Genomic DNA, 53,729 nt, shown 5'->3' with positions numbered 1-53,729 from the left:
TCGCAGGTTCAAGTCCTGCCCCCGCAACCAAGAAGTTATGACGCCTTCAGGAACATCCTGAAGGCGTTTTTCAATGCTCCTGAAGTGGCATTGTCTTTTCAAGTTGTAAAGTATCAATAAATCCCTTTTTTACGATGCTGATTGGGCTTGTTTCGTCCCGAGGCGCCAAGGTAAAATATGATGCGAACCGAGATCAAGGATAGAACATAAACCGTCAGGCATAGGATTTGAGAGCAAGACAACGTCGGAGTGTGGTTCCATGCGAATTGCGGTGATAGACGGACAAGGCGGGGGCATTGGCAGGCATATTGTCGAACGGATCCGGCAGGAATTGCCCGATGATATCGATATACTGGCGTTGGGCACCAATGCGATGGCGACGGCTGCCATGTTAAAGGCAGGCGCGAATGACGGCGCTACTGGTGAGAACGCGATGGTGCAGAATCTGCCCGAGGTGGACATCATCGCAGGATCTGTGGCCATCGTGATGGCCCATAGCATGCTGGGTGAATTGACCCCTGCGATGGCAGAAGCGGTCGGCAGAGCGAAGGCGAAAAAAATCATGATTCCTTTAAATAGAAGTCGCATAGAAATCGCCGGGGCAAAGTCGGAGCCATTGCCCCATCAGGTGCAGGCCTTGGTTCGCCGGATCAAAGAACTCGTCGAGGAGGAGCGTCATGTGTGAGGCGAATGTGTATATCCGCAGAGACGGACAAGATCAGTTGATCCTTGAGTCGGTCGATAAACTGGTTCCAGAACCCGGTCAGGTATCGATGATCAATATTTTTGGCCAGCAAAAGACGATCAAGGCGCGCATCCTCGAGCTGGCGCTGGTCGATCACAAAATTATTCTTGAAGACCTGTAGGAGGAAGATAGTCATATGTCTGGACATTCGAAATGGGCGAACATTAAACACAAGAAAGCGAAAGTAGACGCGCAGAAAGGCAAAGTCTTTACCAAAGTCGGCCGTGAATTGATCGTGGCGGCGCGCCAGGGCGGCGCTGATCCGAACAGCAACTTCCGATTAAAAATTGCTATCCAAAAAGCCAAAGAAAACAACATGCCCAACGACAACATCCAACGGGCGATCCAGCGGGGCGCCGGCGGTGCTGAAGGGACCAATTACGAAGAACTGACCTATGAAGGATATGGGCCTGGCGGCGTGGCCATCATGATTGAAGCGATGACAGATAATCGCAACCGTACCGCTGGCGAGATCCGTCACCTCTTCTCCAAAAGCGGCGGTAACCTCGGTGAAACCGGCTGCGTGTCCTGGATCTTCGAACCGAAAGGGGTCATCCGTCTGGACGCCTCTCCGGAAGCCAGCGGAAAAGCGGTCGAAGAAGATGAATTGATGCTGGTGGCACTGGACTCGGGCGCCCTTGATATCGCTATGGAAGAAGACGAAGCCGAGGTATACACACTGCCCGAGGAACTGGAAACAGTCCGTCAAGCTCTGGTCGATGCTGGTTATGCCCTTTTGTCGGCAGAGTCGACTCTCGTTCCTCAAAACACCATGGAGGTAACCGACAAAGAGGTAGCCGCCAAACTGATCAAGCTGATGGATGCGCTTGAAGACCATGATGATGTGCAAAACGCCTACGCTAATTTTGATATCGATGACGATATGATGGATCAAATCGGATAGTTCTACAAATCGGATACTTTCACACCGGGTGAAACGATTCAACATGATGAGAATAAGAAAAGGAGTCCCTGACAAGGGGCTCCTTTTTCGTGCATTTATTTGGTTGCTTAGGCCGATTGTTCTTCCGTTGGAAGAGGCAATACGGTTTCCTCTTTGGGGGTGGCTAGCGCAATGGAGGTGCGTGTATGGCTAACACCGGGCAACGAAAGGATCTGCGTCGTCAAGATTTGTTCGAGTTCCAGCGTATCTTTGACGCGAATTTTTAACAGAAAACCATCTTCACCGGTGACGCGATGGCACTCCAGTATGTAAGGGCATTCTACAATCTGTTCAACAAAGCGCTGGTACGAGTTCGGGTGGTCCAGCCGTAGTGAGATGAAAGCGGTCAGACCCAGATCCAGGGCCTTCGGATTCAGGCGAGCCTGAAAACCCTGAATAACCCCTTTTTCCTCCAACTTTTTGATCCGTTCTGCAACGGCGGGAGACGAGAGGCCGACGAGCGATGCCAGTTCGGTCTGCGTTACTCGTCCGTTACGTTGGAGGTGCTGAAGTATTCGGCAATCTACGGCATCATACATAAATTTTTGGCCTCCTTGCCTAAAACCACCAACCATTTGATAAGAATATATAAAAAAATAGAGGGGAAGTCAAGGAAAACCGTTTTTTTGTTCGAAAAACCTTCGAATGAATCTCAGTATTTCCTGTTGGCAAGAATATCTACTGAGTAAAAGAAAAATTTTTACATGAAATCAGTAGAAGTTTCTGACTGATTGGGAAATGAGGTTTTGGCAGTGTCACTCATTTTAAAACGCCGGTCTCAGCCTGCTGCGGATTGGTCGCCCTTTCGCCCCGCCCTTTTACTGCTTTTTATCGTCTCCTTCAGCTTGACGGTCCTGTCGGTTTTCGCCTATGATTTGATGGTCGTCAAAAATGATGGCTCTTGGGCTTCCCGGTACGGAAAGGACATGCTCGATCGACCGATCGCGCCGGGCGTTGTGATCACGATTGAAAAAAATTATCACATCTGTGGCCATAAAACAGTAGAAAATCTGGATCGACCCGATGACTGGACAGGCCGTCTTTTCCGCGAATTGTTGCAGCGGTATCCAGAAGGGGACAACTGGCATTGGGAACTGAGCCCTGGTCAGATCCGGCTGCTGCGAAGTTGTGAAGGCCTTTGTCCTGACGATGCCGCCAAACGGCACCTGGGTGTTGTCAACGGGGTGGTGGCGGTCATCGTCGGTCCTCCCGGTTGTTTTGGCGGGATCGATCGGTTGACCCATCTGCCGGCTGAACGGTTGCCTGCGCCGGTGTATCAGTTGGCGCAACGGGGATGGCTGGATGGAATGACGCTGGACGAGCTCTCCCTGCTTATGGATGGCGTGGACGGATCTAACAGTCATAAAGAAAAGGAATCAAGCGAAGGACGTCGAAAACCTTAAATTGTATCGAATCAGGGAGGTGGCGGGTTGGTAATCCTGGGGATCGACCCGGGAACGGCCATTTGCGGATACGGTTTGATTGAAGCGCAAGGCAACCGGCTCTCTGCCCTTGCTTACGGCGCTGTGCGCACACCGGCCCACACATCCCAGGCTTCCCGGCTGCATACGATTTTCACCGATTTGGAGGCGATCATCGCCACCTATAACCCAAGCCATATCGGCGTGGAGGAGTTATTCTTCAATCGCAATGTCACCACGGCGATCACGGTAGCCCAAGCCCGGGGCGTCGTGCTGCTGGCGGCGGCCCGGGCTGGTCTCTCTGTCCATGAATACAAGCCGTCCCAGGTGAAACAAGCCGTTGTCGGCTATGGACGGGCGGAAAAACAACAGGTCCAGCAGATGGTGCGCGTCTTGTTGGCATTGGACGAGATTCCGAAGCCGGACGATGTGGCCGATGCGCTGGCCGTAGCCATCTGTTGCGCCCATAGCCTGACCTGGGGGGTGGCCTGTCGATGATCGCTTTTTTACGGGGCCGTCTCGCCGGTGTCGGTGATGATTGCCTGCTCGTCGACGTCTCGGGCGTCGGTTACCGTGTCTTTGTGCCGGCGACGATGCTGGCGTCGCTGCCCCGGGTAGGCCGGGAGGTATTGATCCATACCTATTACCATACACGGGAGGATCAGGTCAGCCTCTTTGGCTTTATCAAGGAGGAGGATTTAGAATTCTTCCGCCTCCTCTTGGAGGTCAGCGGCGTCGGTCCCAAAGTTGGCTTGGGGATTCTTTCTGCCTATTCCGCCATGGAGGTGCAGCGGGCGATCATCGCCGAAGATGTGCTCGCCTTGACGCGGATTCCGGGCATTGGGCGCAAAACGGCCCAACGCCTGGTGATCGAATTGCGGGACAAGCTGCTCAAGCAGGGCCTTCGCGTCGTGCCGGTGCTGGGATTGGCCCAGCCTGTCGGATTGAGCAGCGACAACAGCGAAAACGATCTTCCCCAGGAAGATACGTTGGCCCAAACTCGTCTTTCGCCAGACCCTTCCCCAGGAAATGACGCTCAGGGAGAAGCGGCAACCAAGGATGAATCGCAGGACCGTCATTCCCCCGAACCGGCAGAGCAACCGGCGCGCAGACGGAAAAAAGCGACCGCTGTCGATGCAGGTCGTATGTGGAAGACACTCCCCCGCGACGAGGCCTTCTCGGCCTTGCAGGTGCTGGGATACTCGGCCAATGAAGCCAGAGATGCGCTCGTCGATGCGGCGGCCCATGTATCGCCTGATGGCGACGTGGAGGCATGGATCAAGGGTGCGCTCCGGTTTCTCGGGTCGCAGTAAGGGGTGACGTCAGATGGATGAACGGATGATGACCTCGGCCACTCGGCCTGAGGATCGCGAGGCCGAGTGGAGCCTGCGTCCGCGGACGCTGCGCGAATACATCGGTCAGGACAAGTTGAAAGAAAATCTGACGGTCTTCATCCAAGCGGCGCTGGGCCGGCGCGAACCGCTGGATCATGTGTTGCTCTATGGACCGCCGGGTTTGGGGAAGACGACGTTGGCCCAGATCATCGCGACGGAGTTGGGCGTGCAGCTGCGGGTCACCTCCGGACCGGCCATTGAACGCCCGGGCGACTTGGCAGCCATCCTGACGAATCTGCAGCCGATGGATGTCCTCTTTATCGATGAGATCCATCGCCTCAACCGGGCGGTGGAGGAAGTGCTCTACCCGGCTATGGAGGATTACTGTCTCGATATCGTCATCGGCAAGGGACCGGCGGCCCGGTCGATCCGCATCGATCTGCCTCGGTTTACCCTCGTGGGCGCCACAACGCGCGCAGGGATGCTCACATCGCCCCTGCGGGACCGTTTTGGCGTCATTCATCGCCTGGAATACTACCGGCCCGATGAATTGGAGTTCATCATCCTCCGGGCCGCTTCGATCCTCGGCGTCACTGTCGAGACCGACGGCGCCCGGGAGATCGCTCTTCGCTCGCGGGGGACGCCCCGTATTGCCAACCGCCTGTTGAAGCGGGTCCGTGACTATGCCCAGGTGCTTTCCGACGGCGTCGTCACGGCCGAGGTGGCCCAGGAGGCCTTGCGGCGGCTGGAGGTGGATCCGCGCGGCCTCGATACGACCGACCAGCGGCTGCTGGAGGCGTTGATCCGGAAATTCGCCGGCGGTCCTGTCGGTGTGGAGACCTTGGCCGCCTCGGTCAGCGAGTCTGTCGACACCATCGAAGACGTGGTCGAACCCTACCTGATGCAACTCGGTTTTTTGAACCGGACGCCTCGGGGTCGGATGGCTACCGTGGCTGCCTGCGAGCATATGGGATTGCCTGTCCCTGCGGGATTGATGGCGCTTTTGGAAGGGCGCTCGGCGGCGTCGCCGGTCGGAACAGGCGAAGCCCTTTCCGCCAACGCCAGGGCCGCAACGGAACAGGCTGCCCTATCCTTTGATGAGTAGGTGACCGGAATGCATTTGCTCCTGCACACCTGCTGCGCCCCTTGCGGCATCGTCCCTTTTGATCTCCTGCGCGAGGAAGGCCATCAGGTGACTGCCTATTACCATAACCCAAACATCCACCCCTATAAGGAGTTTCTCCGGCGCAAAGAGACGCTGGAGGCCTACGCGGCTTCCATTGACCTGCCATTGATCGTCGATGAAGAGTACGCGCTGGAGGCGTTTTTGGGGCGGGTGGCCGCCGACCCGGCAGGTCGCTGCCCCCACTGCTACGACCTGCGGCTGCGCAAAACGGCTGAGAAGGCCAGGGAACTAGGGATGGAAGGCTTCAGCACGACCTTGCTGATCAGCCCCTACCAGGACCACGAGGCCTTGCGTCGCGCCGGTGAAGCGGCTGGACGCGAGGCGGGGGTGCCCTTTTTCTATGTCGATTTTCGGCCTCGCTTCCGGGAAGGGCAGCAGCGAGCGCGGGAGTTGGAACTGTATCGGCAGCCCTATTGCGGCTGCATCTATAGTGAAAAGGATCGGTACTACAAGGCCAAAGGGAGGTCAAAGCCGTGATCGACGGAGGCTCCTTCGGCAAATGGCTTATGGTGGCCGGCGCCGGGCTGCTGCTGTTGGGTGGCTTGTTCTGGCTGCTCAGCCAGTTCGTTTCACTGGGGAAGCTGCCCGGCGACATCAGCTGGCAGAAGGGGAATTTCAGTTTTTACTTTCCCCTGGCCAGCAGCCTCCTGATCAGCCTGCTGTTGACGATCCTCTTGAACCTGTTTTTTCGCCGATAGGATAATTTACCCCTAGAAAAATTGTCCTGGACCCGAACAAATATAATAAAGAAGGTGACACCTTGGCATCCTTGTTTGGCAACAGCGTATTTGCATCGAGGAATCAGGAGCCTGAGAGCCTTCTTGTTCGAGCTCGGGAGGGGGACGAGTGTTCCCGCAATGCCTTGATCCGGAAGTTCACCCCCTTTGTGCTGAGGGTCACCTCCCAAACGAGCGGGCGCTATGTCCGGATGGGCAGTGATGACGAGGCCAGCATCGCCTTGATTGCGTTTAACGAAGCAATCACAAGCTACCGGGAAGAGAAAGGTGTTTCCTTTTTGTCCTTTGCCGAGACGGTGATCCGTCGCCGCTTGATCGACTATTTCCGTAAGTCGATGAGGAGCCAAAAGGAGATCCCCCTGTCTGCCTTCACCTATGAGTCGGAGGAGGAAGCGGGGGAGGAAGGGAACAACCGGATGGAGATCAAACAGGCGACAGCGGCGTTTTTGGCCGAATCGGAAGCGAACGATCGCCGGACCGAGATTCTCCATTACAACAAACTGCTACAGGAATACGGCATCCGTTTCAGCGAACTGGTGGAACTGGCGCCAAAGCATGAGGACGCCCGCAGGCGAGCCATCCAGGTGGCCCGGTGTGTCGCGGAAAGGCCCGAGTATCGTGATTACCTGAAACTAAAAGGATCACTGCCGCTGAAAGACCTGGAACGGGACGCCGACGTGAGTCGAAAGACCCTGGAGCGACAGCGAAAATACATCATCGCTGTTGCCATTATTTTCATGGAAAATCTGGAACACTTAAAGGATTACATTGACAAGGAGTGATTCCCGGCGAAGGACGAAAAGGTCCGCCCGGTTCACCCTCGCCTGATGGGTCCTGCGGACAGGAGGTCGGCCGCCAAGTGGATCAACGCGGCGTGGTGCTGGAGATTGAGGGGGAGGAGGCCATCGTTCTTACCCCCAGCGGCGAGTTCCGGCGCCAGCGCATTTCCTATCCCAAGCCGGAAATCGGCGATGAAATCTCCCTGACTTGCGGGAAAAAGACGCTGGCCCAGGCAAAGGGACGGTGGGCTAGCACGCCTTGGCACTGGATGACGACGGCTGTGGCCGCGGTGGTGCTCCTCATGGTCAACCTGACGGGATTCGGCGGGTTAGGGGGACAGCCCATCGACAAACCTGCCCCTGACGGTGAGGCGGGAACGGTGCAATTGGCGACCGACGACGCGCCGGCGCCAGATGGCCTCGCCGTTCGGTTCGTTTCGGTGGACATCAACCCTTCGATTGAGCTTGCTTTAAATGAAAAAAACCGGGTCATCGAGGCCCGACCGCTGAATGATGACGGAAAAGAGCTGATTCCGGCGGAAACGCTCAAGGGGTTGGATGCGGAGGAAGCCATTTCTCGGATCACCGATGAAGCGGTCCATCAAGGCTACCTGTCGCCGACTCGCGATAACGCTGTCGTCATCGCCGTTGCCGGTGAGGACCGCCCTTCGACAGATGAGGAGCGTCTGGAAGCGAGATTGCGCGATTCAGCGCTGACGGTGTTGTCGAAAGGAAAATCATCGCCCCAACGGGTGCAGGTCGTCCGGGCAACAGCCGATGCGAGGAAGAAGGCCCAGCAACTTGGACTGTCTGTCGGTAAGTATGCCGTATATCTGGAGGCGCTGGACCGGGGGTTGGCGGTGCGCGTAGCAGACTTGAAAAAGACCTCCATCACCAAGGTGATCAGCGCTGCCGGTGGAAACCCGCTGGATGTGCTCCAGGGAGCGGCTCAGAAAAAGGATCTTGCAGGCAAGGAAGCCAGACATCAGGACCAGATTCGGGAAGACCTTCACGAAGCCGCGGCGCAACCGGCCTCGTCACCGGCAGGAGGATTAGCCCCATTGGCAGGGGCGTCTCAACCGCCTTCCGCTGCCCAAGGAGCGGAAACCGGGGCGGTGAATGAGCCAGTCGAAGTTCCGCCGTCCCACCAGGAAAAGGCCCAGCCCACATCGCAGCAACCTCCCTCCGATCGGGAAACCATTCCGTCCAATCAAGAAACACCGCCGACCGAGCCCGCGCAGACTCCCCCAAAGGTTAGCATGCCTTTACCGACAGAAGAGGGCACGGTTCCCCTTCCTGATGTCCCCGCAGAAACGCCTTCACCTCCTCCACCGTCTCCATCGACTGCAGCGGGCTCACCGGTAGATGACAAGCATGCGGCGAATCCAATCGGAATGCCGAGCGAGTCCCCAGCAGAGCCATTGCGTCAACCCGGGCCATCCCATTCTGGATCTTCTTAACCAAATAACCGGAGTTTCCCATGTCAAAAAGGCTGTCGAGTCATCGGCAGTCTTTCTTTTTTGATGAAAAGAGAGGACAAACAGGAAAGTGCCGCCAATTTGTCGAAAACAGAGGAGGTTGAGCCCTGCCGAAAGGAGCACATTGACGAATGAGAGGCAGCAAGAGAAATCGACTTGCCACGCTGCTGGCCCGATTCACCCTGGTAAATCTGATCCTTTTTCTTTCTCTTTTGATGGCGCTAGGTGCTGCTGGCGCCGCCGAAACAGGCGCGACGCCTGCGTTGCGAGTGTTGATCGATCAGCGATCGTCCGTCGATATCAAGGTGTTGTCCGGTACATATCAGTGGTATGATGAGGACTTAAAAATGCTGGTGGAACCTGTCGCTTCCACCGATGCATGGCACGCCGCCGCCGCCGGATCGTCCATCAAACTGGAGAAAAATGGTCGGCCATTGGCAAAGGCCTTCGGTGGCCCCCTGTTGCTGCAAGCCCTCGGTGATGGTGAGAATAGGATCGAAATCAACGGTAAAAAATACCGTGGCAGTCTGCGTCTCTACCATCTCCGCTCACAAGGCGCCAGCAATCTGGCGCTGATCAATGTGATCGATGTGGAAACATACCTTTACGGTGTCGTCGGACAGGAGATCGGTCTGAATGCGCCTGAGGAGGCGATGAAAACCCAGGCCGTCGTTTCGCGCACCTATGCCTTGCAGAAGCGCGAACGTCGTGCCCAGGCCGGCGACTTCTATGATCTGCGGGATGATCAAGGGAGTCAGGTGTACAAGGGGGCCGATGGCGAATCCCCAAAGGTCCGCAAGGCTGTTGACGATACGCGCGGGCAGGTCATCACCTTTGACGGGGCGCTCATCGAGGCTGTTTTTCATTCCAACAGCGGAGGGTATACGGAAGATGCCCGTTGGGTTTGGAACAGCGATGTGCCCTACCTGCGTGGCGTTCCGGCGCCGGAAGACAAATACGCCGAGGAGTGGGGCGGGACGGCGGCCCTTGCCTACCATTGGCGGAAAAACCTCTCACCGGCCGATGTGGCCCGGAAAACCCTCTCCCTGACCGGTAAGGATCCGGGAGAGGTGCAGCGACTGCGCGTCGCTGAGACGACCGCCTCGGGGCGTGTGATCCGCCTGGACGTTGTCGGCTCACGGGGGACCGTAACGGTTGAGCGGGATCGTGTACGTCAATTGTTGGATGCGCCATCGACGAAGTTCACCGTCACCGATGGCGGCGCCAGCTATATGGTCATGGGATACGGCGCTGAAGGGCTCAGAAAAAGCGCCCTCCCGGCAGGCGGGATCTACGGGATCACCGCCGAGGGTCAGGCGGAGATGAACAGTGATTTTTACGTCATTACGCCCGACGGCGCCGGTCCGGCGCCCAAAACACCGTCAACCGCGTCTGGCGGCTCGATTGTCCTTGATGGCTATGGCTTCGGCCACGGCGTGGGCTTGAGCCAATGGGGCGCCATGGGCTTGGCGCGCGACGGGAAAGGGTACAATGACATTATCGAACATTATTACAATGCCGATCGTCGCGACGGACGGTTGCGGATCATGAACAATTGGGGGAAATAATGGAAGTCGCGCTTTACGATTATGATTTGCCGAAGGAAGCGATCGCACAGACACCGGCAGAACCAAGAGACGCCTCTCGCTTGATGCTCCTTGATCGAGAAAGCGGCGTTGTCGACCACCGGATCTTTCATCAGATCGTCGACATCCTGCAACCGGGCGACCTGCTGGTCGTCAACCGCACCCGCGTGATTCCAGCCCGTTTATATGGAAAAAAACGCGAAAGCGATGTAGCCGTCGAGATGGTCTTGCTCACCCCCCGAGGCGATGATCGCTGGGAAGTGTTGGTCCGGCCCGGCCGGCGACTGAAACCGGGAACCGTTGTCGACTTCGGCGAAGGCCGGTTGGCGGCGGAAATTCAGGAAACGACCGATTTTGGCGGACGGATCGTCCGCTTTGAGTACACCGGAGATTTTGACAAACTCATCGACGAACTCGGCGAAATGCCCCTGCCGCCGTACATTGAAACCCCCTTGCCCCAGGCAGAAGCTGAGCGCTACCAGACGGTATACAACCGTGAACGGGGATCGGCGGCAGCCCCGACAGCAGGACTCCACTTCACGCCCCAACTGCTCGACCGATTGAGGCAGCGAGGGATCGAGACCACCTCTGTTCTGCTTCATGTGGGCCTCGGCACCTTCCGGCCTGTGCAAGTTGACCGCATCGAGGATCACAAGATGCACTCCGAGTTCTTTCAAGTCGACCCCGAGGCCGCTGAAGCCATCGCAAAGGCAAAAGGGGAGGGACGCCGTGTCATCGCCGTTGGCACCACCGTCGCCCGCACCCTCGAAACCGTCGCCAGCCGCAACAACGGCGCGATTGCGGCCAGTTCCGGCTGGACAGACATCTTCATCTATCCCGGATACACCTTCCACTGCATCGACGGCATGATCACCAACTTCCACCTTCCCAAGTCCACCCTGCTCATGCTCGTCTCCGCCTTTGCCGGACGCGAAAACATACTGGCCGCATACCAGGAGGCCCTGAAACAGGGGTATCGTTTCTTCAGTTTCGGAGACGCCATGTTGATCATCTAAGCGTTTAGGTGGAGAACCGCTGGGAGCGGCAGTTTAGCCCTTAGTAGATAGAAACTCATGCCACGGATGAATCTTAAACAAGCAGAATAAGCTCTGAAAACAACGTAACCCTAACAGCAGTCTGGGGGCCGATTGGTGCAGCGAGCATTTGGGCGGAGCAAGCAAGCGAGTAGCCACGGAGCCCTTCGCGAGCGGAGCCAATCGGCCCCCGACGTAACGTTACAGTTTGCAAAAGGTTAGAAGAACATGGCTCTAGCAGCCTCAACGCGCCGGAGCCGCTAGGAGGAAGCGCCTTGACCGCCGCAGTCCATTACGAACTCACCAAAAAATGTGACCGAACCAGCGCCCGGGCGGGGATCCTACATACCCCTCACGGCTCCTTCGAAACGCCCATCTTCATGCCGGTCGGCACCCAGGCCACCGTCAAGACGATGACGCCGGAAGAGGTGCGCGACCTTGGCGCCGGCATCATCCTGTCGAACACCTACCACCTCTACCTGCGGCCCGGCTCCGACCTGGTGCGCGAGGCCGGCGGCCTGCACAAATTCATGAACTGGCCCCAGGGCATCCTCACCGACTCCGGTGGATACCAGGTTTTCAGCCTCGGACCGCTCCGCAAGATCACCGAAGAGGGCGTGCGCTTCAAGAGCCACATTGACGGGTCAGAGCACTTTTTTACACCGGAGAAGTCAATCCAGATCCAGATGGACCTTGGCGCCGACATCATCATGGCCTTTGACGAGTGCCCACCCTATCCCGCCGAACGCGATTACGCCCAAAAATCACTGGAGATGACGACCCGTTGGGCCAAACGCTGCCAGTCCGCCCATACCCGAGAGGATCAGGCGCTCTTTGGCATCACCCAGGGAGGCATGTACGCTGACCTGCGCAAGGAAAGCGCCGCCCGCCTGGTGGAAATGGATTTCCCTGGCTACGGCATCGGCGGGTTGAGCGTTGGCGAGCCGAAACCGTTGATGTACGAGATGCTCGACGCCACCGTCCCGGTACTGCCGGCAGACAAGCCCCGTTACCTGATGGGCGTCGGCAGCCCGGATTGCCTCTGGGAGGGCGTCGAACGGGGCGTCGACATGTTCGACTGTGTGCTGCCCACCCGGGTGGCCCGCAATGGACTCGCCTTTACCTCCCATGGCAAGGTGGTTATCCGCAATGCCGAACACGCCCGTGACTTCGACCGCCTCGATCCCGAGTGCAGTTGCTACACCTGCCGCAACTACAGCCGCGCCTACCTGCGCCACCTCTACAAGGCCGAGGAAATTCTCGTCTACCGCCTCCTGACCATCCATAACCTGCATATGCTCCTGAACATCATGCGGACGATCCGCCGGTCTATCCTGGAGGGGCGCTTCCTGGAAGCGAAAAAGGCCTTTTTTGACAAATATGGGGAGGAAAAGGCTTAGGCGGCATCGAACGAAAACCGTAAAAATCATGAAAGAATGAAAGTGTATCTTAAGAAGGGGGTTAACTGTCATGGATTCGTCCTCCCTTTTGTTGGTCTATCTGGTCGCCATGTTCGGACTTTTCTACCTTCTCTTCATTCGTCCGCAGAAGAAAGCGCAAAAACAGCACAAAGAGATGCTGGACAAAGTGAGGGTCCATGAGAGGGTCCTGACTGCCGGGGGCATTTACGGCGTCGTCACAGAAGTGGGTGAAGATACGATCACCGTCAAAATCGCCGAAGGGGTTCAGGTTGAACTGGCCAAGACGGCTATCGTTGAGATCGCAGAAAAGGAATAACGTGTTCCTCCCTTTGACAAAATATTTCAAAAAGTTTACATTAATAACAGGAATTCGAGAATATGGGTCGAATGTGTAAGTGAGAAGCGAATTCCGTTATTGTGTAGCCATTGAACTGTCGAGGGGAGGAGGAAAAATGGATTCCTTGGTGCTCTTGCGCCGGATTCAGCGTAAACGCAAAGAATTGGATCGATTAGCCCGAAAATTCGATTGCCGCAATCTGACGAGTGGCCTTTTATATCGAAAATCCTGTGAACTGGATCGACTGATTGTCGAGTACATGCGTGTCAACCGTCAGATGGAACTCGATTTTCCGGATTTTCTTCCTGGCCGCTGAGCAAACTACTCAGCGGTCTATTCATGTCCGTCCATGACGGCTATATCCAGGTTAAGACGATGTCCAGCTTACGATAAAGAAACACGGAGAAATATGGAGCAATCCGTAGCAAACGAAGTAAGCCAAGCAAACCAGGTAAGCCAGGTAAGCACGCTAAGCCAGAGAAAAGGAAGAGAGCCATGACTGTCGATATTCGCGCGATTCGTGAAAACCCGGAAGTCCGGGCGTACATCGAAAAAGGCGATGAGCGCCTCAGCGTGCTCGGCTATACGGAACACGGACTCCGTCATTCCGCCCAGGTCAGCGCTCAGGCGGAGGCGATTCTGTCTCACCTCAACTACCCTGAGCGTGTCGCCGAATTGGCCGCCATCGCCGGCTACATGCACGACATTGGCAATGCCGTCAGCCGTGATGGACATGCTCAAATCGGCGCCTTGCTGGCCCGCAGCATCTTGCGCGATATGAAGATGGACTTCCCGGAGATCGCCGAAGTGATGGCCGCCATCGGCAATCATGACGAAACGGTCGGCCAGGTGGTGAACGCCGCTGGCGCCGCCCTCGTCCTGGCGGACAAGAGCGACGTCCACTTCCGCCGCGTTCGCAACAAGGAACGGGTTTCCTTCGACATCCATGACCGTGTCAATTACGCTGTTCGCGAATCCAAACTTGTGCTGGAGGGCCAGGACATCACCTTAACGCTCAAGACAGACCCGGAGATCAGCCCGCTCCTGGATTACTTCGAGATTTTTCTGCCCCGCATGGTCATGTGCCGCCGGGCAGCTGCCTTTCTGAATTGTCGCTTTCACTTAATAATTAATGATGCCAAGATGCTTTAGTTAATTTTTGTAACTACAGCGCTTTTGTTTGACATTCTTTGAGATTTGGGAGTATAATTCGAATTGTTTCGTATTCCCAGGCAATCATCCGTAGAAAAAAAGCAAACCTTTACAAGGAGGCAGCGGGCAAAATATGAATGCACGCAAAACGCTCCAACTGGTGGCCTTAATTTTGGTGGTGGCCGTTGCTGCCGCCTTGAGTTACGGCCCGATTAAGCAAAACGCGAAGCTTGGGCTCGACCTGCAAGGCGGTCTTTATGTGGTCTTGCAGGCAGAAGAGACACCAGACCGCAAAGTAACCAAGGAAGAGATGCAGCAGGTTCAGGCCATTATGGAACAACGGATCAACGGGCTCGGCGTTGCGGAGCCGCGGATCCAGTTGGAAGGAACCAACCGGCTGCTGATCGAACTGGCTGGGATTCAGGATCCCGATAAAGCAGTCGATCTGATCGGCAAAACAGCCGTCCTGACCTTCCGCACGACAGACGGCAAAACGGTTATCGAAGGCAAGGATCTGAAAGAGGCCAAAGAGGCCTTGGAGCCTGGAAGCAAGACGGCCATCGTTCAGATGACCCTGAACAGTGAAGGCGCGAAAAAGTTTGCCGATGTGACCCGGGCCAATGTGGGCAAACCGATCGGCATCTATTTGGACCAAGATCTTTTGCAGAACCCGACTGTCACCGAACCGATCACAGGCGGGCAAGCTCGCATCACCGGTTACGGCTCGCTGGAAGACGCCCGTCGCATCGCCTTGCTCCTGAATTCGGGCGCCTTGCCGGTCAAGATGGATATGGTGGAAAAGCAGACCGTCGGTCCGACCCTCGGCGCCGAGAGTTTGGATAAGAGCGAGACAGCGGCCATCATCGGAATTGGCCTGATCTTCGCTTTTATGTTCCTCTACTATCGCGTTCCCGGCTTTGTGGCGATCATCTCCCTGATCCTCTACTCGGTGATCGTTGTCGGCATCTTGACATGGCTCCACGCGACATGGACGTTGCCTGGCATCGCTGGCTTTCTCCTATCCCTTGGTGTCGCCGTCGACGCCAACGTCATCATCTACGAGCGGTTGAAAGATGAACTTCGCCATGGCAAGACGCTGCGCACAGCCATTGAGGACGGATTCCATCGCGCCTTTACCACCATTTTAGATTCCAACGTAACCACGCTGATCTCTGTTGTCGTTCTCTACTCTCTCGGCACTGGCCCGATTCGTGGCTTTGCCATCACATTGGGCATCGGCATTGTCGTCAGCATGTTTACGGCCATCAGTTTCACCCGGCTGTTGCTGCGGTCTGCCGGCGGCAGCGGCATCCTGAACAACAAGAAACTCTACGGCGCCTGATAGGAGGGAAGCCCGGACATGAACATGATCGGTCGTCGCAAAATCTGGTATGCCCTATCTCTATTGATCCTGATTCCGGGGTTAATCTCCCTGATGCTTCGCGGGCTGAACCTCGGCATCGATTTTACTGGCGGATCCAAGCTGGAGCTGCATTTTGAACATGCGGTCACTGTCGAACAGGTCCGCACTGTCCTGGATAATGCCAACATCGGCAAAACAGAGGTTCAACTGGCTGAAGGAAATAACGTGATCGTTCGGACCCACCCGCTGGATCAGAGCCAGCGGAATCAGTTGCTGGAGTCGATGAAAGGACAGGTGGGTGAACTATCCATCCGCAGCGACCAAACCATTGGTCCAACCATCGGCCAGGAACTGGCTCGCAACGCCTTGCTGGCGCTGTTGCTGGCTGCCATCGGCATGGTCGCCTATATTTCCTACCGGTTTGAATTCAAATTTGCCGTAGCCGCCATCGTAGCGTTGTTCCACGATATCTTGGTGGTGGCGGGGCTCTTCTCCATCTTTTACATTGAGGTGGACAGCACCTTTGTCGCCGCCATCCTCACCGTCTTCGGTTACTCCATCAACGACACCATCGTCATCTTCGACCGCATCCGGGAGAACCTGCGCAAGAAGAAAAAAGACGAGCCCATGGACGCCCTGGTCAACCGCTCCGTAACGGAAACGATGACCCGGTCCATCATCACCGTCCTCATGGTCATCTTCGTCCTCGTCGCCTTGCTCTTCTGGGGCGGCGCCTCGACGCGGGTCTTCAACCTGGCCATGTTGATCGGCGTCATTTCCGGAGCTTACTCGTCTATCTTCAACGCCAGCCCGATCTGGTATGACCTGAAACAGATCGAAAAGGCGCAGCGCCGGGCAAAAATGAAAGCGGCGTAACAGAAACATCGGAAGATGATTTCAGCGAAATCATCGCGCATCTCAAGGCGCCGGTAAAAAAAGCGATGGCGATGGGCCAGACGCGATCAAAGGAAAGCTGGAAAAGCACTCCAGGCAACTGGGGTGCTTTCTGTATGCGGGTATTGTGCTACAATAGAGGACGGAAGTTTACCGGTTGCCGATTCATGCAAGGCAGGAGAAAAAGGGGAACGAGGTTGTGGATGAACGGCTGCGAGTCGCGCAGTTATCGGTTATGTCCAATTCATTTCTGGTCGTCGGCAAGCTGACGATCGGTTGGTTAAGCGGGTCGGTCAGCGTCATCTCCGAGGGCATCCATTCCGGGATCGATTTGGTGGCGGCGTTGATCGCCTTTTTCAGCGTCCGTGAAGCCAGCCGCCCGGCTGACGACAATCATCAGTTCGGACACGGCAAAATTGAAAACGTGGCGGGCACAATCGAGGCGCTCTTGATTTTCGTGGCTGCCGTCTGGATTATCTACGAGGCTGTCGAGAAGCTCAGCCATGGCGGCGCACCGCCAGAGACAGGCTGGGGCGTCGTCATCATGGCCATCTCAGCGGGCGTCAACTACTATGTCTCCTTCCGGTTGATGGCGGTGGCCCGCAAGACCGAGTCAGTGGCTTTGGAAGCCGACGCTTTGCACCTGCGCACCGACGTATATACGTCACTGGGCGTCCTTTTCGGCTTAATCCTTCTGAAGCTGACCGGTTGGACGCTCCTTGACCCAATCGTGGCCATTGGCGTAGCCCTCCTGATCATCAAGGCATCATGGGATCTGTTGCAGGAGGCCTTTATGCCTCTCTTGGATCAGCGGCTGCCCGAAGAGGAGGAGAGCCAGATCCAGGAGCGGATCCAACGCCATGCGGCCAAGTATGTCAATGTCCATGCCATCCGGACACGCCGCGCCGGCGCTGAACGGCACATTGACATGCATATGGTCTTTTGTAAAAAAACCTCCATTGAAGAAAGCTACGACATCTCCCACCGGGTGGCCCGAGAAATCCAGGAGATTTTCCCCCGTAGCACCGTTCTCGTCCACCAGGAGCCCTGTGATGAGCGTTGCGGCGACTGTCAAAAAGCGCACCGGAAGGAAAATGAATAACCCCCCGATTGCCGGGGGTTTTTTGTTTCACCTCCGGGGAATAGGTCATAGAAAAATATGGAACAATGAATGCCAACAGCAGAAGAATAGGGAAGATGAGGATTTCGATTCCTTTGGAGGATTTCCGACTTATGAAGAGAAAATAATATAGTATCTTGCCCTTTTTTAGGTTTTCATATATTTAATAAGACATGCCGAAAGGCCTCGCGGGGAGGTGAGCAGATGCAGGTAACCTTAGGACAATTGTTAAAGCGTGTCCAGAGCTATACGCAAAATCCAAGCGACCTCGAATTTGTCCGCCGGGCCTTTGAATACGCCGATGAAGCCCACACGGGCCAACTGCGCAAGTCCGGGGAACCCTACATCTATCACCCAATGGCCGTTGCCTATATCTTGGCCGACTTGGAACTGGATGTTGCCACCATCGCCGCCTGTCTGCTCCACGATGTTGTGGAGGACACACCGGTGACGCGGGAACAGTTGGAAAAGGAATTCGGCTCCGAAGTCGCCCTCATGGTCGACGGTGTGACCAAGCTGAGCCGCCTGGAGTTTCACTCCAAGCAGGAGCAGCAGGTCGAGAGCCTGCGCAAGATGTTCTTGGCCATGGCCAAGGACATTCGCGTCATCTTGATCAAACTGGCTGACCGCTTGCACAACATGCGCACCCTCAAGCACCAGACGCCGGAAAAACAGCGGGAGATCGCCATCGAGACGATCGAACTCTTCGCCCCGCTGGCCAACCGCCTGGGGATCTCGCGAGTCAAGTGGGAACTGGAAGACCTGTCGCTGCGTTACATGGAACCGGACACCTACTATGACCTGGTGACGCGCATCGCCACCAAACGCGCCGAGCGTGAGGAGCGCATCAACGAGATCATCGCCGTCTTGCAAGAAAAGTTGACCGCCGTCGCCATCAAGGCGGAGATCTCGGGACGGCCGAAGCATTTCTACTCCATCTATCGCAAAATGACCGCCCAAAAGAAGGATCTCTCCGAGATCTACGACCTGATCGCCGTCCGCGTCCTTGTCGACTCTGTGAAGGACTGCTACGGCGCCCTCGGGATCATCCATACCATCTGGAAACCGATACCCATGCGCTTCAAGGACTACATCGCCACACCGAAGACGAACATGTACCAGTCGCTGCACACCACCCTGGTCGGCCCCCTCGGTGAGCCCTTCGAAGTGCAGATCCGCACCTCTGAGATGCACCGGACCGCTGAATACGGGATCGCCGCCCACTGGAAGTACAAGGAGGGCGGCAAAGCGCAGGGACGGAGCTTCGAGGAAAAGTTGGCCTGGCTGCGTCAGATGCTCGAATGGCAGTCAGACCAGAAAGACACGCAGACCTTCATGGAGACCCTGAAGATCGAGTTTTTCTCCGACGCCGTCTTCGTTTTCACCCCGAAAGGCGACGTGATTGAACTGCCGGCCGGGTCCACGCCGATCGACTTTGCCTACCGCATCCACTCCAATGTGGGCCACCGCTGCATGGGCGCCAAGGTGAACGGGCGCATCGTTCCCCTGGACTACCAACTGAACAACGGCGAGATCATTGAAGTATTGACCAAAACGACGGCAGGACCCTCACGGGACTGGTTGAATGTCGTCAAAACGTCGAACGCCCGCAACCGCATCCGCCAGTGGTTCAAGAAGGAGAAGCGCGAGGAGTTCGTCGAGCGGGGCCGGGAAGCCATCGAACTGGAATTGAAACGGCTGAAGTTCGATCCCGCCGATGTCCTGAAAGCCGAACGGGTGCTGGACATCAGCAAGCGCTTCAACTACCAGAACGTTGATGATCTCTACTTTGCCGTCGGCGACGGCGTCTTGACGGTCAACCAGATCATCCTTCGCCTGAAAGAGGAACTGAAAAAGGAAAAGCGCCTGGAAGAGGATGTGGCGGCGCCGCCGGAAGTAAAGCCCTTTTCCGGTTTCGGCAAGCCTTCCCAGGGGGTGCGGGTGCGCGGCGTTGACAACGTGCTGATCCGCTTTTCCCGTTGCTGCAACCCCTTGCCGGGCGATGAGATCATCGGTTACATCACCAAGGGGCGGGGCGTTTCCATCCACCGTGTAGACTGCACCAACGTGGTCAACATGTCGGCGGAGGAACGCGAACGCATCGTCGAGGTGGCCTGGGACACGACCTCCCACGCCACCTACCAGGTCGAGATGGAGGTCATCGCCATGGATCGCGAGCGGCTGACGACTGATGTGATGCTGTCGGTGGCCGACACGAAGACGGCGATCAACTCCATCTACTCGCGAGCGACGAAAAACAAGATGGCCCAGATCAACATGGTCGTCGAAATCCGTGATTTGGGTCACCTGAAATACCTGATGGATAAACTGATGAAAGTGCGGGATGTTCTCGAAGTGCGTCGTTTGACGCCGAACACCCGGCCGGACAAAGAAGGCGAGTCCCTCTTGGGATAGAGACCATTGAGCCCTTCTTTGGACAGGAACTGCTTTCTAGAGGAGGCGGGTTGCTTGCGCGCGTTGATTCAGCGGGTGCTCCGCGGGCGGGTGACCGTCGAAGGCGCTGAGATCGGCGCCATCGGACCGGGCCTTGTCGTTCTCGTCGGCGCCGGTCAAGGCGACGGTGACGCTGATGCCCGCTATGTGGCGGAAAAAATCGCCCATTTGCGTATTTTCGAAGATGAACAGGGCAAGATGAACCGCTCCGTTTGCGATGTCGGCGGCGAGGCCCTCGTCGTCAGCCAGTTCACCCTCTACGGTGACTGCCGCAAAGGCCGCCGGCCCAGCTTTATCCAGGCGGCGCCGCCGGAAGAGGCGCGCCGCCTCGTCGATATGGTCGTCGAGGAACTGCGCAAGTTTGGCCTGACCGTGGCGACAGGACAGTTCCAGGCCCACATGGTCGTCGAGATCATCAACGACGGCCCTGTTACGCTGATGGTGGAAGGAAGAGGAAGCGAATCATGAACATCCGCCGGTGGGAAGCAGGCAGGCTCGGCGCCAACTGCTATCTGGTCCAATGCCCTGAAACGGGTGAAGCGGCCCTGATCGATCCGGGCGGCGACGGAGAAATGCTCCTGCGCCGGGCTGAGGAAGCCCAAGCGAAGATCGTCGCCATCATCAACACCCATGGTCATGGCGATCATATTGAGGCCAACGGCGAGATCAAAGCAGCCACCGGGGCCCCCCTGCTCTGTCATGAGGCAGAGGCGGCGACCATCGTCTCGCCGGCCAAAAACCTCTCCCTTTACATTGGCGCGCCCTATGCCAGCCCGGCCGCCGATCGACTGCTCAAAGACGGCGATGTGATCACCGTTGGAAAAAAGGTCCGCCTGGAAGTGTTGCACACGCCGGGCCATACGGTCGGGGGCATCTGCCTGAAAGGCGAGGGCGTTGTCTTTACGGGGGATACGCTTTTTTACGGTTCTGTCGGACGCACCGACTTCCCGGGCGGATCCTACAGCCAACTCCTGCATGCCATCCGGGAAAAGCTGCTTCCCCTGCCCGATGACACCGTCGTCTATCCCGGTCACGGGCCTGAGAGCACCATCGGTTATGAGCGGGTGAACAATCCCTTTTTGGCCGACTGATCTTTCTACCGTGTTTTCTCGATTGCTATTTCTGGAGGTTATCCCATGGATGTCTGCTTGCGGGGGCTGCCCCCGGGGTATGGGGTCACCCTGCAAGAAGTCCTCTGGATCTATTTCCCCGACGCCCAGTTTGTTGAAGAAGCAGGCCCTCTGCCGGAAGGGGATGGCGCTGCCGCTGAACGGACAGTTGACCAATCAGCGGAGGTTGGTTTCCGTGAGGAAAGACCGGACGGGCAGCGGAGGATCGTCGCCCGGTTTCGCCATGCCGGCAGGGAAGGGGTGGGGCAGGCGCCGCTCTTGCCGCAAGGGGAGAACGATCGCCGTCGCGCCGCCAAGCTGGCCTTGTTGCGGGCCTTGGAGGACTACTGTGACGCCCCGCCGAACACATGGGGGATCCTGACGGGCGTTCGCCCGGCGAAGATCGTGCACCGCCGCCTCGACCAGGGGAAACTTGGAGAGGACATCCGGGCGGAACTGCTTCATGATTACGCCCTCCAACCGGAAAAAGCCGATCTGCTCATGGAGATCGCCCTCCGGCAACGCCCCTTTCTCTACACCGGACCGGAGGACCGCCGCAAGTCCGGCGTCTACATCGGCATTCCTTTTTGCCCCACCCGTTGCCTCTACTGCTCTTTTCCCGGCTATGACGTCAAGAAGTTCAAGCGCTGGCTCACGCCCTTTCTCGATGCTCTCGCCGGGGAGATCGAAACAGTTGGGCGGGCGCTGCGTCAGGCCGGACAACAGGTGCAGCATATCTATATTGGCGGCGGCACGCCTACGGTGTTGACGGCGGAACAACTGGGGGACCTGCTCGGCTGGATCAACCGGCACCTGCGCGGGCCGGAGACGGTGGAGTTCACCCTGGAAGCAGGCCGGCCCGATACACTGGACCGGCGAAAGCTGGAACAGGCCTATGCCGGCGGCGTCAACCGGCTGAGCATCAACCCCCAGTCGATGAACGCCGACACGTTGGACCGGATCGGCCGCTGCCACCGGCCCGGACAGGTGGTGGAGGCCGTCGAACTGGCCCGGACCATCGGCTTTCCCATCATCAACATGGACCTGATCGTCGGGCTGCCCGGCGAGACCGCCCAGTCGGTCCGCTCCACCCTTGATCAACTGGCGAAGCTGCGGCCCGAGAACCTGACGGTCCACACGATGGCCATCAAGCGCGCCTCCCGGCTGACCGCCGAGAGGGAGCGCTGGACACTGCCGCCGGAGGACGAGGTGGAGGCCATGCTGGCCGTCACCCGCGCCGGCGCTCGCACCTTGGGGCTGGTCCCCTATTACCTCTACCGGCAGAAGCGCATCCTGGCCAACCAGGAGAATGTGGGCTACACATTGCCCGGCCGGGAGTGCATCTACAACATCCATGTCATGGAGGAACGCCAGACCATCTGGGGGCTCGGCGCCGGCGCGGCGACAAAGATCGTCCGCCCCGAAGACGGCGAGATTCTCGATAGCTGGCATAATCCGAAAGACCCCATGAACTACGTGGAGCGCCTGGAGACCATCATCGGGCGCAAACTGAAAAAACTGGAGGGAATCCCATGCTAACCGGCGCTCCGCGCGGCACCAAAGACATCCTGCCGGCCCAGTCTCGGCACTGGCAGACCCTGGAGGACACCATCCGGCGCCTCTGCCGCGAATACGGCTACGAAGAGATCCGCACCCCTGTCTTTGAACACAGCGAAGTTTTCCACCGCGGTGTGGGCGAGACGACCGACATCGTCCAGAAGGAGACCTATGATTTTCAGGATCGCGGCGGACGCGATCTGACGCTGCGCCCCGAGGGCACCGCCCCGACGGTCCGCGCTTTGCTCGAACATAAGCTCTACGCCGGCCCGCTGCCGGTGAAGGTTTACTATACCGGTCCCATGTTTCGCTTCGGTCGCCCCCAGGCGGGACGGCTCCGCCAGTTTCACCAGTTCGGCATCGAGGTCTTTGGCGCCGCCGGTCCCCGTGTCGACGCCGAGGTCATCGCCATGGCCATGGACTTTTACCACCGGCTGGGCCTGAAGAACCTGGAACTGCTCCTCAACTCCATCGGCTGCCCCGCCTGCCGTCCCGCTCACCGGGAGGCCTTGCACCAGTTTTTGCAGCCGAAAGCGGACGAACTTTGCGAGGACTGCAAAAAGCGGCTCGACCGCAACCCCCTGCGGGTGCTCGACTGCAAAAACGAGCGCTGTCAGGAACTCTCCCAGGGCGCGCCGACGACGGTGGGACACCTCTGCGACGACTGTGCCAACCACTTCGCCGATGTGAAAGAACTCCTTGACGCCGCCGGCGTGGCCTACACCCTGGATGACCGCCTCGTCCGCGGCCTGGACTACTACACGAAGACGGCCTTTGAGATCGTCTCCACCGACATCGGCGCCCAGTCCTCCATCGGCGGCGGCGGCCGCTACGACCACCTTGTCGAGGCACTGGGCGGACCGGCCGTGCCGGGCATCGGCTTTGGCCTCGGTTTGGAGCGGGTGCTGTTGACCATGGAAAACCAGGGGCTCCTCGCCGCCGATGGGGGAGAGCAACGGGATCTCTTCATCGCCCTCGCCGGAGAAGGGACCGCCCCGATCGCCTTCGGCCTCGCTCAGACGCTGCGGCAGCGTGGGCTGGCCGTGGAACTGGACTATCTGGAACGTTCCCTGAAAGCCCAGATGAAAACAGCCGACCGCTTCCATGCGCCCTATGTCGCCATCATCGGCGAAGGGGAATTAAGAGAGGGAATGATCACCCTGCGCACCATGGCGACAGGGGAGCAGCAGCAGATCCCCCTCGACGGAGCGACCGAGTTCCTATATAACCTCATGGCAAAACGGGAAAACTAGTGATCCGGCACTCGGCCTAAGCCAGGGAGTTGCTGGCGCTACATAGAAGAAAGGACGATTCACCAGATTATGAGCGATATGTTTACGGGCTTACAACGGTCTCACCGCGGCGGAGAACTGCGCATTGATCACGCCGGCCAGACAGTGACCCTCATGGGCTGGGTCCAGCGCCGCCGCGACCACGGCGGACTCATCTTCGTGGACCTGCGGGACCGTTCCGGCCTCGTCCAGGTCGTCTTCAGCCCGGAAGTGGGGAAAGAAGCCTTCGAGAAAGCGGAAGGCGTTCGCAACGAGTATGTCCTCGCCGTCACCGGCGACGTGCGCCCTCGCCCTGACGGCACGATCAACGACAACCTCCCGAGCGGCCAGATCGAGGTGTACGCCCGCCAACTGTGGGTCTTAAACGGCGCCAAGACGCCGCCCTTTTATATCGAAGACGATGTGGAAGTCGATGAGACGGTGCGCCTGAAGTACCGTTACCTGGACCTGCGCCGCCCGGAAATGCAGCGCAACCTGGTCATCCGCCACAAGACGGCCAAAGCCATGCGCGACTTCCTCGATCGCAACGGCTTTTTGGAGATTGAGACACCCATGCTGACCAAGTCGACGCCGGAAGGCGCTCGCGAGTTCATGGTGCCGAGCCGCGTCCATCCCGGCGAGTTCTTTGTCCTGCCCCAGTCGCCCCAACTCTACAAGCAGATTCTCATGGTGGCCGGCATGGAGCGCTACTTCCAGATCGTCCGTTGTTTCCGCGACGAGGACCTGCGGGCCGATCGCCAGCCTGAATTCACCCAACTCGACATTGAGATGTCCTTCACCCAGATGGATGACCTGCTTTCTCTGATGGAAGAGATGGTGGCCCATATCTTCAAGGAAGCCCTCGGCAAAGAAATCCCCATTCCCTTCCGCCGCATCCCCTATGCCGAAGCGATGGGCCGCTACGGTTCGGACAAGCCGGACCTGCGCTTCGGCCTCGAACTGGTCGACTTGACCGAAACGGTCAAAGATGTGGAGTTCAAGGTCTTCGCCAGCGTCGTCAAGGGCGGCGGCGAAGTGAAAGCCATCAATGCCAAAGGCTGCGCCCACTTCTCCCGCAAAGAGATCGACGAACTGACGAAAGGCGTCGCCGTCTACGGCGCCAAAGGTCTCGCTTACATCCAGATGACCGAGGAAGGCCCCAAATCGCCCATCGCTAAGTTCTTCACCGATGAACAATTCAAGGCCGTTCTCGAAGAACTGGGCGCCGAAAAAGGCGACCTGTTGCTCTTTGTGGCCGACAAGCCTTCTGTTGTGGCCGCCGCCCTTGGCTTCCTGCGCCAGGAACTGGCTCGCCGCTTGAACCTGATCGACCCGGAAAAACTGGAGTTCGCCTGGGTCGTCGATTTCCCTCTCGTTGAATATGATCCGGAAGAGAAGCGCTACAACGCCATTCACCACCCCTTCACCTCGCCGAAAGACGAAGACCTGCACCTGCTCGACCAAGACCCCGGCAAGGTGCGGGCCAAGGCCTATGACATGGTCCTCAACGGCGTCGAACTGGGCGGGGGCTCCCTGCGCATCTACCGCCGCGACATCCAGGAAAAGATGTTCGCCACTCTCGGCATGACCCCGGAAGAAGCTTATGAGAAGTTCGGCTTCCTCCTTGACGCTTTCGATTACGGCACACCGCCCCATGGCGGCATCGCCTTCGGTCTCGACCGGATGATCATGCTGATGACCGGCCGCGACACCATCCGCGACGTCATCGCCTTCCCCAAAACCCAGTCCGCCTCTGACATCATGGTCGACGCCCCCAGCGTCGTCACCCCCCGGCAGTTGAAAGACCTCCACATCAAGCTGGACCTGCCTGTCAAAGCGCCGAAAGCGGAGCCGGCGGCCAAGAAGTGAAACAACACGCCTTTGCCCGAACAGAACTGATCATCGGCGACATGGGGATCGAACACCTTGCCGGCGCCGCCGTGGCCGTCTTCGGCGTCGGCGGCGTCGGTTCCTTCACTGTCGAGGCGCTGGCGCGCAGCGGCGTCGGCCACCTGGTGCTGGTGGATCATGATGAGATCTGCCTGACCAACGTGAACCGGCAACTGCACGCCCTCCACTCCACTGTCGGCCGGCCCAAGGTGGAGGTCATGGCCGAACGGGTCAGGGACATCAATCCCCGGGCGAAAGTGACCTGTCACCGGCGTTTTTACGGCGTCGAGGCGGGGGAGGAGATCATCACCGCCGATCTCGACTATGTCGTAGACGCCATCGACACGGTTAAGGGAAAACTGACGATCATCGAAAAGGCGAAAGCGGCCGGCGTGCCTGTGATCAGCGCCCTCGGCGCCGGCAACAAGCTCGATCCGACTCGCTTCCAAGTGGCTGACATCTACGAGACATCGATCGATCCCCTGGCCAAGGTGATGCGCAAAGAACTGCGCAAACGGGGCATCGATGGCCTGAAGGTGGTCTACTCCACGGAACCGCCTCGTCCACTCAAGGGCGAGGCCGGATGCGCCGAAAACTGCATCTGCCCGCATCCGGAGGGACCCTATGGCGCATCATGTAAGCAGAAGCGCCAGATCCCCGGCAGCATCTCTTTTGTGCCTTCTGTATCCGGTCTGATCTTGGCTTCCGTTGTCGTTCGCGATCTGCTGGACACGGCGGGGTTGTTGACACCGGCCGAATAACCTCTTATAATGAAAGTGGATACGGGGTATGGGTATCCATTGGGGGTGGCGGTTCTGGAATGCGCTCAATCGAAAGAGGCGCTCATCCGGCGGTTGAAAAAAATTGAAGGCCAGGTCAAGGGCATTCAAAAAATGATCGCCGACGATAAAGCCTGCCTCGACCTATTGGTCCAAGTCGCAGCCGCCCGGGCGGCTATCAACCGGGTTGGCACACTGATCATCATGAATCACACCCGCCGGTGCCTTTCCAACGTGCCGCTCACGGGAGAACAGGAAAAAGCGTTGGAGGAACTCGTCGACGTCCTGACCAAATTCACCAAGTAAGTGAAAATAGTCTGAAGGAGATGGTAGACCCATGGCTAGCGCAAACGTGGTCGCCCTGACGGACGGCAATTTCCCCACTGAGGTCTTGAAGGCCGAAAAACCGGTTCTTGTCGACTTTTGGGCTGCCTGGTGCGGACCCTGCAAGATGATCGCCCCCATCATCGATGAAGTCGCTGACACCGTCGCCGGTCAGGCCGTCGTCGGCAAGGTGAACGTCGATGAAAACCGCGCTATCGCCGCCGAATACGGGATCATGTCGATTCCGACGCTGCTGGTCTTCAAAGGCGGTCAGGTCGTTGACAAGGCCATCGGCTTCAAGTCAAAGGATGAACTGGTCAAGTTGCTGAACAAGCACATCTAATGAAGCAATACCAGTGATGTAATACCAGCGACGCAATCGCGACAACCGAAGTGTCGCCATAAATGACAAGAAAAAGCAATTCACAGAGATGTACGCCGGGAAGAGGATTCCCGGCTTTTGCTTTTTGTGATGCCATCCGTCCTTTTCAGAGCTTCCTCACCGGCTTGACACTGGTTGCGCAGGGCTCGATAATATGAATAATGAGGGCGCAAATGTCCTGACGGATGTGACGGAAAGGAACACAGGATGAAAGAGTTGGCTTTGAAAAAACCCCTCATCCTGGTCGCCGATGATGATCGCGCCATGCGACTCTTGGTGCGGCGCGCCTTGGAAAAAGACGGCTACGCCGTTATCGAAGCCGAGGATGGCGCGGCGGCCCTGGAAACGTACGAAAAAGCGGAACCGGATATTGTATTGATGGATGTCCTCATGCCGGGGATGGATGGGTTTGCCGTTTGCGCCGCCTTGCAAAAGCTCCCCCGGAACCGGCGCGTTCCCGTGCTGATGATCACCGGCCTGGAGGACGACGCGTCGGTGGAAAAGGCCTTTGCGTCAGGCGCAACCGACTATATCACCAAGCCGCTCCATTGGGCCGTGCTCCGGCAACGGGTGCGCCGCCTCTTGCTGGCCCGCCAGACCGAGAAGAACCTGTCGGCGCGGGAAACCCAACTCAGCGCCGTCGCTTCCGCCCTCGGAGAAGGGCTGATCGTCCTCGACGCTGAGGGACGATTGACCCTTATAAATCCCGAAGCGGAGCGACTCCTTGGCTGGTCTATGGCGGAATTGCTCGGCAGGAACGTCCACCCCATCATCCACAACCGCCGTTATGAGGGCGCACTCCTCCCCGAATCCGATTGCCCCGTATTAAAAACGATCGACGACGGTAAAACGTACCGCAGCGATGAAGAATACTTTACCCGCAAAGACGGCGCCCTCTTTCCCGTTTCACTTGTGTCGACGCCGCTGCGCGTCAATGATCGGATCATCGGCGCTGTGGCCGCCTTCCGTGACATCAGCGAGCGAAAAGAAGTGGAGGAAAAGCTGCTCCTGGCCGCCAAGGTGATTGAGAATACGACAGAAGGCATCATGATCACTGACGCCAAGGGGATCATCCAGTCGGTAAACCCGGCCTTCTGCCGTTCGACAGGATATACCGAATCAGAGAGCATCGGCAATAACCCGCGCCTTTTGAAATCAGGCCGCCATGACGGGCAGTTTTATCGGAAGATGTGGTGTTCGATGCAGGAAAGCGGCCAGTGGCAGGGGGAGATCTGGAACCGGCGCAAGAGCGGTGAACTCTACGCCGCCTGGTTGACCGTCAGCGCCATCAAAGACAGCCACGGCCGGACCACCCAGTATGCCGCTGTCTTCAGCGACATGACAGAAGACCGGCGCAACCAGGAACGGATCAAGCACCAGGCATACCATGACGCCTTGACCGATCTGCCCAACCGGCTGCTCTTTATCGATCGCCTGTCCCAGGCGCTGGCCCAGGCAAACCGGAACCATCACATGCTGGCCGTCCTCTTTCTTGATCTGGACCGGTTTAAACAGATCAACGACACCTACGGCCACGCCTTGGGCGACCTGTTGCTGCAGGGTGTGGCGGGACGTTTGCGGAGCGCCGTCCGTGACAGCGATACGGTGGCGCGCCTCGGCGGCGATGAGTTCACCATCTTGCTCCCGCAGATCAGCACGGTGGAAGACGCCGCCAAGGTGGCCCAGAAGATCCTCTGTTCCTTCCGCCATCCCTGGACGTTCGAAGGCATACCGCCCTTCTGCACGACCACCAGCATCGGCATCGCCGTCTACCCCTCCGATGGGGAAGAGGCGGAGACACTGATGCACAACGCCGACGCGGCCATGTACCGGGCCAAGGAACAGGGGCGCAACCACTATCAACTCTACACGCCGGAATTGAACGCCTGGGCCTTCGAGCGGCTCGCCATGGAGACCCGCCTGCGCCGAGCTTTGGAGAATCGCGAGTTTTTATTGTACTACCAACCGAAGGTGGAAGCGGCGACAAGGAAACGATGCGCCCTGGAAGCGCTGATCCGCTGGCAGCACCCCGATTTGGGTCTCGTCTCGCCGATGGAGTTCTTGCGGCTCGCCGAGGATACGGGGTTGATCGTGCCCATCGGCCTCTGGTCCCTGGAAGAGGCCTGCAGCCGGAACAAGGCTTGGCAGGATGCTGGATTGCCGCCGGTGAAGGTGGCCGTCAACCTGTCAGCCCGCCAGTTGCAACACCCCAACCTGATTCCGACGGTGAAAAGGGCCTTGCAGGCGAGCGGGCTCTCACCGGATTGGTTGGAATTGGAGATCAGCGAAGAAAATATCCTTCATTTTGCCGATGTGGCTCCCCTGGTGCTTGGCAAACTGAAAGCGCTCGGTGTGGCTTTGACGATGGATCAGTTCGGAAAGCACAACAGCCGCATCACCCTCCTGCAAAAGCTGCCCGTTGACACGGTCAAGATCGCCGCGCCCCTGATCGTCGATTTGGCTGTCAGTCACGATGCCCGTGCAAGCGTCAAAGCCATGATCGCCCTCGCCCACAGCCTGTCCTTGCGCGTCGCCGTCGACGGCGTCGGGACGCAAGAACAATACGACTATCTGCGGGCGGCCGGTTGCGATGAGTTGCAGGGACACTACTTCAGCGAACCCCTAGGCGCGGAGGAGATCGAAAAGCTACAGGGCGTAAGCTTTTCTGGAAATGCTGTCGACAGTCCTTGATGATGATATCGTTGTCGTCAATAATACAGAGCCCCCGTGCCTGCACAAGCGAGGCAACAGGGGCTCTTTTATTTACGAAAAATCGTCGATGACTTCCTTCAGCCGTTCGGCAATATAGCGAGTGCCCTGATCGATCTCCTGCTGGCTCAAGGACAGGCGCACCCGGCTTTCATCCATATCTGCCGCTTCTTCTAAGTACCCCGCAAAGGTTCTGGCTTTGCGGTCGATTTCCAGCAGCAAGTCGATTCCGCCCGGATGAGGGAGATAGGCCACCTCCAGTTCGTCGAGGCGGCGCTGGAAATGGCTTGTCGGCTTGTACTCAAAGTTCTGAATGAAGGGGATGCCGGGCCCCGCATAGGATGCTTCGTTTTTGACCTTGTACATACGGAAACCCAACTGTTCGACGGCATCCATGACGGCGGCCATGTTCAGGTGGGGACGCACCTGCAGGTGATCCCTGTCAGAGGGATCGATCGCCATGTCCACTTCCAACTCGGTCTGAACCCAGACCGGGGTTTGACCGATCGAGACAGGGGTGTAGGGGGAGAGGCAGAAAGAAAAAGGGATCTCCCGTTCCTCGCCGGGCTGCAGATCCAGAGAAAGGCGGATCTGCTCTTTTTGCACCTGGGCGTATTCCGTTACCTTGCGGTCCTCCAATTCCTTTTCGTATTCCGTCATCACCATCAGGCTGATTTTGTCAATATGTTGGGCCACACTGCCGCCCCTGATCTGGATGACGCCGCTCACCTCGGAACCTGCCGTCGCCTCTAAGGTATGAAACACAGCATCGACCTTGGCGCTGCCGATCCCGATGCTGGCCAGCGCCTTTTTGAAGAAACTCATTTACCGTCCTCCTCGTTCCTTGTGGATTCAGCCTTCCCATAAGGCCTATTGATGAAGGAGAAGATGGAGAGACAGCGGGAAAACAGCGGAATTCCCAACGATGTCCCCAATCAAGTGTAATCAAAACCGTCGCCAGAAGCAATGCCTGGAATGGCGGGGAAAAAAAGGACCACCTTCCGATGAAATGGGTTGCTTGTGAGACGCCCATCCGATATGTTAAAATGAAATCGATTGGAACACTTGTGCCAATAGAGATCGAAAGAACGGCAACATCATGGGATTACTTTTCATGACAGGCGATGATGACGATGAACTTGAGCGAAAAACTGAAGATCTTATCGACGGCGGCCAAATATGATGTCTCCTGTTCATCCAGCGGCAGCAACCGCGGGCGGAAGGCGGGGACGATCGGCAGCACCGCTTCCTCGGGCATCTGCCATAGCTGGTCGGACGACGGTCGCTGCATCTCCCTGCTCAAGGTGCTCTTTTCCAATGTCTGTTGCTATGACTGTTCTTTTTGCGTCAATCGCGTCTCCAACGACGTCCCCCGGGCTTCCTTTACACCGGATGAACTGGCCGATCTGACGATCAACTTTTACCGCCGCAACTACATTGAGGGGCTCTTTCTCAGTTCCGCCATCGAGAAGGGGCCCGACCATACAATGGAACAACTGGTGCGGACCGTTCGCAAGCTGCGCAACGAATACCGCTTCAATGGCTATATCCATTTGAAAGCCATCCCCGGCGCCGACAGCCGCCTGATCGCCGAGGCCGGTTCACTCGTCGATCGGATGAGCGTCAACATCGAACTGCCCTCAAGCGAGGGATTGCGCCGCCTCGCCCCTCAGAAGAAGAAGGAAAACATCCTCAGACCGATGGGGCAGATCACCGGCGCCATCACCCAAAATCAGGAGGAGCGACGGACCTTTCGGCGGACACCCGCCTTCGTCCCGGCCGGTCAGAGCACCCAACTGATCATCGGGGCGACGCCGGAATCGGATCGGCAGATCTTCACCCTCGCCGAGGGCCTCTATCGCAAGTTCCGACTGAAGCGCGTCTACTACTCGGCTTATGTGCCTGTCAGCGGCGACCCGCGCCTGCCGGCCCTGCCGGCGCCACCGCTCTTGCGGGAACACCGGCTCTACCAAGCCGACTGGTTGCTGCGCTTTTACGACTTTCAGGCCGACGAGATCGTCGACGCCGATAACCCGAACCTGGACTTGGAGTTGGACCCAAAAACCGGCTGGGCGCTGCGTCACCTCGGCTTTTTCCCCGTCGAAGTCAACCGCGCCGACTACCGCACCCTCCTGCGCGTGCCGGGCATCGGCGTCAAGTCGGCCAAACGCATTCTTGCCGCGCGGCGGGTGGGGCCGATCCACTTCGAGCACATGGGGCGCATGGGCGTCGTCATGAAGCGGGCGCGCTACTTCATCACCTGCAAGGGCCGCTATTACGGCGAGATCGGACCTGACGCGGCCAGTCTCCGGCAGCGATTGATCATGCCGGTGCGGGGGGCGGTGAAGGGCATGGCTGGCGGAGAGCAGTTGACACTGTTTGGCGAAGAGACGGGGGCGGCCTTCGTATTGCCAACCGTTCCGCCCGTTGAGGCCCCGGCGACGCTCATGCTTCCCGAACAGCGGCAGGCAACTCAGATTCCGCCCGTTCGCTCCGTTTCTGCCGAGCCGGATAAAGCGGCATTGCCTCCTTTGATAACGGCGCCGGCGGCTTTGCCGGGTACCATGGGCAGGTCGACTCCGGCGAGTCTTGTCCATCCGGCGCTGTTCTTGCCGGCGCCTGTCGATGACCGTTGGTCTGTCGTCACAGGAGATTTATAAAGGCGCTTGGTGGCAAGCGAAAAATTGAGCGGCTATGGAGGAATTGTCCCCTTCGCCGCGAAGATACTAACGAATGAACCGAATATGTCTGGGAACAGGTCACCTGTCTGAGTGACAGGTGTGAAAAGGGAAGCCGGTGTAAAACCGGCGCGGTCCCGCCACTGTGAGAGGGAGGCCCCCGTGTGATGTCACTGGCTTGAGCCGGGAAGACGCGGAGCGGCCCATGATCTTGAGCCAGGAGACCTGCCTGTTCTGATACTGCCAATGTACCTACGCGGATAGGGAGGTGGTCTGCTTTGCCGTTCATGCATTGCTCTCAGGGGATGCGTCACGGCCCGAGTGAACCATAACCTTAGCCGAAAGGCTGAGGTTTTTTCTGTTCTAAGGGCCGATCACGCATGGTATCGGTTTCCCGTTCATAGGAACGGAATGACAATGGAATCGCACGAACAGGTCGCCTGCCATTCGGCAGGCGTGAAAAGGGAAGTCCGGTGTGAAGCCGGCGCGGTCCCGCCACTGTAAGGGTGTGATGCGGCTCATCGATGTCACTGGCAATAGCCGCCGGGAAGACAGAGCCCCAGATGACCCCGAGCCAGGAGACCTGCCTGTTCAAAATCACCGATCGCACCTACGGAGGATAGGGAGGTGAAGCAGGCAAAAAGCGCCGGTAGGGCGCTTGGTGTTCTGCCTCCTTCTACCCCCAGTTGATTGGCTGGGGGTTTTTGCATGGCTGTTTTTTCTATGGACTTTACCCGCTGCATGAGCAGAAAAAGGAGGGCGCAGCATGTTATACCCTGGCGTCACGACCGGGATCGGAAGTCTGCCCCACGGAGATCTGGAAAGCGCCATGGCCGTTATCCGCGAGTACTGCCCCGAGATGCCCCATTGGCCTCAACTGCGTTCGCCCCGGAACGGCGACAGTCTTATGGCGGCCGCATTATCTCCATTGGAGCGGGTCGGACTGATCACCGGAAATATGAAGGGCTATCCGGTGATCGATATGGGCGCAAATAGCTTTCGAGACGCTTTGGCCGCTTTTTACGAAGCCTATGAGAACGAGGCCGCCTGCTGGATTCACCTCCATGAAGATTCCCCTTTTCATATCGATCTGGACAGCTATCTCGCATTCAAGGACGTCCTCACCGATGAACGTAACCGGTGGGCGGACATGGTCGCCCTCAAAGGGGAAGTCCTCGGACCGCTCACCCTCGCACTGAATATCGTCGATGGCAACGGGCGCGCCATCCTTCATGAACGCCTCCTCTGGGATGTGCTCTGCAAGAACTGCGCCATGAACGCCGCCTGGCAGGTGAAGGACCTGCGCCGTACGGGCCATCCCGTGCTGTTGATGATCGACGAACCGGCCATGCTCGGCTTTGACGACTGTGAACAGGAAACGGTCAATGATGATGACCTGCAGAAAGGGTTGCAGCAGATCATCACGGCCATCCAGCGAATGGGCGGGCTTGCCGGTGTTCATGTCTGCGGGCCTGCCGACGGGGCGCTTCTCTTTGCCAGCGGCGCCGACATCATCGGATTTGACGCCTATCGCTCCATGGACACAATCAACCGTTCTATCCCCGAACTGATCGCCTTTCTCGAACGGGGCGGCTGGCTGGCCTGGGGCATCGTGCCTGTCACGGGCGCTTTTTCCCAAGAAACGGCCCTCTCTCTGACAAAGCGGCTTCACGAACAGATGAGTGAATTGACCCGTCTCGGTGTTCCCGAAGCGCTGCTCTACCGGCAAACGGCGCTCACGCCGGCCTGTGGGATGGCCCGTCTTTCCGAGGCGGAAGCCGAGGCTGTGTATGGGCGGCTCCGGGAGGTGTCGACGCTCTGGGGTTGGTATTGACGGCGCCAGCGCCGGGCTGCTGGCAGCCTCTGCTCCCGGGATTGAACGGTCGCCTCGAAGGGGACTGCATTCTCGTGACCGCCGACGCCCCCTGGCGCTGCGCCAGTTCCGGAATCCTCGGCGGGGGAATCGGCGAAAAGCGATTTTTTGTCAACCGCCAGGTTCACAAAGACTATGACGAGCGTCAGCCCCGGCGCGAACTGATCGCTTTTTTACGGGACAACTTTCCCGATTGTCCGATCGAAGAGACGACAGCGTTGATGACCGCCGCCTGGGTATCCCAGGCGGCCTGGGTCCAGCGCCGTTGTGGCGATACGAATATCGCCGTGGTGGTAACGGCGGGTGTGAGCAATGCCTGCGCCACCGGTATCACCCCCTGCTGGGAAGGGTTGCCCATGCCTGGGACGATCAATTTGATGGCCTTTCTCGATCAAAGCCTCACCGACGGGGCATTGATCAACGCCGTGCAGACGCTCACAGAAGCGAAAAGCCGGACACTGCGAGAATTGGGCATCCGTTGTCCCCAGACAGGCGCTTGGGCCACCGGCACGGGCACCGACGCCGTCGTGGTGGCTTCCCGGACCGGCGGCGCGCCGCAAGAGTACGCCGGACCGACGACACGCATCGGGACGCTGCTCGCCGCCGCCATCAGCGCCGCCCTTTCCCAGGCCGTCCGAGCCTATTTGCAGGCAACATCTCGCGCCTGAACGTGACGAGTGAAGCCCAGAAAGGGAACTGTCATCGGTGAGAAGAATCAAAATGAATGAGAGGATTGATCCTGTTGCGCCCCTTGTATCGCATCCATCGGAGCAGCCGCAAATCAGTCGCGCTGATCCTGGCATTGCTGCTTTTATGGAGTTGTTGCTTTCCCTTCGTAGCAGCCCAAGCCGCTGCGGACGATCCGGCTGTCAAGGCCGGTGAACTGGCCGCTAAGGCTGTTGATTTCATCCACGGCAAAGGGCAGAACGGTGAAAGCATCGACGGGTATACGGCAGCCACCCTGATCGCGGCCAAAGAGGATTTAAGCGCCGCCAAGTGGACACCGCCCTACTCTATATCGGTGAAAGGACAACTGCTCGCCGAGGCCGACGCATTAACCATCGGCCATGAAGTCGGAAGTTCGAACAACCTGATTACATACCTGTTGGCCAACCAAAACGCCGACGGCAGCTTCGGCCCCTACGCGAACGAATACGGCACAAAAGTCAACATTGAAGCCCTGGCCCGGATCAAGGACGACCTGCCAGCGGGGGCACTGAAGGAACGGGTCGTACAGGCCCTTGCCAAGGGGGGTGGCTTCCTGCGCGACCGCTATGCCCAGAGCAGGGAGACCTATTCCAACGGCGGGTTCGCCACTTTTGACGCTCGCTTCGTCGCTTCCCTGACCCTTGCTGGCGCAGACCTGGCCCAATCCCCCTGGCTGCGCGACGGAAAGACGCTGCGCGATCAGGCGGTTAGTGACGCCGTCTATGCCGCCGAGAACCCCGCCGGCCGTAGCGCCACCGAGTTGGCCAAACACCTGACAGCCCTATCTCTCCTCCAACCGGGTCATGAAAAAATCGACCTGTTGGGGAACGCCATTCGCGGCCAACAGCAGACCGTCGGCGACAGCGTCTACTTCGGCGCTTCCATTTATGATGATGTGGCTGTGCTCAGCGCCCTCGGCCAAGGCAACCAACTGGGGGATATCGATCCCGTCAAGGCGCTTGCCTATCTCAATATGTATCGCACCGCCCACAGCGATGACTGGGGAACGCCGGCCGGCGTCGCTTACGGCAGTTACAGCCCGGAAGAGCCGGAGTTGACGGCTCAAGTCCTATCGGCCCTCTCCGGCTTCACGCACGGGAGAGATGTCGATGCCGCCGTCGCCGACATTGAAACCTATCTGAAGTCGATACAGCGCAAGGACACCGCTGCCATCCCCGTTTCCGGCGACAGCAGCACCACCACCGCCGAAACGCTGATCGCCTTGAAACGGTTGGGGCTGACTTTCGACCAATACGCCCGAGTCGATACCGGATGGGCGAAAGAGCCGCCGGTCAAACCGTTGGCCCTTTCCCTCCTGGCCATGGAAGCGCTCAAGGAAGGTGATCGCGCCAACAGACTGGCCGATATGCTGCTGGCGCGCCACAGTCCGCAGCAGGGCTTTTCCAACAGCATCTACAGCGATGGCTGGGCCTATCTCGCCTTAGGGGAAGCCGGTAAAAACGGGACGATCAAGGATGATGCCCGCGCCTATCTGCTGGGCAAGCAACAGCAGAACGGCGTCGACAAAGGCGCCTGGGGGGAGAGCTTCGGCAGCGTCTTCTACCCCGATTTCATGGCCACCGCCCAGGCGATCCGGTCGCTGAAAAGTTTGCCTGCCGTCGATAACGACACCGATGTCCAACAGGCCATCGCCGACGGGCTGGCCTATTTGAAGAGCAAACAACAGGTCGATGGCGGCGGTTTCGGCGGCCCCTATGACGATCCGGTCGTCGATACGGCAGAGCTCGTCATCACCATGAAAAAGATGGCCCTCAATCCCGCCGACTTGAAAGACAGCAACCAGCACAGCCCCGTCGACTGGATGTTGACGAAGGCTCTCAATGATGACGGCAGTTTTGGCGGCAGCCGGAATGTCTTTGGCGCGACAGAAGCCTTAGCGGCGTACCTGGCCTTGGGAGCGCAACTGAACGGCGGTGGAACCGGCGGCGGAACAGGCGGTCCGACAGATCCGCAGGGCGACTCAGCCGAAGTGAATGTGGCCGTGATCGGTCCGGCGGGCGAGAAACTCTTCGGACCTGCCACGGTTACTGTTCGCCGTGATGGGCGTTGGGGAATGACCGCCCTCGGGACACTGGAAGGCGCCAGTGTCAGTTACACGGAACGGAGCGGCTTTGTCACAGCCATCGCCGGCCAGTCCAACCAGGGATTGTCCGGCTGGATGTTCAAGGTGAACAACGTCACCCCCATGATGGCCGCCAAAGACAAGGCGATAAAAGGGGGAGACAAGGTCATCTGGTGGTACAGCGTCGACATGAACAACACTGGTCCGACCTGGTCGGATGTGGTCAGCGGCAAGAACCTGGGAGGGGGCCAAACAGGCGGCGCCGTCCCTGCCGGTGTCAACGAACAAAACAGCCGCCTTCCGAAAGCCTTGCAGGTGACGAACAAGGCAATAGAGGCATTGGAAAACCTGAAAAAAGACGCTCCGATGGCGCAAGCAACGCCGTTGGCCGCCGCTGGTCCCCAATTGGCCCTTCTGCAGGTGGTTGGCGAATACCGGCCCCTCTCGGATCAGGCCTATCAACAGCAGCAGCGGGAACTGACCGAGAATCGAGTGGCCTTGCAGCAGGAAGTGAAGGCCGATCAGGGCGCCGTACTCGCCGACGCCAAGGGAGAAATCGCCCTGGCCGTGCCCGCCAACGCGTTGAGCGGGGACACCAAACTGACCATCCAAGAAATTGCAGCCCCTTCGTCAACGGATCCGTCGGCTCAACAAGCGCCTTCAGGATTCGCCTTCCTTTCTCCCACTTATCGGTTTGGTCCTGACGGCACGACCTTCGCCAAACCGGTCACCGTCGCCTGGCGCGTGGCTCTGCCGCCGGCGGTGAAACCGGAGGACCTGGCCCTGGCGGTGTTCGAGGAGAAAACAAAAGCCTGGATGAGGTTGCCCGCCGTCTTCGACGGGACAAAAGGCGTCTTCCTGGCGCAACTTCCCCATTTTTCCGACTATGCCCTGATGGTGAAAAAATCCGTCGAAACCGTTCCGGCGGCAGCCAACAAGGTCCAAGCCGTTTTTGTCGATCTGGCGGGATTCGAATGGGCCGCCGAAAGCATCCGGCGCTTGTCAGACGCCGACATTCTCCGCGGTGTAGCGCCCGATCGATTTGAACCGCAGCGGACGGTGACCCGGGCGGAGTTCGCCGCTCTGCTCGTCCGTTGCCGGCAACTGCCCGCAACGGGTCAGGCGAATTTCCGCGACGTCCAGCCCGATGACTGGTACGCCCCGCCGGTGGCCGCCGCTGTCCAGGCCGGCATCGTCAAGGGTGACCCTGACGGCGCCTTTCGTCCTGTCGATCCCGTCACCCGAGAAGAGATGGCCGTCATGGTCGGCAAGGCCTTGCACTGGCAGACGGAAGAGTCGGCAGCGATCTCCTTCATCGATCAGGAATCCCTCTCTCCCTGGGCGCGCCCTTGGGTGGCGCAAGCGGTGCGGCTGGGGCTGCTGCGCGGCTACGCAGACGGCAGCTTCCAACCGCAAGCGAAAGCCAACCGGGCGGAGGCGGCGGCGCTCGTCGATAAGCTGATGAAGCAGACGCCTGCGGCGAAGAGCAACTGAAAGAGACCATCGATTCCAGAGGAGTGGAGATGAAGGCTATGGCGAAACGAATCGGGTGGCACTGGGGATTTTTGCTGCTGCTCGTGGCGCTGCTCTTCGGAGCGGTCACCCTCTCAGGCAAAAGCGGCGTCCCGGAAAACGCGCAAGCGCCGCCGTCCCCAGTCAACACGGGTTTTGCCGCAAACCCAACCAACGCCGTTGACCGGCAAGAGAACGGGCAATCAGCGCCATCGCCGTCGAAAGGGGAAGGAACGCAGAGCGGCGTTCCTTCCGCCGGGGCAGGGGAGACGGTCAATTTCGCCTCCCCACCGGTCACGAACGCAGGCAAGTCACCGGAGGTTCCGGCTGCGAGGGATGGCGACAAAGAGGCCGGGACAGGGAAAGCGGCCTCGACGACCGGAGAGGTCCCCAAAGGCCTCTCAGTGATGGTTGCTGTCGTCGGCCAAAAGGGGGAACTGCTTTTCGGACCGGCGAGCGTCGTCATCGCCGCCGATAACCGGTGGGGCGGCAACGCGCTGGGCGCTCTCGACGCCACAGGGCTGCGCTACGGCATGAGCCCGGCCTACGGGAGCTTTGTCACCAGCATCAACGGCCAGGCCAACCGGGGCATGCGCGGCTGGATGTACAAAGTGAACGATGAGACGCCCATGGTGGGCGCCAATGAAAAGACGGTGCAAAAGGAGGATCGAGTCCTCTGGTGGTACAGCAACGAGATGGACGCGCCCAGCCCCGATTGGGAGGCGCTGGCGCAACAACGGCAAGGAGGAACGCCATGAACAGACAAGCGTCGGCGGCTGCCGGTTGGCCGCGAAGGGCTCCAGGTATGACTCCGGTGAAAAACCAGGCCTATGTCTGGATGACGGTTCTGACGATGGTCTTATCGACACTGTTATGGGGCATCCAGCCGGCGATCGCTGCTCCCCAGACGACAGCGGAAGCGAGCGGCGCCAAAGCAGCCGGCGCAGTGAGCGGCATTAATGGAGCCGGCGCTTTGAGATCCGTCGATGCAGCCGCTGCGAGCCGGGCCAATGCAGTTGATGCAGTGAGCCGTGCCAATGCAGCCGGCGCTGTAAGCCGCGCCTGCGAAAACCTGATCGCGAAGGAACGCCAGGAAGGCGCCTTGTCCTCCTGGGCCTATGTGGCGCTGAGCGCAGCCGGTCGCGATGTGCGAACAGCCGGCTATAACCGGACGGTCTCCACCCAGTCGACCCAGGCTGCCGAGACCGGCGACGCCAGCGATACAGCTACATTGATATTTCTGCTTCGAGCCGGTGGAAAGAATCCTGCCGATTATGAAGGGCGAAACATTGTCCAGGAACTGCTGGCGATGCAATCGCCTTCCGGCAAGTTCGCCGATAACCGCTTTGACGGCGGTGAGCGACTGGTCAACGCCCACATCTGGGCGATCCTGTCGTTGACCGCCGCCGGAGCAGAATGGCCGGCCGAGTCGAAGGAAAAAGCGCGCCAGTGGCTCCAAGATCAGCAACACGCCGACGGTTCCTTTCATTGGGACAGCCAGAACCGGACCATGGCGGATGTCGATTCGACGGGCATGGCCTTGATGGCCTTAGCGGCCCTCGGCGAGACGGCTGATCGTCCCGCCGTTCAGAGAGCCGTCGCCTATTTGCAATCGACGCAAGAGCCGAGCGGCGGGTTCGCTTCCTGGGGAGCCGAGAACCCCGAAAGCATCGCCATGGTCATCAACGCCCTGTCGGCATTGGGTCACGATCCCGCTTCAGCGGCCTGGCATCAAAGCGGCGGTGGCCCCATCGACGCCTTGTTGCGCTTCCAGCGCCAAGACGGCGCTTTCACCCATGTCTCCGGCGGCAATGCTGATGAGATGGCCACCTTCCAGGCCATCCTGGCCTTGCGGGCGGTGTGCGATGGCAAGCCTTTTTTCGTCACTGTGGCTCCAACACCGGTAAAGACGGTGAATCCAGCGAGCCAACAAGCCGTTTCGCCGGCAACCCTGCTGGGGGCGGCCCCATGAGCGACGATTCGTCAAATGAGCTTTGGAAGGGAAGCGCCTCTTTTCTGGCGAGCCTGCACCCGGCAGCGGCGATGAGCTACATTGCGGCGCTCCTCTTTCTCTTGATGTTCATCGACCACCCGCTTTTTCTCATCGGCGTCTTCGCCGTTCAGGCGGTCGCCATCGCTGCCGCCGGCCGGTGGGACCAGTGGAACGAGACCATGGGCATGGCCTTGCCCATGTGCGCCATGATCCTGATCATCAACCCGCTCATGGTGCGGGCAGGGGAGACCGTCCTGTGGACCGGACCGGCGGTTCCCCTGCTCGGGCCGCTGTTCATCACCGTCGAGGCCGTCGCTTACGGCGCCGCCATGGCCTTGAAACTGCTGAATGTGTTCAGCCTTTTTTTCATTTATAGCGCCATCGTCCAACCGGACGACCTGCTGCGCCTCTTTTCGGGTTTGGCCTTTCGATCGGCCCTGGTCATCTCCCTGGCCACACGGCTGTTTCCGACGATGCGCCGGCGTCTCAAAGGGATCCGCGAGATCCAGGAACTGCGCGGCGTCCGCTTTGACGAGGGGAGCCTCCGAGAACGGATGGTCAAGTATGCCGGGCTGGTGGAGGCGCTGCTCCTGTCGTCCTTGGAAGACGCCATGGAGACGGCGGAAGCCATGGAGGCGCGCGCCTTCGGTGTGGGACCTCGTTCCACCCACCGGCGAAAGCCTTGGCGGCGGCGCGACAGCCTTTGCGTGAGCGGCGCCCTGTTCGCCCTTCTCGCCGCCGTGGCGGGTGTCGCCGAAGGGGAACTGCTCTATGTCTATTATCCGGTCCTCGATCCCCTGCGCGCCGACGGGGTGACCCTTTTGTCTGTAAGCGGTATTCTGGCAGGCCTGTTGATCCCGGTCATCATGAATTGGGGGTGGCGCAAGTGGACCTTTATTCGATCGACCATCTGACCTACCTCTATCCGGAACAGAAAGAGCCCACCCTGCGCATCGATGGCTTGGCCATCGAAGAGGGGGAGTTTATCTTGGTGGCTGGCGAGTCGGGATCGGGAAAATCGACGCTGGTGCGCGCCCTCGCCGGCCTCGTTCCCCGTTTTTACGGCGGCCGGTTCGGCGGCGAACTGCGCTACCGGGGGCGTCAACTGATCGATCTGCCCCGTCAGGAATTGGCCCGCGAGGTGGGCATTGTCTTTCAAGATCCGGAGAAACAACTCGTCATGACAGAGGCGGAAGCCGAAATCGCGTTCGGCCTTGAAAACCTCGGTCTTCCTCCGGAAGAGATGGCGGCGCGGATCGCTGAAGTGATGACCTTTTTTCAACTCGCTTCCGTAAAGGGCCGGGAGATCTGGACCTTGTCGGGCGGACAGCAACAGAAGGTGGCCATCGCCTCTGTGCTGGCCATGCAGCCCCGCGTCCTGATCCTCGATGAACCGACATCCCAACTGGATCCGGCGGCGGCTGAAGAGATCCTCAGTTTCCTAAAACGCCTGAACGAAGATCTGGCGATGACGATCATCCTGGTGGAGCAGCGGCTGGAACGGTGCTTTCACCTGGCTGACCGCGTTCTCTATATGGAAGGGGGCGCTGTCGCCTTTGACGGTTCGCCGGGCGAGATGGCCCAGTGGGGGGCAGAGCGCTCCCTGCCGGTTGCGCCGCCGGTGGCGCGCTTTTTTGCCGGGATGGGCCTATCGCCGGTGCCGATCACTGTCAAAGCAGGGCGGAAAGCGCTGCGCGTGCTGCTTCCCCAGCAAGGGGCGCAGGATCACCTGCCCACAACTTCCGGCAACATCACAGAGGCGGCGCCCATCTCGGCGTCAGCGGTGTCAGCACCGTCTGCAGACACTGCTGACGATAGCCGTTCAGGGAAAGCTAACCAGCTGAAGGCATCGCCTAGGCAGGGCGCAATGGTTTCTTTGGAGCGGATCTGGTTCAACTATGCCAACGGGTGGGAGGCCTTGCAGGATGTCACCCTGAACGCGTCGCCAGGTGATTTTGTGGCGCTCTTGGGACCGAATGGCGCCGGAAAATCGACCCTTTTGCGGCTCATCGCCGGGTTGATCAAACCGGGGCGGGGCCGGCGTTCCCTTTTTACGGAAATGCAGGGGAGCGGTATGAATCAGGCGGACCTGACCGGCTCCATCATGAAGCGGGCGAAGACCGGTCATCCTGTCTCCGGCGGGCGGATCGGATACCTGGCCCAGAACCCCAACGACTACCTGCTTCAGGATACGGTGGAGGCGGAAGTGGCCTTCGGACGGCGCAATTTCGGACTCCCTGACGATGGGACGGTAGAAGGTCTCCTGCAAGAGCTTCATCTCGAGGCCTACCGGAGCGTCCATCCTCGCGATCTGAGCGGTGGGGAGCGTCAGCGGGTCGCTATCGCCGCCGTCCTGGCCACCGAACCGGCGCTCCTCTTGCTCGATGAGCCGACCCGTGGGATGGACGTGCGACTCAAAGAGGAGTTGGGCGCTTTGTTGCGCCGCAGGGCCGATGCGGGCGCCTGTGTGATCCTGGTCACCCATGACGTGGAGTTCGTCGCGCGCTATGCGGCACGGGCGCTGCGGCTGGAGGGCGGTCGGGTGGTGAGAGACGACGCCATATTGCCGGTGCTGCGCGATTCCCTCTTTTACTCCACCCAGATCGGCCGCTTGTTCCGCCATGTGGCGCCCGATCTGTTGACACCGGAAGCGGCATGGGCGGCATACCGCGACCGGCGCGGGCTAAGGTCGCTCGCGGCGAACGCAGCGCCATCCCAACCATCACCGGGGGCAGCGCCGGCACGCAAGGCCGAAGGAAGGGAGTCGAGCGCCCATGTGGCCCGCTTGGCATGAATGGCGAACGAAACTGCAAGTCCCCGTCATCCTCATGGTGGCCGCCGGTTCCCTCTTTGCCAGCCTGATCGGAAAAAATATCATCGGGCGGCAAGGGTGGGGATTGCTGGCCCTGGAGATGATCTTTTTAGCGCTGTTGCTGCTCTTTTGGGCCTTTGAACGCAAAGAGATCTGTTCCCGTGAACTGTCCATGATCGCCGTTTTGGGCGCGCTGGCGGCGGTGGGGCGGGTTCCCTTTTCGGCATTGATGGGCATCCAGCCGATCACCTTTTTGACCATCCTCTCGGGAACGGTCTTCGGTCCGCGGGCCGGTTTCATGGTCGGCGCGACAGCCGCCCTGGTGTCGAACTTTTTTCTCGGTCAGGGACCCTGGACGCCCTGGCAGATGTTCAGTTGGGGCATGGCCGGTGTGTCGGCAGGGCTGCTGGCCCGCTTTTTTCCCAACCTCGGACGGCCGTGGATGATCGCCTTCCTTTTTGCCTGGGGTTATCTCTACGGCTGGATCATGAACCTCTGGCATTGGAGCGCCTTCGTCTACCCCCACACGGTCCAGACCTTCCTGCTCACCTACCTGGCGAGCGTTTCCTTTGACACAGTTCATGCCATCGGCAATTGTCTCTTTTACGCCCTCTTCGGCAAGCGATTCACCACGATCCTGCAGCGCTTTCGAAACAAACTGCGGGTGGTGGTGATTCAAAACAGCATGCCCCAGGAAAAGGGGGTCGTTTAAATGTTGTGATAGAGATAGAACAGGAGACGAAAAAGGGGCCTTTCCGAAAAAACGGAAAGGCCCCTTTTCGCCGAATGCGGCGGAAGCGCTTAGAGAGAGAAGGGAAGCGACACGAGAGCGTCCAACGGCGTAAACTCCTTGCCCATCGCCTCGGCGACAGCCTGGAAGGTGATCTTCCCGTTGAGGACGTTGACGCCGCGGGCCAGGGCGATGTCGCTCTGGACGGCGGATTTCCAGCCCTTGTTGGCCAGCTTGAGGGCGTAGGGGAGGGTGGCGTTGGTGAGGGCGAAGGTGGAGGTGCGGGCGACAGCGCCGGGCATGTTGGCGACGGCGTAGTGGACGACGCCGTATTTTTCGTAGGTGGGATTGGCGTGGGTGGTGACCCGGTCGATCGTTTCCACACAGCCGCCCTGGTCGATGGCCACGTCGACGATGACCGAACCGGGCTTCATCAGTTTGACCATGTCCTCAGTGACCAGCTTGGGCGCCTTCGCGCCGGTGACGAGGACGGCGCCGATGACCAGATCGGCTTCAGCGACCGCTTCTTTGATGTTATAGCTGTTGGACATGAGGGTCTTTAAGCGGGTGCCGAAGACATCGTCCAGGTAGCTCATGCGGGCGACGCTCTTGTCGAGGATGGTCACGTCAGCGCCCATGCCGACAGCGATCTTGGCCGCATTGGCGCCGACGACGCCGCCGCCGATGATGGTGACCTTCGCCGGCAGCACGCCGGGGACGCCACCGAGCAGGATGCCCTTGCCGCCATGGGGCTTTTCGAGGAACTGAGCGCCGATCTGGACGGCCATCCGTCCGGCCACCTCGGACATGGGGGCCAGCAGCGGCAGGGAGCCGTCGACCGATTGGATCGTTTCATAAGCGATGGAGACGACTTTTTTCTCCTGGAGGGCTGCTGTCAACTCCGGCTCTGGCGCCAGGTGCAGGTAGGTGAAGAGAATCAGGCCTTCCTTAAAGAGAGGGTACTCCTGTGGAAGGGGTTCCTTGACCTTCATGACCATGTCTGCCTGTTTCCACACCTCGGCCGCCGTCGCCTCCATCACAGCGCCGGCGGACACGTACTGGTCATCGCTGATGCCGGAGCCCATGCCCGCTGCGTGTTCGATAATGACCTTGTGTCCGGCCTTCACCAGGGTTTCCACACCGGCAGGGGTGATACCGACGCGATTCTCGTTGTTTTTGATCTCCTTCGGAACGCCAACGATCATGGACGACAGCCTCCTCAATAGAATTTCCTATTGCGACCATATTACCACAAAATTCGCCGGGCAAACTTGCGAAAGTATTTTCAAATAACTTATTGTTAGGAAAAAGACGATCAAGAAATCCGTAACCGGAACATTTGCCAGATTGTCGATGAAGATGATAATTTATGATGATAGTCCAGGGTAAGTCTAAGGGTATAAAGCCGGTTCGACAGTACAAAAAATCGGCAGCCCTGTCCCAGGCTCGATGTCATTAATACGCTACATAGGAGGCCTTTCGTTGATTCATAGCGAACGAATCCAAGCGCTTACAGAGGCGCCTCCTCATCCGGGGCGCTATGTCCTCTACTGGATGCAGGCCAGCCAGCGGGCCGAAACCAACCATGCATTAGAGTACGCCATTGGGGAGGCCAATAAACAGGGCCTGCCTGTGCTTGTCTTTTTCGGACTGACGGGAGGCGTGCCCGGCGCCAACGCTCGTCATTACCGGTTTTTATTGGAGGGGCTCTGTGATGTCCGGGAGACCTTGCGCCGCCGGGGCATCGCCCTGATCGTCCGGCGCATCCCGCCTGTCGAAGGGGTTGTCGCCATCGCTCGCCATGCCGCCCTTGTCGTCACCGACCGGGGCTACCTGCGCTACCAGCGCCAGTGGCGGGAGGCCGTCGCCTCTCGCATCGACTGTCCCTTTATCCAGGTGGAAAGCGATGTCATCGTCCCTGTGGAGACGGCGTCGCCGAAAGAGGAGTATGCCGCCGCCACCTTCCGGCCAAAGATCAGACGACTCCTCGACGCCTACCTGGTTCCTTTGCAGGAGCGGGATGTCGCCTATCCGGTCCGGGATGGGGCGGCGTTGCTCCAGGGCGACCTTCCCGGCGACGCCGTTTTTTCTGACGAAACAAAAGAACCATTAGATCGCCAAGCAGGCGAGAAAGGCTGTGCCGGTGAACAGGCGTACGCGATCGAAGGCTGTGACGACCCCCTCGCGTCGATCCTTGTCGCGCTTTCTGTCGATTTGTCTATCCCTCCCGCCGCCGGTTTTCGCGGTGGTTCTAGGGAGGCCCGCCGCCGCCTCGACAACTTCCTGCGCCTCAAGCTCTCCCGTTACCATGAAGACAAAAACGACCCGTCCCTTGACGGCCTGTCCGAATTGAGCCCCTATTTGCATTTTGGGCAGCTCTCGCCGCTGGAGGTGGCCCTAAAAGCCCGCGCCGTTTGCCAGGCCGGCGGCGGAGCGAACAAGGAAGCCCTTTTGCGGGAAACGGAAGCGCCTCCGGCCGCGGCAGCCGAGGTCGCTCCCGGTCTAGCCGCCTTTCTGGAAGAACTGATCGTCCGCCGCGAACTGGCCATGAACTTCGCCTACTACAACCCTGGGTATGACCGTCTGGATTCCCTGCCCGCCTGGGCGCAGGCGACACTGCATACCCACCAGGCCGATGGCAGAGAATTCAACTATACAAAGGCGGAATTGGCCGAGGCGCGCACCCATGACCGCTTCTGGAACGCCGCCCAAAAGGAGTTACTGCTGCGCGGCAAGATGCACGGCTATATGCGCATGTACTGGGGCAAAAAGATCCTGGAGTGGACGGCCGAGCCAGAAACCGCTTTTCAGATCGCCGTCGAACTAAATGACACCTACGCCCTTGACGGGCGCGATCCCAACGGCTACACCGGCATCGCCTGGTGCTTCGGCAAGCATGACCGGCCCTGGGGAGAGCGGGCCATCTTCGGCAAGGTGCGCTACATGAACGCCGCCGGGCTGCGTCGCAAATTCGATGTGGACGCCTATGTGCGACGCGTGGAAAATTTGGTCGCCGAGAGCGAAAAAACCATGAAAACCGGGGTTTGACAAATCCCGAGTGCCGTGGTAAACTATGCTCCAAGAAATCCTATTAAATTACTAGGATATGCAGGGGATTCCTTGCTTTCAGCGACGAAGAATGACAACCAAAGAAACCGCAGGTTTTTCCAGAAAACAAATCAGAGCAAAACAGTGAGATACCAAGAGGTGATGCCATGAAACTCTCGACTAAGGGACAATATGGGGTGCGGGCGATGTTCGAACTGGCCCTGCAGTACGGCCAGGGGCCCGTCTCCTTGAAGCTCGTCGCCGAGCGACAGGACATTTCCGAGCATTACCTCGAACAGATCATCGCCGGCTTGCGCAAGGCGGGTCTCGTCAACAGCATCCGCGGCGCCCAAGGGGGCTATGTCCTCGCCAGGGAACCGGCAGGCATCACTGTCGGCGACATCATCCGCGTGCTCGAAGGACCCGTGGCCCCTGTCGACTGTGTCAACGACGATATGCCCGAGCGCTGCACCCGGGCCAACCAGTGCATCTCCAAACGAGTCTGGGCCAAGGTGCGCGACTCGATCGAACAGGTCATTGATTCGATCACCCTGGCCGATATGTGCAAGGAAGCGGAAAAACTGAAATATAATGAAGGCGCCTTCATGTACCACATCTAGCGCCGCCACTTGAAATTCGGAGGAGAGAGAGCCATGCGACGTGTTTACCTCGATCACGGCGCGACAACGCCCGTACATCCCGCAGTCGTCGAAGCGATGGTCGACTGCATGCAAAACCATTTCGGCAACCCGTCGAGCGTCCATTCCTTCGGCCGGGAAGGCAAAAAGCTCCTGGAAGAGGCGCGGGCGAATGTGGCCAGCCTGATCGGCGCCCGTCCCGAAGAGATCATCTTCACCAGCGGCGGCACCGAGGCCGACAACCTGACCATCTTCGGCGTCGCCCGGGCCCTGCGCAAAAAAGGCAACCATGTCATCACCTCGGCGGTGGAGCACCACGCCGTGCTGGACGCCTGCCAGGCGCTGACGAAAGAAGGCTTCGAGCTCACCGTGCTGCCTGTCGACGAGTATGGCATGGTTCGTGTCGAGGACGTGAAGGCGGCCCTCAAGCCGGAGACGATCCTGGTCACGATCATGCACGCCAACAACGAAGTCGGCACGATCAACCCGATCAAGGAGATCGCCCAACTCGTCAAGGCCCATGGCGCGGTTATGCACACCGACGCCGTTCAGACGGTCGGCAAGATCCCTGTCGATGTGAACGACCTCGGCGTCGATCTCATGTCCCTCTCCTCCCACAAAATCTACGGCCCCAAAGGGGTCGGCGCCCTCTATATCCGCAAAGGAACCAAGCTGTCCCCTGTCACCCACGGCGGCGGCCAGGAGCGCAAGCGCCGCCCCGGCACAGAGAACCTGCCGGGCATCGTCGGCTTCGGCAAAGCCGCTGAGATCATGGCGCGCGAACTGCCCGAAGAGATGGGCCACATGGGCCGGTTGCGCCAGCGCCTGATCGAAGGCCTGCTGACCATCCCTGACGTGAAACTCAACGGTCACCCGACGGAGCGCATCCCCATCAACGTCAACGTGTCGATCCGTTACGTGGAAGGCGAATCGCTGCTCCTCATGCTGGACATGAAAGGCATCGCCGGCTCTTCCGGCTCGGCCTGCACCTCGGGCTCCCTGGACCCCTCCCATGTCCTGCTGGCCATGGGCCTCAGCCACGAAGTGGCCCACGGCTCGCTGCGGCTGACACTGGGTCGCGACAACACCGAGGAAGATATCGAATATGTGCTGGACGTGCTGCCGCAGATCGTCGAACGACTGCGCGCCATGTCTCCGCTCTATGCCAATAAGGAGGGCTGAGGAATGTATACCGATAAAGTGATGGATCACTTCATGAATCCCCGCAACGTGGGGGAGATCGAAAACGCCAGCGGTGTCGGCGAAGTCGGCAACGCCACCTGCGGTGACATCATGCGTATTTATCTCGATGTCGAGGACAACATTATTAAAGACGTCAAGTTCAAAACCTTCGGCTGTGGCGCCGCCATCGCCACCAGTTCCATGGCGACGGAACTGATCAAAGGCAAGACCATCGACGAAGCGCTGGAACTGACGAACAAGGCTGTCGCCGAAGCCCTCGGCGGCCTGCCGCCGCAAAAGATGCACTGTAGCAACCTGGCCGCTGATGCGCTTCACAAAGCCATCGCCGATTACAAGGCGAAGCAAGAGGAAGCGAAGTAGTAACGAGATAACAAGACCCGTAAAAATGCATCCCGGATGGGCCCAGCCTGTCCGGGATGTCGCTGTAAGCAAGACAGAATCAATAGTGAAGGAAAAGGGATTCAAGTGAAAGAGACAGTCGTAGTGGCAATGAGCGGCGGCGTCGATTCTTCTGTGACGGCCGCTCTTTTGTTGGAACAAGGGTATGACGTCATCGGCGTCACCCTGCAGATCTGGCCGAAAGACGCGCCGGAAGGGGCCGAAGGGGGCTGTTGCTCCCTCTCCGCTGTCGAAGACGCCAAGCGGGTCGCCTTCAAACTGGGCATTCCTCATTACGTGATGAATTTTCGCGACTACTTTGAAGCGGAAGTCATCGACTATTTCGGTCGCGAATACCTGGCCGGCAACACGCCCAATCCCTGCATCCGTTGCAACCGCGTCATCAAGTTCGAGGGCCTCCTGCAAAAATCTCTCGCCCTCGGCGCTTCGAAGGTCGCCACAGGCCATTACGCCCGCATCGAGCAAGATGACGTCACGGGCCGCTATCGCCTGGGCCGGGGCGTTGACGCGAACAAGGACCAGTCCTACGCGCTCTTTAACATGACCCAAGAGCAGCTGTCACAGACCCTCTTCCCGCTGGGCCGTTTTACCAAGCCGGCGATCCGTGAAAAGGCGGCACAACTGGGCCTGGCGGTCGCCTCCAAACCGGACAGCCAGGAGATTTGCTTCATTCCCGACAACGACTACCGGCGTTTTTTGGAGGAACGCTACCCCGGCCATCCCTTCCAGCCCGGTCCCTTTGTCGATCAGGAAGGCAAGGTCATCGGGACCCACCGAGGACTCCCTTTTTACACGGTCGGCCAGCGCAAGGGCCTCGGCGTTGCCTTCGGCTACCCGGCCTACGTGATCGCCCTCGATGTGGAACATAACGCCGTCGTCATCGGCCCTGACGAAGCGGTCAAAGGCCGGCGGCTCCTGGCCGACGACCTGAACTGGATCGACATCGCAGGCTTGACCGGACCGATGGAGGTGGATGCCAAGATCCGCTACAGCGCCCCGCCGGCGAAAGCGGTCATCTCCCCTTCAGAAGACGGAACCTCGGTCATCGTCGATTTCGCCGCCCCCCAGCGGGCGATCACGCCGGGACAAGCGGTTGTCTTTTACCGGGGCGATTGGATCGTCGGCGGCGGCACCATCGTCCGTAACCTCGATGTGAAGCTGCCGGAGATCCGCTACCCCGAGCCGAAGCCGGTGAAAGGGGCGAAGGCGATACGGGGGCCGGCGCAACGAAGCGGCGCCGCTGAGTATAAAAGATGACCTGTAGCGTCAACAATAGATCATGGAATCGTTCCCAAACCGGCGCCAATGCAGACGACGAGGGGAGACGCCCCCAGGAGTGTTAAAAGGAAGAGATGTCATCCATCTGCCTGTGGTTCACCCTGCAACGGGCAAGACCCTCGGCCGGGTCACCGACCTGATGGTCGACACCCAAGAAGGCCGCGTGACGGGGCTGCTGCTGGAAGCCGAGGGGGAGAAGGCGAATCGCCGGCTCGACTGGGCGCAGGCCACCTATGACCAGGACGTGATCCGGACCGATGCCGAGCCGGCGCCTCATGATCCGGCCCATCCTGCGCTCGCGTCCTCCGAGTCGCCGAATCCTGCGCCCGGGCTGGAAGAGCCGGCCCATCTGGAACAAGCGCCGCACGATACAGATGTTCACCCAGCCTCCCCCGGCGAAGCATCCCCGGCGGCTGCGGATTTTCTCAGCCTCTCCCGTTGTGAAGGCCATCCGGTGCGGACCCAAGCGGGCCGCCCCTTGGGACAAGTGGGCGACCTCCTCTTCGATCCCGCCCAGGGCCAACTGACAGCGCTCGAGGTGTCTGACGGCCTGATGCAGGACTTGCTGACCGGCCGGCTCCAGCTTCCTTGGCCGGACGTGACGGAATGGCGGACCGACTCGGTCATCGTCGCCGACCACTGGCAGGACGCATGGCAGCGGGAGCGGGAATAGCAAACGGAGGGATTTCCATGAGCTGCCCTGTCTGCGGCGGGAAGCAGGTTGGCAAGGTTGGCGTAAACCAATACTACTGCTGGAATTGCTTTATCGAGTTCAATGAACGACAAGAGATCTTCGAGGTCGCCGAAGACGGCAGCCTGATGGCCCTGGAACCGGATCCGCCGTTGATGGACCTCGATGGGGCGAACGTGGCGCCGACATGAACCGAACCTTTCGTTGATGAGGCATGCCTTGAAGAAGTAAAAAGCCCGCGCACATGGCGGGCTTTTTGATTTCTCGGAGGGAAAAAAGTGGAGGTGGAGGCGGCGTTGTCTAACGGGCGTTGGCGCATCCTGCTTGTGGCCGGTTTCTGGGTGATCCTGCTGCTCCTGGCCTACCTGGTGCGGCAGACCCTTCTACCCTTTGCCATCGCCTTTGTGCTGGCCTACCTGCTCTATCCCGGCGTGATCTGGCTGGAAAAGCGGGGTCTCGGGCGCATCGTGAGCATCCTCGCCGTCTTCGCCGTCGTCCTCGGCGGTTTCGGCAGCCTCGTCGCCTTTGGCTTGCCGCGCATCTTCGGCGAATTGAACCGCTTCAGCGTCCAACTCCCCCAATACAGCCAGGAACTGCAGGCATGGCTCACCCGCATCCAGCAGGATATGATCCAGGCCGGCTTTCCGCCGGGGATCCAACAGGTTTGGAGCGAAACGCTTTCCAGGGGGGAAGGGACGCTGCTGGCGGCGGTGCGCTGGGTCTTGCAGAGCGCCGTCAGCCTGGCCGAAAACGCCCTCGACATCGTCCTGATCCCGGTGATGAGCTTTTATTTTCTCCGTGACTGGGAAGCCATCGGCAAGGGGAGCCTGCACCTGGCGCCCCAGCGGCTGCGCGCCCATGTGCAGATCGTCGGCGGGGAAGTGAACCGGGTCCTGCGGGCGGTCGTCCGCTGCAACTTTCTCATGGCCTTCGTCGTCGGCGTGCTCACGACCGTCGGCCTCACCCTGATCGGCCTCGAATACAGCCTGCTGATCGGCATCATCGCCGGCATCGCCGACCTGATCCCCTACTTCGGCCCGCTCATCGGCATGGCGCCCGCTGTCGTTGTGGGCCTGCTCGAGTCGCCCCGGCTGGCCCTCTACGCCGTCCTGGTCATGATCATCGTCCAGCAGATCGAATCGAACCTGCTCCAGCCGAAGCTGTTGGGCGACTCGGTGGGCTTGCATCCCTTGGCCGTCATCTTCGCCCTGCTCGCCGGCGGGCACCTCTTCGGCATCGTCGGCCTGCTCCTGGCCGTGCCGGTGGCGGCGGTGGGGAAGGTGGTGGGGCGGTATGTGCTGTTGAAAGTGTTGGTATAAAGAAAAGATCACGTTCAAGGAAAAATCCCCCTTTCTTTGTTTGCTCAATATATTAAATTATAAGCAACTCAAAAATATAAACTATAAATTGAAATAAATTACAAATGTTGAAATAACATACTCGTTTCATTATTATAAAGTAAATAAAGCGATTCTGAATGGCTTGAGATCCCTTTACATCCAAGTTTTTTATAAGAATTGAATTCGAATTCAGCAACTTTTACATAGTTTTCACTTTTTTTAGGGTGAAAGATTTGGTAAAATCACGTGAGGAAGGTTCCAGAGAAAACGGATGAGCCTGCCATCTCTCTTTTGCGGAATATCCAGAAATTTGCTGAAATTACCCATGCCGGATTGATCGATTAAAGGAGAATGAGTCTGTGAAAATAACAAAGAAGTGTTTGGCCCTTTTGATCGCTCTTTTTTTATTTTGTTCGTCGATCCCAATCAGCGCCTTGGCGGCGCAATCGGGCTATCGATTAAACGGTGTCTGGAACAGTTGGGATGGGATCAGCTTCATTCCACTGACAGGTGACGACACACTGGTCATCCTCGATAAACCGGACAAACCGATGAAGATCGATGTGACTTCACCGGACAATGCCAACGTTACGATCATTGGCGTTCCAGATAACTGTGAAGACATGTATGTCGCGGTGGCCAACGACATTACCCTGAATATCACTAACCTCAATATCACCGCCCCGGACAATAAATCCGGTATTGAACTCAATAAAGCGGATAGCGGCGCTGATGGGA

At 58.9% G+C, this 53,729-nt stretch carries 51 protein-coding genes and 2 riboswitches (1 of these 53 only partly in view); of the genes, 48 read left to right on the top strand and 3 right to left on the bottom strand.

From position 1 onward, the window contains the following. Window positions 1-259 precede the first annotated feature (259 nt). From GTO89_RS15380 to GTO89_RS15370, 3 genes are read left to right on the top strand one after another with little or no spacing between them, the layout of a single operon-like run. A complete protein-coding gene (locus tag GTO89_RS15380) occupies window positions 260-685 on the top strand; it encodes a DUF3842 family protein (RefSeq protein WP_161262980.1) in 426 nt (141 codons plus the stop codon). Further along, the gene (locus GTO89_RS15375; RefSeq protein WP_161262979.1) at window positions 678-866 is read left to right on the top strand and encodes a CooT family nickel-binding protein; all 189 of its coding nucleotides are present in this window, start codon (window positions 678-680) and stop codon (window positions 864-866) included. The genes GTO89_RS15380 and GTO89_RS15375 overlap by 8 nt, the downstream gene beginning before the upstream one ends. Window positions 867-881: 15 nt before the next feature. After that, window positions 882-1,649 carry a YebC/PmpR family DNA-binding transcriptional regulator gene (locus GTO89_RS15370; protein ID WP_161262978.1) on the top strand — a complete coding sequence of 256 codons (768 nt, stop codon included), beginning with the start codon at window positions 882-884 and terminating at the stop codon, window positions 1,647-1,649. Window positions 1,650-1,756: 107 nt separating this feature from the next. Here the strand turns inward: GTO89_RS15370 and GTO89_RS15365 are convergent, their stop codons facing one another. After that, window positions 1,757-2,227: an Lrp/AsnC family transcriptional regulator gene (locus GTO89_RS15365; RefSeq protein WP_161262977.1), complete on the bottom strand. Its 471-nt coding sequence runs from the start codon at window positions 2,225-2,227 to the stop codon at window positions 1,757-1,759. A gap of 213 nt (window positions 2,228-2,440) precedes the next feature. Here GTO89_RS15365 and GTO89_RS15360 point away from each other — a divergent pair, with 213 nt between their 5' ends. The 27 genes from GTO89_RS15360 to GTO89_RS17900 all read left to right on the top strand — a co-directional run bounded on the left by GTO89_RS15360 (window position 2,441) and on the right by GTO89_RS17900 (window position 29,987). Further along, the gene (locus GTO89_RS15360; protein WP_161262976.1) at window positions 2,441-3,091 is read left to right on the top strand and encodes a hypothetical protein; all 651 of its coding nucleotides are present in this window, start codon (window positions 2,441-2,443) and stop codon (window positions 3,089-3,091) included. 27 nt (window positions 3,092-3,118) lie between these two features. Continuing rightward, on the top strand, window positions 3,119-3,607 hold the full coding sequence (ruvC, locus tag GTO89_RS15355) for a crossover junction endodeoxyribonuclease RuvC (protein ID WP_161262975.1): 489 nt from the start codon (window positions 3,119-3,121) through the stop codon (window positions 3,605-3,607). Then, window positions 3,604-4,422 carry a Holliday junction branch migration protein RuvA gene (gene ruvA / locus GTO89_RS15350; protein ID WP_161262974.1) on the top strand — a complete coding sequence of 273 codons (819 nt, stop codon included), beginning with the start codon at window positions 3,604-3,606 and terminating at the stop codon, window positions 4,420-4,422. Before ruvC ends, ruvA begins: the two co-directional genes overlap by 4 nt. A 13-nt stretch (window positions 4,423-4,435) precedes the next feature. Further along, a complete protein-coding gene (gene ruvB, locus GTO89_RS15345) occupies window positions 4,436-5,548 on the top strand; it encodes a Holliday junction branch migration DNA helicase RuvB (protein WP_161262973.1) in 1,113 nt (370 codons plus the stop codon). A gap of 9 nt (window positions 5,549-5,557) precedes the next feature. Further along, window positions 5,558-6,106, top strand: a complete 549-nt coding sequence (locus tag GTO89_RS15340) for an epoxyqueuosine reductase QueH (protein WP_161262972.1) — start codon at window positions 5,558-5,560, stop codon at window positions 6,104-6,106. Further along, complete coding sequence (locus GTO89_RS15335; protein ID WP_161262971.1) at window positions 6,103-6,327, top strand: DUF2905 domain-containing protein; 225 nt, start codon at window positions 6,103-6,105, stop codon at window positions 6,325-6,327. The genes GTO89_RS15340 and GTO89_RS15335 overlap by 4 nt, the downstream gene beginning before the upstream one ends. Window positions 6,328-6,389: 62 nt before the next feature. Beyond that, complete coding sequence (gene sigI, locus GTO89_RS15330) at window positions 6,390-7,148, top strand: RNA polymerase sigma factor SigI (RefSeq protein ID WP_161262970.1); 759 nt, start codon at window positions 6,390-6,392, stop codon at window positions 7,146-7,148. 77 nt (window positions 7,149-7,225) lie between these two features. Further along, window positions 7,226-8,605, top strand: coding sequence for an anti-sigma factor domain-containing protein (locus GTO89_RS15325; protein ID WP_161262969.1), 1,380 nt, complete (start codon window positions 7,226-7,228; stop codon window positions 8,603-8,605). Window positions 8,606-8,754: 149 nt separating this feature from the next. Continuing rightward, complete coding sequence (locus tag GTO89_RS15320; RefSeq protein ID WP_161262968.1) at window positions 8,755-10,191, top strand: SpoIID/LytB domain-containing protein; 1,437 nt, start codon at window positions 8,755-8,757, stop codon at window positions 10,189-10,191. After that, window positions 10,191-11,225 (top strand): tRNA preQ1(34) S-adenosylmethionine ribosyltransferase-isomerase QueA, encoded by a 1,035-nt coding sequence (queA, locus tag GTO89_RS15315; RefSeq protein WP_161262967.1) that lies wholly within the window; start codon window positions 10,191-10,193, stop codon window positions 11,223-11,225. Before GTO89_RS15320 ends, queA begins: the two co-directional genes overlap by 1 nt. A gap of 293 nt (window positions 11,226-11,518) precedes the next feature. Beyond that, window positions 11,519-12,643, top strand: a complete 1,125-nt coding sequence (gene tgt, locus GTO89_RS15310) for a tRNA guanosine(34) transglycosylase Tgt (RefSeq protein WP_161262966.1) — start codon at window positions 11,519-11,521, stop codon at window positions 12,641-12,643. 70 nt (window positions 12,644-12,713) lie between these two features. Continuing rightward, window positions 12,714-12,980: a preprotein translocase subunit YajC gene (gene yajC, locus GTO89_RS15305; protein WP_161262965.1), complete on the top strand. Its 267-nt coding sequence runs from the start codon at window positions 12,714-12,716 to the stop codon at window positions 12,978-12,980. Window positions 12,981-13,116: 136 nt separating this feature from the next. Next, on the top strand, window positions 13,117-13,317 hold the full coding sequence (locus GTO89_RS15300) for an aspartyl-phosphate phosphatase Spo0E family protein (protein WP_161262964.1): 201 nt from the start codon (window positions 13,117-13,119) through the stop codon (window positions 13,315-13,317). 179 nt (window positions 13,318-13,496) lie between these two features. Further along, window positions 13,497-14,153, top strand: coding sequence for an HD domain-containing protein (locus GTO89_RS15295; protein WP_161262963.1), 657 nt, complete (start codon window positions 13,497-13,499; stop codon window positions 14,151-14,153). Between the two features lie 133 nt (window positions 14,154-14,286). After that, window positions 14,287-15,495, top strand: a complete 1,209-nt coding sequence (gene secD / locus GTO89_RS15290; RefSeq protein ID WP_161262962.1) for a protein translocase subunit SecD — start codon at window positions 14,287-14,289, stop codon at window positions 15,493-15,495. Between the two features lie 18 nt (window positions 15,496-15,513). Further along, window positions 15,514-16,392 carry a protein translocase subunit SecF gene (gene secF, locus GTO89_RS15285; RefSeq protein WP_161262961.1) on the top strand — a complete coding sequence of 293 codons (879 nt, stop codon included), beginning with the start codon at window positions 15,514-15,516 and terminating at the stop codon, window positions 16,390-16,392. 217 nt (window positions 16,393-16,609) lie between these two features. Beyond that, on the top strand, window positions 16,610-17,512 hold the full coding sequence (locus GTO89_RS15280; protein WP_328793930.1) for a cation diffusion facilitator family transporter: 903 nt from the start codon (window positions 16,610-16,612) through the stop codon (window positions 17,510-17,512). A 222-nt stretch (window positions 17,513-17,734) separates the two neighbouring features. Next, window positions 17,735-19,945 (top strand): RelA/SpoT family protein, encoded by a 2,211-nt coding sequence (locus GTO89_RS15275; protein ID WP_161262960.1) that lies wholly within the window; start codon window positions 17,735-17,737, stop codon window positions 19,943-19,945. 54 nt (window positions 19,946-19,999) lie between these two features. After that, window positions 20,000-20,452, top strand: coding sequence for a D-aminoacyl-tRNA deacylase (gene dtd / locus GTO89_RS15270; protein WP_161262959.1), 453 nt, complete (start codon window positions 20,000-20,002; stop codon window positions 20,450-20,452). Continuing rightward, a complete protein-coding gene (locus GTO89_RS15265) occupies window positions 20,449-21,075 on the top strand; it encodes an MBL fold metallo-hydrolase (RefSeq protein WP_161262958.1) in 627 nt (208 codons plus the stop codon). Before dtd ends, GTO89_RS15265 begins: the two co-directional genes overlap by 4 nt. 45 nt (window positions 21,076-21,120) lie before the next feature. Then, window positions 21,121-22,632 carry a coproporphyrinogen dehydrogenase HemZ gene (hemZ, locus tag GTO89_RS15260; protein ID WP_161262957.1) on the top strand — a complete coding sequence of 504 codons (1,512 nt, stop codon included), beginning with the start codon at window positions 21,121-21,123 and terminating at the stop codon, window positions 22,630-22,632. Continuing rightward, window positions 22,626-23,903, top strand: a complete 1,278-nt coding sequence (gene hisS, locus GTO89_RS15255) for a histidine--tRNA ligase (RefSeq protein WP_161262956.1) — start codon at window positions 22,626-22,628, stop codon at window positions 23,901-23,903. Before hemZ ends, hisS begins: the two co-directional genes overlap by 7 nt. A gap of 69 nt (window positions 23,904-23,972) precedes the next feature. After that, window positions 23,973-25,790: an aspartate--tRNA ligase gene (gene aspS, locus GTO89_RS15250; RefSeq protein ID WP_161262955.1), complete on the top strand. Its 1,818-nt coding sequence runs from the start codon at window positions 23,973-23,975 to the stop codon at window positions 25,788-25,790. Further along, window positions 25,787-26,572 carry a tRNA threonylcarbamoyladenosine dehydratase gene (locus tag GTO89_RS15245; RefSeq protein WP_328793929.1) on the top strand — a complete coding sequence of 262 codons (786 nt, stop codon included), beginning with the start codon at window positions 25,787-25,789 and terminating at the stop codon, window positions 26,570-26,572. The genes aspS and GTO89_RS15245 overlap by 4 nt, the downstream gene beginning before the upstream one ends. Before the next feature lie 9 nt (window positions 26,573-26,581). After that, window positions 26,582-26,896, top strand: a complete 315-nt coding sequence (locus GTO89_RS15240; RefSeq protein WP_161262954.1) for a metal-sensitive transcriptional regulator — start codon at window positions 26,582-26,584, stop codon at window positions 26,894-26,896. Window positions 26,897-26,927: 31 nt separating this feature from the next. Further along, the gene (gene trxA / locus GTO89_RS15235; protein ID WP_161262953.1) at window positions 26,928-27,257 is read left to right on the top strand and encodes a thioredoxin; all 330 of its coding nucleotides are present in this window, start codon (window positions 26,928-26,930) and stop codon (window positions 27,255-27,257) included. Between the two features lie 255 nt (window positions 27,258-27,512). After that, window positions 27,513-29,987 (top strand): two-component system response regulator, encoded by a 2,475-nt coding sequence (locus GTO89_RS17900; RefSeq protein WP_161262952.1) that lies wholly within the window; start codon window positions 27,513-27,515, stop codon window positions 29,985-29,987. Between the two features lie 72 nt (window positions 29,988-30,059). Here the strand turns inward: GTO89_RS17900 and GTO89_RS15225 are convergent, their stop codons facing one another. Then, a complete protein-coding gene (locus GTO89_RS15225) occupies window positions 30,060-30,830 on the bottom strand; it encodes a sporulation protein (RefSeq protein WP_161262951.1) in 771 nt (256 codons plus the stop codon). A gap of 308 nt (window positions 30,831-31,138) precedes the next feature. On the opposite strand from GTO89_RS15225, the gene GTO89_RS15220 reads away from it, so the two are divergent. The 9 genes from GTO89_RS15220 to GTO89_RS15180 all read left to right on the top strand — a co-directional run bounded on the left by GTO89_RS15220 (window position 31,139) and on the right by GTO89_RS15180 (window position 44,376). After that, complete coding sequence (locus GTO89_RS15220; protein ID WP_235920512.1) at window positions 31,139-32,665, top strand: putative DNA modification/repair radical SAM protein; 1,527 nt, start codon at window positions 31,139-31,141, stop codon at window positions 32,663-32,665. A gap of 79 nt (window positions 32,666-32,744) precedes the next feature. Beyond that, window positions 32,745-32,930: riboswitch (cobalamin riboswitch) on the top strand. A gap of 169 nt (window positions 32,931-33,099) precedes the next feature. Further along, a riboswitch (cobalamin riboswitch) is annotated at window positions 33,100-33,288 on the top strand. Window positions 33,289-33,449: 161 nt separating this feature from the next. Further along, window positions 33,450-34,517 (top strand): uroporphyrinogen decarboxylase/cobalamine-independent methonine synthase family protein, encoded by a 1,068-nt coding sequence (locus GTO89_RS15215; protein WP_161262950.1) that lies wholly within the window; start codon window positions 33,450-33,452, stop codon window positions 34,515-34,517. Beyond that, window positions 34,508-35,224 carry an adenosylcobinamide amidohydrolase gene (locus tag GTO89_RS15210; protein WP_161262949.1) on the top strand — a complete coding sequence of 239 codons (717 nt, stop codon included), beginning with the start codon at window positions 34,508-34,510 and terminating at the stop codon, window positions 35,222-35,224. Before GTO89_RS15215 ends, GTO89_RS15210 begins: the two co-directional genes overlap by 10 nt. A 56-nt stretch (window positions 35,225-35,280) precedes the next feature. Continuing rightward, window positions 35,281-38,841, top strand: a complete 3,561-nt coding sequence (locus GTO89_RS15205; protein ID WP_161262948.1) for an S-layer homology domain-containing protein — start codon at window positions 35,281-35,283, stop codon at window positions 38,839-38,841. A gap of 38 nt (window positions 38,842-38,879) precedes the next feature. Further along, on the top strand, window positions 38,880-39,617 hold the full coding sequence (locus tag GTO89_RS15200) for a DUF4430 domain-containing protein (protein WP_161262947.1): 738 nt from the start codon (window positions 38,880-38,882) through the stop codon (window positions 39,615-39,617). After that, window positions 39,614-40,831, top strand: coding sequence for a prenyltransferase/squalene oxidase repeat-containing protein (locus tag GTO89_RS15195; protein WP_161262946.1), 1,218 nt, complete (start codon window positions 39,614-39,616; stop codon window positions 40,829-40,831). Before GTO89_RS15200 ends, GTO89_RS15195 begins: the two co-directional genes overlap by 4 nt. Then, complete coding sequence (locus tag GTO89_RS15190) at window positions 40,828-41,766, top strand: energy-coupling factor transporter transmembrane component T (protein WP_161262945.1); 939 nt, start codon at window positions 40,828-40,830, stop codon at window positions 41,764-41,766. Before GTO89_RS15195 ends, GTO89_RS15190 begins: the two co-directional genes overlap by 4 nt. Then, entirely contained in the window at window positions 41,739-43,646 is a 1,908-nt protein-coding gene (locus tag GTO89_RS15185) for an ABC transporter ATP-binding protein (protein ID WP_161262944.1), read from the top strand. The genes GTO89_RS15190 and GTO89_RS15185 overlap by 28 nt, the downstream gene beginning before the upstream one ends. Then, complete coding sequence (locus tag GTO89_RS15180; protein WP_161262943.1) at window positions 43,627-44,376, top strand: ECF transporter S component; 750 nt, start codon at window positions 43,627-43,629, stop codon at window positions 44,374-44,376. Before GTO89_RS15185 ends, GTO89_RS15180 begins: the two co-directional genes overlap by 20 nt. A gap of 89 nt (window positions 44,377-44,465) precedes the next feature. Here the strand turns inward: GTO89_RS15180 and ald are convergent, their stop codons facing one another. Beyond that, window positions 44,466-45,599, bottom strand: a complete 1,134-nt coding sequence (ald, locus tag GTO89_RS15175) for an alanine dehydrogenase (protein ID WP_161262942.1) — start codon at window positions 45,597-45,599, stop codon at window positions 44,466-44,468. Between the two features lie 277 nt (window positions 45,600-45,876). Here ald and GTO89_RS15170 point away from each other — a divergent pair, with 277 nt between their 5' ends. The 9 genes from GTO89_RS15170 to GTO89_RS17895 form a co-directional block, all read left to right on the top strand. After that, window positions 45,877-47,442, top strand: a complete 1,566-nt coding sequence (locus tag GTO89_RS15170) for a deoxyribodipyrimidine photo-lyase (RefSeq protein ID WP_235920511.1) — start codon at window positions 45,877-45,879, stop codon at window positions 47,440-47,442. 167 nt (window positions 47,443-47,609) lie between these two features. After that, window positions 47,610-48,062, top strand: a complete 453-nt coding sequence (locus GTO89_RS15165) for an RrF2 family transcriptional regulator (RefSeq protein WP_161262941.1) — start codon at window positions 47,610-47,612, stop codon at window positions 48,060-48,062. A gap of 33 nt (window positions 48,063-48,095) precedes the next feature. Further along, entirely contained in the window at window positions 48,096-49,262 is a 1,167-nt protein-coding gene (gene nifS / locus GTO89_RS15160) for a cysteine desulfurase NifS (RefSeq protein ID WP_161262940.1), read from the top strand. A gap of 3 nt (window positions 49,263-49,265) precedes the next feature. Next, entirely contained in the window at window positions 49,266-49,643 is a 378-nt protein-coding gene (gene nifU, locus GTO89_RS15155; protein WP_161262939.1) for a Fe-S cluster assembly scaffold protein NifU, read from the top strand. A gap of 105 nt (window positions 49,644-49,748) precedes the next feature. Beyond that, the gene (mnmA, locus tag GTO89_RS15150; protein WP_161262938.1) at window positions 49,749-50,939 is read left to right on the top strand and encodes a tRNA 2-thiouridine(34) synthase MnmA; all 1,191 of its coding nucleotides are present in this window, start codon (window positions 49,749-49,751) and stop codon (window positions 50,937-50,939) included. Between the two features lie 79 nt (window positions 50,940-51,018). Next, window positions 51,019-51,633 (top strand): PRC-barrel domain-containing protein, encoded by a 615-nt coding sequence (locus GTO89_RS15145; RefSeq protein WP_161262937.1) that lies wholly within the window; start codon window positions 51,019-51,021, stop codon window positions 51,631-51,633. Between the two features lie 17 nt (window positions 51,634-51,650). Beyond that, complete coding sequence (locus GTO89_RS15140; RefSeq protein ID WP_161262936.1) at window positions 51,651-51,842, top strand: hypothetical protein; 192 nt, start codon at window positions 51,651-51,653, stop codon at window positions 51,840-51,842. 87 nt (window positions 51,843-51,929) lie between these two features. Further along, a complete protein-coding gene (locus tag GTO89_RS15135) occupies window positions 51,930-52,970 on the top strand; it encodes an AI-2E family transporter (RefSeq protein WP_161262935.1) in 1,041 nt (346 codons plus the stop codon). A 380-nt stretch (window positions 52,971-53,350) separates the two neighbouring features. Continuing rightward, window positions 53,351-53,729 carry the 5' end (the start) of an S-layer homology domain-containing protein gene (locus GTO89_RS17895; RefSeq protein ID WP_161262934.1) on the top strand. Its footprint extends 3,896 nt past the window's final position, so 379 of the gene's 4,275 nt are visible here — the first part of the coding sequence; its start codon is at window positions 53,351-53,353; the stop codon falls past the right edge of the window.

This window comes from Heliomicrobium gestii, from assembly GCF_009877435.1.
Lineage (GTDB): Bacteria > Bacillota > Desulfitobacteriia > Heliobacteriales > Heliobacteriaceae > Heliomicrobium > Heliomicrobium gestii.
Note: the sequence above shows the minus strand (reverse complement) of the source record. Positions and strands in the feature narration are given on the sequence as shown.

Excerpts from the sequence above, each read along its gene's own strand:
- ruvA (WP_161262974.1), top strand. The coding sequence starts at position 3,604 with ATGATCGCTTTTTTACGGGGCCGTCTCGCCGGTGTCGGTGATGATTGC.
- nifS (WP_161262940.1), top strand. The coding sequence starts at position 48,096 with ATGCGACGTGTTTACCTCGATCACGGCGCGACAACGCCCGTACATCCC.
- GTO89_RS15225 (WP_161262951.1), bottom strand. The coding sequence starts at position 30,830 with ATGAGTTTCTTCAAAAAGGCGCTGGCCAGCATCGGGATCGGCAGCGCC.
- GTO89_RS15165 (WP_161262941.1), top strand. The coding sequence starts at position 47,610 with ATGAAACTCTCGACTAAGGGACAATATGGGGTGCGGGCGATGTTCGAA.
- GTO89_RS15365 (WP_161262977.1), bottom strand. The coding sequence starts at position 2,227 with ATGTATGATGCCGTAGATTGCCGAATACTTCAGCACCTCCAACGTAAC.
- secF (WP_161262961.1), top strand. The coding sequence starts at position 15,514 with ATGAACATGATCGGTCGTCGCAAAATCTGGTATGCCCTATCTCTATTG.
- GTO89_RS15215 (WP_161262950.1), top strand. The coding sequence starts at position 33,450 with ATGTTATACCCTGGCGTCACGACCGGGATCGGAAGTCTGCCCCACGGA.
- secD (WP_161262962.1), top strand. The coding sequence starts at position 14,287 with ATGAATGCACGCAAAACGCTCCAACTGGTGGCCTTAATTTTGGTGGTG.
- hemZ (WP_161262957.1), top strand. The coding sequence starts at position 21,121 with ATGGATGTCTGCTTGCGGGGGCTGCCCCCGGGGTATGGGGTCACCCTG.
- aspS (WP_161262955.1), top strand. The coding sequence starts at position 23,973 with ATGAGCGATATGTTTACGGGCTTACAACGGTCTCACCGCGGCGGAGAA.
- queA (WP_161262967.1), top strand. The coding sequence starts at position 10,191 with ATGGAAGTCGCGCTTTACGATTATGATTTGCCGAAGGAAGCGATCGCA.
- GTO89_RS15340 (WP_161262972.1), top strand. The coding sequence starts at position 5,558 with ATGCATTTGCTCCTGCACACCTGCTGCGCCCCTTGCGGCATCGTCCCT.
- GTO89_RS15375 (WP_161262979.1), top strand. The coding sequence starts at position 678 with ATGTGTGAGGCGAATGTGTATATCCGCAGAGACGGACAAGATCAGTTG.
- GTO89_RS15140 (WP_161262936.1), top strand. The coding sequence starts at position 51,651 with ATGAGCTGCCCTGTCTGCGGCGGGAAGCAGGTTGGCAAGGTTGGCGTA.
- GTO89_RS15200 (WP_161262947.1), top strand. The coding sequence starts at position 38,880 with ATGGCGAAACGAATCGGGTGGCACTGGGGATTTTTGCTGCTGCTCGTG.
- GTO89_RS15240 (WP_161262954.1), top strand. The coding sequence starts at position 26,582 with ATGAAAGTGGATACGGGGTATGGGTATCCATTGGGGGTGGCGGTTCTG.
- GTO89_RS15190 (WP_161262945.1), top strand. The coding sequence starts at position 40,828 with ATGAGCGACGATTCGTCAAATGAGCTTTGGAAGGGAAGCGCCTCTTTT.
- GTO89_RS15380 (WP_161262980.1), top strand. The coding sequence starts at position 260 with ATGCGAATTGCGGTGATAGACGGACAAGGCGGGGGCATTGGCAGGCAT.
- GTO89_RS15370 (WP_161262978.1), top strand. The coding sequence starts at position 882 with ATGTCTGGACATTCGAAATGGGCGAACATTAAACACAAGAAAGCGAAA.
- yajC (WP_161262965.1), top strand. The coding sequence starts at position 12,714 with ATGGATTCGTCCTCCCTTTTGTTGGTCTATCTGGTCGCCATGTTCGGA.
- GTO89_RS15180 (WP_161262943.1), top strand. The coding sequence starts at position 43,627 with ATGTGGCCCGCTTGGCATGAATGGCGAACGAAACTGCAAGTCCCCGTC.
- GTO89_RS15265 (WP_161262958.1), top strand. The coding sequence starts at position 20,449 with ATGAACATCCGCCGGTGGGAAGCAGGCAGGCTCGGCGCCAACTGCTAT.
- GTO89_RS15220 (WP_235920512.1), top strand. The coding sequence starts at position 31,139 with ATGAACTTGAGCGAAAAACTGAAGATCTTATCGACGGCGGCCAAATAT.
- GTO89_RS15300 (WP_161262964.1), top strand. The coding sequence starts at position 13,117 with ATGGATTCCTTGGTGCTCTTGCGCCGGATTCAGCGTAAACGCAAAGAA.
- ald (WP_161262942.1), bottom strand. The coding sequence starts at position 45,599 with ATGATCGTTGGCGTTCCGAAGGAGATCAAAAACAACGAGAATCGCGTC.
- GTO89_RS15205 (WP_161262948.1), top strand. The coding sequence starts at position 35,281 with ATGAGAGGATTGATCCTGTTGCGCCCCTTGTATCGCATCCATCGGAGC.
- trxA (WP_161262953.1), top strand. The coding sequence starts at position 26,928 with ATGGCTAGCGCAAACGTGGTCGCCCTGACGGACGGCAATTTCCCCACT.
- hisS (WP_161262956.1), top strand. The coding sequence starts at position 22,626 with ATGCTAACCGGCGCTCCGCGCGGCACCAAAGACATCCTGCCGGCCCAG.
- GTO89_RS15320 (WP_161262968.1), top strand. The coding sequence starts at position 8,755 with ATGAGAGGCAGCAAGAGAAATCGACTTGCCACGCTGCTGGCCCGATTC.
- ruvB (WP_161262973.1), top strand. The coding sequence starts at position 4,436 with ATGGATGAACGGATGATGACCTCGGCCACTCGGCCTGAGGATCGCGAG.
- GTO89_RS15195 (WP_161262946.1), top strand. The coding sequence starts at position 39,614 with ATGAACAGACAAGCGTCGGCGGCTGCCGGTTGGCCGCGAAGGGCTCCA.
- GTO89_RS15275 (WP_161262960.1), top strand. The coding sequence starts at position 17,735 with ATGCAGGTAACCTTAGGACAATTGTTAAAGCGTGTCCAGAGCTATACG.
- nifU (WP_161262939.1), top strand. The coding sequence starts at position 49,266 with ATGTATACCGATAAAGTGATGGATCACTTCATGAATCCCCGCAACGTG.
- GTO89_RS15295 (WP_161262963.1), top strand. The coding sequence starts at position 13,497 with ATGACTGTCGATATTCGCGCGATTCGTGAAAACCCGGAAGTCCGGGCG.